Source organism: Sphingomonas fucosidasi (assembly GCF_036663855.1).
Classification (GTDB): domain Bacteria; phylum Pseudomonadota; class Alphaproteobacteria; order Sphingomonadales; family Sphingomonadaceae; genus Sphingomonas; species Sphingomonas faeni_B.
In genome coordinates, this window is sequence record NZ_JAXOJR010000003.1 from 57,672 (window position 1) to 115,342 (window position 57,671).

At 59.5% G+C, this 57,671-nt stretch carries 50 protein-coding genes and 3 pseudogenes (2 of these 53 cut by a window edge); 38 read left to right on the top strand and 15 right to left on the bottom strand.

Features of this window, described 5'->3' with window-relative positions:
- Nucleotides 1-70: pseudogene (locus U1737_RS06765) on the top strand (integrase core domain-containing protein) (its annotated part extends 242 nt beyond the left edge of the window); the annotation flags it as partial.
- A gap of 170 nt (nt 71-240) precedes the next feature.
- Entirely contained in the window at nt 241-1,020 is a 780-nt protein-coding gene (locus U1737_RS06770) for a response regulator transcription factor (protein WP_332796100.1), read from the top strand.
- A gap of 63 nt (nt 1,021-1,083) precedes the next feature.
- On the opposite strand, the pseudogene U1737_RS06775 reads toward U1737_RS06770, so the two are convergent.
- Nucleotides 1,084-1,925, bottom strand: a pseudogene (locus U1737_RS06775) (IS5 family transposase).
- Between the two features lie 157 nt (nt 1,926-2,082).
- Between U1737_RS06775 and U1737_RS06780 the strand changes: the two are divergent.
- The 4 genes from U1737_RS06780 (at nt 2,083) to U1737_RS06795 (ending at nt 3,558) form a co-directional block, all read left to right on the top strand.
- Nucleotides 2,083-2,712, top strand: a complete 630-nt coding sequence (locus U1737_RS06780; RefSeq protein WP_332796101.1) for a recombinase family protein — start codon at nt 2,083-2,085, stop codon at nt 2,710-2,712.
- Between the two features lie 82 nt (nt 2,713-2,794).
- Complete coding sequence (locus U1737_RS06785; RefSeq protein ID WP_332796102.1) at nt 2,795-3,121, top strand: hypothetical protein; 327 nt, start codon at nt 2,795-2,797, stop codon at nt 3,119-3,121.
- Nucleotides 3,122-3,133: 12 nt separating this feature from the next.
- Complete coding sequence (locus U1737_RS06790) at nt 3,134-3,274, top strand: hypothetical protein (protein WP_332796103.1); 141 nt, start codon at nt 3,134-3,136, stop codon at nt 3,272-3,274.
- Nucleotides 3,271-3,558, top strand: a complete 288-nt coding sequence (locus U1737_RS06795) for a hypothetical protein (protein WP_332796104.1) — start codon at nt 3,271-3,273, stop codon at nt 3,556-3,558. The genes U1737_RS06790 and U1737_RS06795 overlap by 4 nt, the downstream gene beginning before the upstream one ends.
- Before the next feature lie 231 nt (nt 3,559-3,789).
- On the opposite strand, the gene U1737_RS06800 is transcribed toward U1737_RS06795, so the two are convergent.
- Entirely contained in the window at nt 3,790-4,185 is a 396-nt protein-coding gene (locus tag U1737_RS06800) for a hypothetical protein (RefSeq protein ID WP_332796105.1), read from the bottom strand.
- A gap of 475 nt (nt 4,186-4,660) precedes the next feature.
- Between U1737_RS06800 and U1737_RS06805 the strand changes: the two genes are divergently transcribed.
- The 3 genes from U1737_RS06805 (at nt 4,661) to U1737_RS06815 (ending at nt 8,836) form a co-directional block, all read left to right on the top strand.
- Entirely contained in the window at nt 4,661-5,155 is a 495-nt protein-coding gene (locus U1737_RS06805; RefSeq protein ID WP_332796106.1) for a Ros/MucR family transcriptional regulator, read from the top strand.
- Nucleotides 5,156-5,727: 572 nt separating this feature from the next.
- Nucleotides 5,728-6,848 (top strand): IS3 family transposase gene (locus U1737_RS06810; protein ID WP_332796107.1). Its coding sequence is split into 2 segments (ribosomal slippage): nt 5,728-5,977 and nt 5,977-6,848, totalling 1,122 coding nucleotides; the frame shifts between segments, so codons are not numbered across the junction.
- 326 nt (nt 6,849-7,174) lie between these two features.
- Nucleotides 7,175-8,836 carry a GGDEF domain-containing protein gene (locus U1737_RS06815; protein ID WP_332796108.1) on the top strand — a complete coding sequence of 554 codons (1,662 nt, stop codon included), beginning with the start codon at nt 7,175-7,177 and terminating at the stop codon, nt 8,834-8,836.
- Nucleotides 8,837-9,236: 400 nt separating this feature from the next.
- Here the strand turns inward: U1737_RS06815 and U1737_RS06820 are convergent, their stop codons facing one another.
- The 4 genes from U1737_RS06820 to U1737_RS06835 form a co-directional block, all read right to left on the bottom strand.
- A complete protein-coding gene (locus tag U1737_RS06820) occupies nt 9,237-9,668 on the bottom strand; it encodes a YciI family protein (RefSeq protein WP_332796394.1) in 432 nt (143 codons plus the stop codon).
- Between the two features lie 270 nt (nt 9,669-9,938).
- Entirely contained in the window at nt 9,939-10,901 is a 963-nt protein-coding gene (locus U1737_RS06825) for a tyrosine-type recombinase/integrase (protein ID WP_332796395.1), read from the bottom strand.
- Complete coding sequence (locus U1737_RS06830) at nt 10,898-11,101, bottom strand: hypothetical protein (RefSeq protein WP_332796109.1); 204 nt, start codon at nt 11,099-11,101, stop codon at nt 10,898-10,900. The genes U1737_RS06825 and U1737_RS06830 overlap by 4 nt, the downstream gene beginning before the upstream one ends.
- Before the next feature lie 418 nt (nt 11,102-11,519).
- Nucleotides 11,520-11,669: a hypothetical protein gene (locus tag U1737_RS06835; RefSeq protein WP_332796110.1), complete on the bottom strand. Its 150-nt coding sequence runs from the start codon at nt 11,667-11,669 to the stop codon at nt 11,520-11,522.
- 194 nt (nt 11,670-11,863) lie between these two features.
- Between U1737_RS06835 and U1737_RS06840 the strand changes: the two genes are divergently transcribed.
- Nucleotides 11,864-12,037, top strand: coding sequence for a hypothetical protein (locus U1737_RS06840; RefSeq protein ID WP_332796111.1), 174 nt, complete (start codon nt 11,864-11,866; stop codon nt 12,035-12,037).
- A gap of 102 nt (nt 12,038-12,139) precedes the next feature.
- Here the strand turns inward: U1737_RS06840 and U1737_RS20670 are convergent, their stop codons facing one another.
- A complete protein-coding gene (locus tag U1737_RS20670; RefSeq protein ID WP_443027101.1) occupies nt 12,140-12,655 on the bottom strand; it encodes a helix-turn-helix domain-containing protein in 516 nt (171 codons plus the stop codon).
- A gap of 2,265 nt (nt 12,656-14,920) precedes the next feature.
- Between U1737_RS20670 and U1737_RS06850 the strand changes: the two are divergent.
- From U1737_RS06850 to U1737_RS06860, 3 genes and pseudogenes are all read left to right on the top strand, one after another.
- Nucleotides 14,921-15,325: pseudogene (locus U1737_RS06850) on the top strand (transposase); the annotation flags it as partial.
- Nucleotides 15,326-15,788: 463 nt separating this feature from the next.
- Nucleotides 15,789-16,139: a hypothetical protein gene (locus U1737_RS06855; RefSeq protein ID WP_332796113.1), complete on the top strand. Its 351-nt coding sequence runs from the start codon at nt 15,789-15,791 to the stop codon at nt 16,137-16,139.
- A gap of 40 nt (nt 16,140-16,179) precedes the next feature.
- On the top strand, nt 16,180-16,668 hold the full coding sequence (locus U1737_RS06860) for an RES family NAD+ phosphorylase (protein ID WP_332796114.1): 489 nt from the start codon (nt 16,180-16,182) through the stop codon (nt 16,666-16,668).
- A gap of 40 nt (nt 16,669-16,708) precedes the next feature.
- Here U1737_RS06860 and U1737_RS06865 read toward each other — a convergent pair whose 3' ends face one another.
- Nucleotides 16,709-17,791 carry a site-specific integrase gene (locus U1737_RS06865; RefSeq protein WP_332796115.1) on the bottom strand — a complete coding sequence of 361 codons (1,083 nt, stop codon included), beginning with the start codon at nt 17,789-17,791 and terminating at the stop codon, nt 16,709-16,711.
- 284 nt (nt 17,792-18,075) lie between these two features.
- On the opposite strand from U1737_RS06865, the gene U1737_RS06870 reads away from it, so the two are divergent.
- From U1737_RS06870 to U1737_RS06950, 17 genes are all read left to right on the top strand, one after another.
- Nucleotides 18,076-18,486, top strand: a complete 411-nt coding sequence (locus tag U1737_RS06870) for a hypothetical protein (protein WP_332796116.1) — start codon at nt 18,076-18,078, stop codon at nt 18,484-18,486.
- Nucleotides 18,487-18,552: 66 nt separating this feature from the next.
- Nucleotides 18,553-19,935: an O-antigen ligase family protein gene (locus tag U1737_RS06875; protein ID WP_332796117.1), complete on the top strand. Its 1,383-nt coding sequence runs from the start codon at nt 18,553-18,555 to the stop codon at nt 19,933-19,935.
- A complete protein-coding gene (locus U1737_RS06880) occupies nt 19,932-20,702 on the top strand; it encodes a polysaccharide biosynthesis/export family protein (protein WP_332796118.1) in 771 nt (256 codons plus the stop codon). Before U1737_RS06875 ends, U1737_RS06880 begins: the two co-directional genes overlap by 4 nt.
- A 15-nt stretch (nt 20,703-20,717) precedes the next feature.
- The gene (locus U1737_RS06885; RefSeq protein WP_332796119.1) at nt 20,718-22,931 is read left to right on the top strand and encodes a GumC family protein; all 2,214 of its coding nucleotides are present in this window, start codon (nt 20,718-20,720) and stop codon (nt 22,929-22,931) included.
- A 10-nt stretch (nt 22,932-22,941) separates the two neighbouring features.
- A complete protein-coding gene (locus U1737_RS06890) occupies nt 22,942-24,171 on the top strand; it encodes a hypothetical protein (protein WP_332796120.1) in 1,230 nt (409 codons plus the stop codon).
- Between the two features lie 570 nt (nt 24,172-24,741).
- On the top strand, nt 24,742-25,740 hold the full coding sequence (locus U1737_RS06895) for an exopolysaccharide biosynthesis polyprenyl glycosylphosphotransferase (RefSeq protein ID WP_332796121.1): 999 nt from the start codon (nt 24,742-24,744) through the stop codon (nt 25,738-25,740).
- A 114-nt stretch (nt 25,741-25,854) separates the two neighbouring features.
- Nucleotides 25,855-26,616, top strand: coding sequence for a glycosyltransferase family 2 protein (locus tag U1737_RS06900; protein WP_332796122.1), 762 nt, complete (start codon nt 25,855-25,857; stop codon nt 26,614-26,616).
- A gap of 144 nt (nt 26,617-26,760) precedes the next feature.
- On the top strand, nt 26,761-27,603 hold the full coding sequence (locus tag U1737_RS06905) for a transketolase (RefSeq protein ID WP_332796123.1): 843 nt from the start codon (nt 26,761-26,763) through the stop codon (nt 27,601-27,603).
- Nucleotides 27,600-28,517, top strand: coding sequence for a transketolase family protein (locus U1737_RS06910; protein ID WP_332796124.1), 918 nt, complete (start codon nt 27,600-27,602; stop codon nt 28,515-28,517). Before U1737_RS06905 ends, U1737_RS06910 begins: the two co-directional genes overlap by 4 nt.
- A 10-nt stretch (nt 28,518-28,527) precedes the next feature.
- Entirely contained in the window at nt 28,528-29,478 is a 951-nt protein-coding gene (locus U1737_RS06915; RefSeq protein WP_332796125.1) for an NAD-dependent epimerase/dehydratase family protein, read from the top strand.
- 19 nt (nt 29,479-29,497) lie between these two features.
- On the top strand, nt 29,498-30,871 hold the full coding sequence (locus tag U1737_RS06920; protein ID WP_332796126.1) for a hypothetical protein: 1,374 nt from the start codon (nt 29,498-29,500) through the stop codon (nt 30,869-30,871).
- Complete coding sequence (locus U1737_RS06925; protein ID WP_332796127.1) at nt 30,793-31,812, top strand: glycosyltransferase family 2 protein; 1,020 nt, start codon at nt 30,793-30,795, stop codon at nt 31,810-31,812. The genes U1737_RS06920 and U1737_RS06925 overlap by 79 nt, the downstream gene beginning before the upstream one ends.
- Nucleotides 31,809-32,726 carry a glycosyltransferase gene (locus U1737_RS06930; protein WP_332796128.1) on the top strand — a complete coding sequence of 306 codons (918 nt, stop codon included), beginning with the start codon at nt 31,809-31,811 and terminating at the stop codon, nt 32,724-32,726. Before U1737_RS06925 ends, U1737_RS06930 begins: the two co-directional genes overlap by 4 nt.
- A 367-nt stretch (nt 32,727-33,093) precedes the next feature.
- On the top strand, nt 33,094-33,846 hold the full coding sequence (locus tag U1737_RS06935; protein WP_332796129.1) for a hypothetical protein: 753 nt from the start codon (nt 33,094-33,096) through the stop codon (nt 33,844-33,846).
- 106 nt (nt 33,847-33,952) lie between these two features.
- On the top strand, nt 33,953-34,687 hold the full coding sequence (locus tag U1737_RS06940) for a glycosyltransferase family 2 protein (RefSeq protein WP_332796130.1): 735 nt from the start codon (nt 33,953-33,955) through the stop codon (nt 34,685-34,687).
- On the top strand, nt 34,684-35,583 hold the full coding sequence (locus U1737_RS06945; protein WP_332796131.1) for a glycosyltransferase family 2 protein: 900 nt from the start codon (nt 34,684-34,686) through the stop codon (nt 35,581-35,583). The genes U1737_RS06940 and U1737_RS06945 overlap by 4 nt, the downstream gene beginning before the upstream one ends.
- Nucleotides 35,580-37,139, top strand: a complete 1,560-nt coding sequence (locus U1737_RS06950; RefSeq protein WP_332796132.1) for a glycosyl hydrolase family 28-related protein — start codon at nt 35,580-35,582, stop codon at nt 37,137-37,139. The genes U1737_RS06945 and U1737_RS06950 overlap by 4 nt, the downstream gene beginning before the upstream one ends.
- A 40-nt stretch (nt 37,140-37,179) precedes the next feature.
- Here the strand turns inward: U1737_RS06950 and rfbH are convergent, their stop codons facing one another.
- From rfbH to U1737_RS06970, 4 genes are read right to left on the bottom strand one after another with little or no spacing between them, the layout of a single operon-like run.
- Nucleotides 37,180-38,493: a lipopolysaccharide biosynthesis protein RfbH gene (gene rfbH / locus U1737_RS06955; RefSeq protein ID WP_332796133.1), complete on the bottom strand. Its 1,314-nt coding sequence runs from the start codon at nt 38,491-38,493 to the stop codon at nt 37,180-37,182.
- Nucleotides 38,494-38,503: 10 nt separating this feature from the next.
- Nucleotides 38,504-39,604, bottom strand: coding sequence for a CDP-glucose 4,6-dehydratase (rfbG, locus tag U1737_RS06960; RefSeq protein ID WP_332796134.1), 1,101 nt, complete (start codon nt 39,602-39,604; stop codon nt 38,504-38,506).
- 11 nt (nt 39,605-39,615) lie between these two features.
- The gene (rfbF, locus tag U1737_RS06965) at nt 39,616-40,386 is read right to left on the bottom strand and encodes a glucose-1-phosphate cytidylyltransferase (protein WP_332796135.1); all 771 of its coding nucleotides are present in this window, start codon (nt 40,384-40,386) and stop codon (nt 39,616-39,618) included.
- 9 nt (nt 40,387-40,395) lie between these two features.
- Nucleotides 40,396-41,475 (bottom strand): FAD-binding oxidoreductase, encoded by a 1,080-nt coding sequence (locus U1737_RS06970; protein WP_332796136.1) that lies wholly within the window; start codon nt 41,473-41,475, stop codon nt 40,396-40,398.
- A 29-nt stretch (nt 41,476-41,504) separates the two neighbouring features.
- Here U1737_RS06970 and U1737_RS06975 point away from each other — a divergent pair, with 29 nt between their 5' ends.
- From U1737_RS06975 to U1737_RS07010, 8 genes are all read left to right on the top strand, one after another.
- Nucleotides 41,505-41,681, top strand: a complete 177-nt coding sequence (locus U1737_RS06975) for a hypothetical protein (RefSeq protein WP_332796137.1) — start codon at nt 41,505-41,507, stop codon at nt 41,679-41,681.
- Nucleotides 41,682-41,860: 179 nt separating this feature from the next.
- Nucleotides 41,861-42,430 (top strand): dTDP-4-dehydrorhamnose 3,5-epimerase, encoded by a 570-nt coding sequence (gene rfbC, locus U1737_RS06980; protein WP_332796138.1) that lies wholly within the window; start codon nt 41,861-41,863, stop codon nt 42,428-42,430.
- A gap of 11 nt (nt 42,431-42,441) precedes the next feature.
- Entirely contained in the window at nt 42,442-43,497 is a 1,056-nt protein-coding gene (gene rfbB, locus U1737_RS06985) for a dTDP-glucose 4,6-dehydratase (RefSeq protein ID WP_332796139.1), read from the top strand.
- Nucleotides 43,494-44,408 (top strand): dTDP-4-dehydrorhamnose reductase, encoded by a 915-nt coding sequence (gene rfbD, locus U1737_RS06990; protein WP_332796140.1) that lies wholly within the window; start codon nt 43,494-43,496, stop codon nt 44,406-44,408. The genes rfbB and rfbD overlap by 4 nt, the downstream gene beginning before the upstream one ends.
- Nucleotides 44,405-45,274, top strand: a complete 870-nt coding sequence (gene rfbA, locus U1737_RS06995) for a glucose-1-phosphate thymidylyltransferase RfbA (protein WP_332796141.1) — start codon at nt 44,405-44,407, stop codon at nt 45,272-45,274. The genes rfbD and rfbA overlap by 4 nt, the downstream gene beginning before the upstream one ends.
- 182 nt (nt 45,275-45,456) lie before the next feature.
- Nucleotides 45,457-46,584: a GDP-mannose 4,6-dehydratase gene (gene gmd / locus U1737_RS07000; protein WP_056025517.1), complete on the top strand. Its 1,128-nt coding sequence runs from the start codon at nt 45,457-45,459 to the stop codon at nt 46,582-46,584.
- 14 nt (nt 46,585-46,598) lie between these two features.
- A complete protein-coding gene (gene fcl / locus U1737_RS07005) occupies nt 46,599-47,558 on the top strand; it encodes a GDP-L-fucose synthase (protein WP_332796142.1) in 960 nt (319 codons plus the stop codon).
- 528 nt (nt 47,559-48,086) lie between these two features.
- Nucleotides 48,087-55,124, top strand: a complete 7,038-nt coding sequence (locus U1737_RS07010) for an autotransporter outer membrane beta-barrel domain-containing protein (protein WP_332796143.1) — start codon at nt 48,087-48,089, stop codon at nt 55,122-55,124.
- Between the two features lie 82 nt (nt 55,125-55,206).
- Here the strand turns inward: U1737_RS07010 and U1737_RS07015 are convergent.
- The 3 genes from U1737_RS07015 to U1737_RS07025 form a co-directional block, all read right to left on the bottom strand.
- A protein-coding gene (locus U1737_RS07015) for an IS5 family transposase (RefSeq protein ID WP_332796144.1) occupies nt 55,207-55,964 on the bottom strand; the annotation gives its coding sequence in 2 pieces (ribosomal slippage) (nt 55,207-55,640 and nt 55,640-55,964; 759 coding nt in all).
- A 218-nt stretch (nt 55,965-56,182) separates the two neighbouring features.
- A complete protein-coding gene (locus tag U1737_RS07020) occupies nt 56,183-57,376 on the bottom strand; it encodes an IS701 family transposase (RefSeq protein ID WP_332796145.1) in 1,194 nt (397 codons plus the stop codon).
- Between the two features lie 197 nt (nt 57,377-57,573).
- Nucleotides 57,574-57,671, bottom strand: partial view of an NAD(P)/FAD-dependent oxidoreductase gene (locus tag U1737_RS07025; protein WP_332796146.1) — the 3' end only. It continues 1,144 nt past the right edge of the window; only the last 98 of its 1,242 coding nucleotides appear in the window; its start codon lies beyond the right edge, outside the window — the gene reads right to left on this strand; the stop codon is at nt 57,574-57,576.

Here is a 57,671-nt window from a genome sequence, read left to right on the forward strand (position 1 = left end):
GGCACCCCCCGAGTTTACGAAACGTCCCCGCCAAGGGCATATGGTAACCGGAGCTGGTAACCGAAGCTAAGTTATCGGCCTAAAAACGGAGAGCACGTTACGAGCTGAAGGCGAGCCATTGTCAACTCGGCAGTTAGGTTCCAAACTCAACCTATCTAGATTTTGTAATAGTAGATCTAGGTAAGAATCTTGAAGATCAGGTCCGGGAGTCCATGGGCAGTGCGGGGTATAACTAGTCCTATGCATATAACTAATAATGTTTCGAAAGAAACTAGGAAAGTATATATTATTATTCTTGATAGTGATTTGTCATCTACCACACCACTGAAAGACATATTGATACATAACGGATTTTCCGTAGATATAGCTAACAATGGCAATGAGCTTTTAGCGTTATTATCAGCTCGACCATACGACATGGTGATATTAGATACGAAACTTTCTAGTAATGACGGATTTTCCATATTACGATGGCTGGTCCGTAATAAACCCGGTCTTGGGTTATTAGTTAGATCGGAATATGATGATAAAACGGACAGGATAATCGCGCTTGAAGTCGGAGCCGACGATTGCATAACGAAGTCCTGCCACTGGCGTGAGGTACTGGCTCGGATTCGTGCTATTTTACGTAGACTTTCACTATCACAAGTGTTTTATGCGAACTCCGCATTTACTTCTAATATTGCACCAATTTCGGAATTTAGATTCCACGGCTGGACTCTAGATTGCAACGAAATAAAGCTCTATAATTTAGATAATAATGAAATAGCGATAAATAATATCGAGTTTAGGTTGCTTAAGATATTGTTTTCCGAACCGGGTACAGTGAAAAGCAGAGGCTATATTGCCGGTGTTGTTTTAGGTAAATCTGAAAGCAAAGATCATCGTATAATAGATGTCTATATAAGTAGGCTTCGCAGAAAGTTTCTAAAGCATACCAATGTATTATTCATAGAGACAGTCAGAAAGGAGGGATACCGTTCAATAAAAAATATTGAGTGTCACAGAGGTAATCAGTAAATCGTGTAGCTTGCCTTATTTATTATATATACATTATAAAAATTATTATTTTAATGTATTTTATTAGAGCCCGCCTCCTAATTGGAGTTTGGCAATATGGCGCGTCTCCCGCCTGATTGATGAGACGACCATCCAGGCTTCGGACGATGCGATTGTTGCTTCCCAAAATCCTTTGCGAGGCGCCAGCAACGATTGAACCATGCTAGGGTGCGTTCAACGACCCAGCGCTGCGGTAGAACGGCAAAACCTATCAGGTCAGAACGCCGGATGATTTCGATCGTCAGCCGATCAATGTGCGCGACTGCCGCTTCGAGCTTCTGTCCGGCATACCCGCAATCGGCAAACAGCTTGGTGAGGGTGGGAACGCGTCGCAGGAACGTTCGATGAGGCCCGGGGCGCCGTCGCGATCCTGAACATCGGCGCCGTGCACTACGCCTGTCACCATGTTGCCGAGTGTGTCGGTCACGACATGTCGCTTGCGCCTTTCGATCTTCTTGCTGGCCCCTATCCCCACGGTCCACCCGCTTCGGTTGTCTTCACCGGCCGGATATCAATGATGCCTGCAGTCGGCACCGGTTCGCGACCTTCCGATAGCAGCACCCATACCACCAGCACCGCGTTGATGACATCGAGCAGGCCGTTGTCGCGCATCCGGTAGAAATGATGTTGCACCACCGTGAAGGGCGGGAAGTCCTTTGGGGCAGTTGCGCCCATTGGCACCCTGTCGTGGCGGTATACTGGATCGCATCTCACAGGGTCCGCGCCATGTGCTTGCGCGGGCGCCCCTCCTCTGATGTTCGCCTCAATAATGGCCGGACAACAGCTCATTCCTTATCGGTACAATCGCTTGCATAGCGCAGCCCCCTTCTGTCTCGCTCGCGCCAAGCGGTTTCAGTCCAGCCCATGTAACCCACGTGATCTTCGTAACCTCCGGTGAATCACAACCTACTGAAGTCGCTCAGCTAATTTTTCGGTCGAGCTCTAAATCGGCATCGTTTCCACCTCGTCCAATGACACGTCGTCGGATCATCGATCGTAGAGTTGGGTGATGCGGGTATCCGGGTGTCCAAGTCGGACGGCACGCAAACGCTGGAACCGCAGCGCGACGCCTTGCACGCAGCCGGCACCGATCCATCTCGCATCTATGAGGATATGGCCTCGGATCGGCATGATGCCCGGCCGGGCCTCACCGCCTGCCTGAAGGCGCTTCAGCCGGGTAATACGCTCGTCATCTGGAAGCTGGACCGACTCGACTGCGATCTGCGCCACCTGGTGAAAACGGCGGATGATCTCCGGTCGCGCAGGATCGGGTTGAAGGTGTTGGCCGGTGCCGGCGCGCAGATCGGCCTGACGTCCGCCAATGGCCGTCTCGCTTTCGGCATCTTCGCAGCGTTCGCCGAATTCAAGCGCGAGGTGATCGCCGAGTGCACCCATGCCGGCCTCGCCGCAGCGCGTGCACGTGGTCACATGGGCGGTCGGCCGCGCAAGATGAACCCCGCGACGCTGACGAGGGCGATGGCGATGGCGACGATGTCCGATCGGGGTGCTGTCGCGGCCGATGTCCCCAAGCGCCTCGGGATCACCACCACGCTTTATGTCTACGTCAATGGCGACGGAACGCCCAAGGCACCGGGACAGGCGTTGCTTGACGCCGGCCCCACCCGCAATCGCAAAGCCAGGCCGCGTAAATGAGCGTGGGCGTCACGGTCCCCATTGAGGCGATCGTGACGCTCCGGCGTCGGTTGCGGCAAGGCATCCCGAGCGGCAGCCGCTGATGGCATCAACCGCCGAACTTTACGACATCAGCCTAGCCACGCTCTACCGGCTGTTGCGCGGCGAGCGACGGCCGAAGGACGCACACCGCGTCGATCGCCGGCTGTCGCGCACCATGCCTGATGGCGAGATTGAATGGTGGTGCGAGGTCGTCGCGGCGATGAAGAGCCGCACGACCAACCGACAGGACCGTCGTCTCTCGACGAAGCGTATCCTCGAAATTGTCACCGAACACGGCGTCGAGACTCTCGATCGCGGTCTGGTGAAGCTGCCGTCAGGGCGGTTGGCGGCATCGACGCTCAACCGGCACATGCGGCAACGCGGGTAAGACCTCGACCGCATGACGCGCGAGCCGACTGCGGTGCACTACCAGGCCGAACGCGCCAATATGCTCTGGCATTTCGACATGAGTCCGTCAGACCTCAAGCAGTTGAAGGCCCCGACCTGGATCAAACCGGTCGTAACGGCACGCCGACGTTGATGCTGTTCTCGGTGGTCGATGACCGGTCGGGCGTCGTCTATCAGGAATATGCGCTCATCTATGGTGAGGATGCCGAGGCGGCGCAGCGCTTCCTGTTCCGGGCGATGGCACCGAAGGAGGACAATCCGTTCGAAGGCATCCCGGAGAACATTCAGCTCGATGACGGCCCGGTCAGCAACCCGTCACCATCTACGCCGCTGCTCACGACTTTTCACACGCTCTGTTTGATTTTTATATCACGAATGGCCGGGTTGGGTGGAGAGCTGACCATCGTCTTTTGGTAAAACAGACGGCGATAGCCGACATTGCGCGGCTGTCGGCCGTAGGCTAACCAGTTGCAAGTCGGACACGATGTCGGCGAAAGCGCCGCGGCCATCAACACGCTCGTCCAACCGCTCCGACTCGATTTCGTCGTCCCCGAATTGGCTGCGTGATGTGCTCCCGCGTACAGCAGTTTAGCACCCATCAGCGCCCTCGTGCGGTGAGCTTGGAATGAAACTGAGGGGAACCGCAGCTTATGGTGCCCGGAGGACCCATGATCCGACTATCAGAATCTTTGGCACCCCGATCAGCGCCGCCAACAGCGAGGCCCTTCCTTTAGTCGCTTTGAAGATATGCTGCGCGTCTGTCCGCTGTATAAACGCCATCCAGAACACCGCAACGACTGCTACCCAAGCCAGCATCGACACAATCACGGGCGTTATCACTGCTAGCGGTAGGCCAACCACATAAGAAATTTGGTTGAACGTGGGCGCGCCGAGCGCCAGCGCGATAAGAAATGAACCAAGCACCGCCTGCACTTGAAGAGGTGAGGCACGTATTTCCTCTTTGCTCTCGCCGGCTGCGATGACCCGTCGTGCCAACCAGAACACTGATGGGGCAAAGGCAATGGCCAGAAACCAGCCGGTCACGGCTCCAAAGCCATGAAGATCGAAGTTGGCGTAAGGTACGTCGTCTTGGGGGGAAAATGAGCCCAGAGCGCGGCCGCAGGACCAAGGTCGAAGGAAATACGCGATCGCTCCTACTATCAGAGCCGTTAAGCGGGCGAAGCGATTTGAAACCATTGAGGCGGATCGTATGGTTTATCGGCCGTCACAGCAACCAACCACTTTACTGGCGTGGTACCGGCGACGGAACTGGGTGGTCTGATGGTAAAGTTCTCAGATATCGAGGATGATCTCGAGCACAGTGCAATTCGCACGATCTTGGCGGACCTCAACGAAGAGGCAGCAATCTGAATGACAGTTTTACACCGTAGGCAGCGTCACGAACATAGCAGCCCCGATTATGCCAACTTGGATAGGAATTAATTTAATGGGATCCGACGCCTTGAATATATTCCCGGGCAAATATATTTGATGGGCCTCCAAACATATCGAGATTCTGATGAACGATGAAATCAACCCCGTTGAACTGGCTGCTGAGCTGACTGCTGCATGGCTGACAAATCCAAATACCCGCACGAACGCGGACGATGTTCCAGCGTTTCTGATCTCGATGCACGCAGCCGTTTTGCAACTTTCTGAGGGATCGACGCCGGCTGATGCGGAAGAGCCCGCGCAGACCTACGAACCTGCGGTCACCGCGCGTAAATCACTGGCGTCGCCCGATCACATTATTTCGATGATTGACGGCAAGCCATACAAGACGCTGCGCCGCCATCTTACAACCCACGGCATGACCCCTGAGGAATACCGTGCGCGCTATAACCTCAAGGCGGACTATCCCATGGTCGCCCCTTCGTACTCCGAAGCGCGTCGGACTATGGCGAAGTCGATCGGTCTCGGCCGCAAGCCGGGGCAGACCATCGTAAAGACCGATGGCGAAGCCCCAAAGGTGGCGCGCAAGCCGCGTGCTGCCAAATTCGCTGAGCCTGCTTAAAACGGCCGGGGGGAGGCCAAGCCTCCTCCTGATCGTACTAGAAGCGTTCGACGCCAATTTCGAGCGCCGCAGATGTCCTAAGTTTCGGACGTCTCGAAAGTCGCCAATGCAACGAGCTTCATTTCAGAGAATTGGCCACTTTCGCGACTGACATAGACGACGTTAATCGACGCATCCTTGGTCGAGACGCAGCCCATCTGGACGGGAGGAGGTCGGTCGCATTGGCAAGAGCGTTGAGCAGTTTATCGCTCTCCTTCTGCGTCAATGCCACATTGTGACGTTTGATCAACGCCCGTACTAAGCCATGCCGAAAACGCCATTTTAGATTGACGGCGAATTTGCCGTTCGGCGCGCAAGACAGTTCATTCGTAAGTATCTGATCTGTCTTGACCGAAGACCATCTACCAGGTCCATCCGTCGGGGGAGGCGGGGGCCGTTGCGAAGCCAGCGCAAGGGCGAGGAGAATAAACATGGGCTTCTCCGTCAGGGTTAGATGCCGGTCTCTTGAGACGGTGACCTGCTCCCCAGAATTCATGCCATTGGTAAGTTAGCTCGTCAGATGGAGACGAGTGATGCGGCGAGGCCGATTTACCGAGGATCAGATCATTGGCGTGCTGCGCGAGCATGAGGCCGGCGTGAAGACCGCCGAGCTGTGCCGGAAGCATGGAATCAGTGACGCGACGTTCTACAACTGGAAGGCGAAGTACGGCGGGATGACCGTGTCGGAGGCGGCGCGGTTGCGGGCGCTCGAGGACGAGAACCGCCGGCTGAAGAAGCTGCTGGCGGAGTCGATGCTCGACGTGTCGGCGCTGAAGGATCTGCTGGGAAAAAACTGACCCGGTCTGGAGATCGCTACGCTGCGGTGGAGAAGCTGATGGCCGACCACAGCTTCTCCGAGCGTCGCGCCTGCAGGCTGATCGGGGTCAACCGGTCGGCGTGGCAATATGAGCCGCTTCGCGGGAAGGACGATGCTGTCCGCGAGCGGATGCGCGAGATCGCGAACGAACGTCGTCGCTTCGGCTATCGACGGCTGGCGATCCTGCTCAAGCGGGAGGGCAAGGGCATGAACCTGAAGAAGGTGTATCGGCTGTATCGCGAGGAGCGACTGACGGTGCGCAAACGTGGCGGTCGCAAGCGCGCGCTGGGCACGCGGGCGCCGATGGCGATCCCGCAAGAACCCAACCAGCGCTGGTCGCTCGACTTCGTATCGGACTCGTTGGCCTGCGGCCGGCGGTTCCGCATGCTCAACGTCATCGACGACTACAGCCGGGAATGCCTGGGATGCATCGTCGACACCTCGCTGTCGGGTCGGCGGGTCGTTCGCGAGCTGAGCGCCATCGCCGAGCGTCGCGGGCTGCCGTGCATGGTGGTCAGCGACAACGGCACCGAGCTGACCAGTCATGCCGTCCTCGCCTGGTGTCAGGACACCGGGGTCGAGTGGCACTACATCGCCCCGGGGAAGCCGCAGCAGAATGGCTTTGTGGAATCGTTCAATGGTCGCTTGCGCGACGAGTGTCTGAACGAACACCTGTTCCCCTCGCTGGCTGCGGCGAGACGGATCATCGAGGCATGGCGGACGGACTACAACACCGTGCGTCCGCACAGCAGTCTTGGCGGGATGGCTCCCGCCGAGTTTACGAACCGCCCCCGCCAGGGGCATATGGAAACCGAAGCTAAGTTATCAGCGGCCTGAAAACGGGGAGCAGGTCAACGGCAGTATGCGTCACCCAAATTGAAGAACAAATGCCCGCTATTTTGGGGAGGTCCGTGTCGTCGCAGATTTACCAGCGCTGCCGTCATGATCCAAAAATCCTGACTTCCGAACGTCTCGTATGTCGCCACTTTTGCAAAAACCAACTGGCATTTTGAGCCCAACGACGAGTCATATTTCGGGGTGAAATCGCCTCGGACGGATCGCCCTGATTACCTCAGATATCAGGCTGGGTGGCCAGAAAAGTTGATGCCATATCGATTGCATGCCACGAACCCAGCATTGGGATTGCGGTGCATAGGTGCTCGATGTTCAAATGTGCCATCGGGCAGATTGTACGGCTCGCCTTGGTGGTTTTGTTGATGGTAGCCGCCGTCAGCTGCTCTGCCTTCGCCTCACCTCCGATAAACACCTGCTTTGCCGTTCGGCCTGCTGCTGCAGCCGACCAACCGCCTTCCTTGATTGATTGCGCAGGGCTCCCGTTTGGATACGAGCAGGCAACATTGTGGCTGCGTTTACCAATGCGAAGCCTGCACACCCACACTGCAGTCCTAGTTCATACGACCCGTTTCGACCGCCTGAAGGTGATCTTTGCGTTCGCCGATGGGGCAAGTGAAACCCAGGGGGTGAGCCAGGGAGCGTTCGGGGATCATTGGCGGATTGGTGGCCAGATCGCATTTCAGGCGCGTCGGCGGACGGTGCCATTGACTGCCATCTGGTTCAAGATCGACCGTCTCCAGAGCTACGGATTGCTACGGGTTCGCCTTGTTCCAGCTGATATGGTGTCTCGCCAGTTCGAACTGTGTGCTGCCCTGATTGGCGCCGCAGTAGCCCTGCTGGCGGTTACCGCCCTCTATAATTTCACCTTGGCGGCTGCAGTTCGCCGACGCCTTTTCCTATGGCATGGACTGTGGGCGGCCATGATGGTGTGTTGGGGGCTGGTCTGGTCGCAGGTTTCGCTATTCCTTTTCCCGCAAATCGCCGGCACATCAACCAGCCAGCTCAGTACCGTCCTTGCCTGCCTAGCGATCCTGTTCGCGAGCCTCAGTGCGATCAGCGTCTTGAAGGTCGTGTTGCCACACCAGATACGGCTTGCGATCCTCGGTGCTGCGATCGCTGTCGTCTTTCTTGGTGGGTGGTCAGCTGTACCCGGGGCCGATCTGACGATGATCGGTACCGGCCTTGCGATCCTAACTTTATCGATCCTCGCAACGATTGGATCGGGGCTCGTCGTTGGCTACCGGCGGGGCGAACCAGACGCACGCGATCTCCTCGGCGCGTGGATTGTCCCTATGCTGATGCTGGCCGCAACGCAGGTTTATGACTTCAGTACAGGCCTCTTTGGTGGCGGCGCCCAGATCGCAGTGCTGTTCGCCTCTGCTTTCCAGGCGATCTGTCTTTCTGCTCTGGCAACGCGTCGTCTGGGAGTGTTACGGATCGAACGGGATACTGCGATCGCGGCGGGAATCGCGCTCGCGGAAGTGGCCGAGCGTGACGCCCTGACCGGCCTCCTCAACAGACGGGGTTTCGTGCGTCGATCCGAACAGGCGTTCGGCGACATGCACGAGACGCCATTCGGTTTGCTGCTGATCGACGTCGACCGGTTCAAGCGCATTAACGATCAATTCGGCCATGAGGTTGGCGACGCCGTGCTGGTCAGATTGAGCATGCGCCTGCGAGCACTGGAAGATAGCCACGCCTGTTTGGCAGGGCGGCTTGGCGGAGAGGAATTTCTGGTCGGTATCAGCGGTGTTCCTGCGCATGCCCTGCAGGGGTTCGCTGATGACGTCCGCAAGGAGCTGGCCACTAGCGATGACGATATCTACCCTGCAGTGACAGTGAGCATTGGCGTCGCTCATAGCACCGCCAGTGGACCGTTCGCTGCGCTGTATAGCAAGGCCGACCGTGCGCTGTACGAGGCCAAAGCAGGCGGACGGAATCGCGTCGTGTTTGAGGGGGAAGCCGCGTAGGCGCTGCGATGTTTAGCGTTCAAGTTTGGCGATAGTCGGCCCTACGCAACACTGCTCAGCCCGGTCTTCGATCATGCCACGCGCGTTCCGGAACTTCGTGCGTGCCGGCAGTGCCCTTGCTGCGAGCTGGATCGGTGCCGTGACATTGATCGTTCTGATGCAGTCGACCACCTGGGCAGGGGCACTTGGCCATGGGCGTGCATTACGGGCTGGGATATGCGGCGATCTACGCCGCGCCCGTTTGGCCTCTCATGATCATACGCGCTTGTGGTCGGACTTCTCACGGCGCCCCCCGCGGCAACGTATTATACGATCTACAACCGGACCGTGCAGCGAACAAAACCCAAGGCTGGTGTAGCTGTTGGTGGCTATGCGACCATGACGGCAGCGGGCAAGTTCGTCAGCGCTCCGCCAGCTTCTTACCTACGCCGTCGTGGATCGCTGCGGCCTCATAGGGAATGAGGTCGGCCATGTCTTCGGCCTCGTACAGGGGACGGATCTCGATCTCGCTCGGCCCGAACATCGGATTGGGACAGCGCTTCACCCACTCGACCGCCTCGTCCATGTCCCTGACCTCCCAGAGCCAATAGCCGGCTATCAGTTCGCGCGTTTCGGCGAAGGGTCCGTCGATCACTGTGCGGCCCGGACCGTCGAAGGCGATGCGCTTTCCCTGTGCCGAGGGCTTGAGTCCATCACCGGCTATCAGGATGCCGGTATTGACCAGGTCCTCGTTGAAGTTGCCCATGTCCACGAACAACTGGCTGAGCTCGGGCGACGGCTTCATACCCTCTTCACTGTCCTCGGTCGCTTTTACGAAAACCATCACGCGCATCATCGTTCTCCTTACGAGGTCGCCACTCTCTTGGCTGCTACACGACGAACGATACCTTCGGCATTCGAGATCCTAGCAGTAAAACCTTTCTCCAAGAGACGATCAGCCACGAGGAAGAGGTCGCTTCGAGCACCGAACGTGGATCGATGATGCCTTGTGGTAAATGTTCTGATTTGCGTGACGAGCGCATTCCTTTCAACGCCGGCATCATCGCGAAAGTCGGGTACATAACGATCCTGTTCCGATGCACATTCGCAACATCCCGATTGGCTAAATCAGTACCCGCTCCACCTCGTCCAGCGTCACGTCGTCAGGACGACGATCGTAAAGCTGGGTGGTGCGGGTAGACGCATGGTTCGCCATCGTCGCGGCCCGCTCCAAGGCGCCCCCGTTCTTTAGGTAGGCGGTGATCCCGGTTGCCCGGAACGAGTGGTTGCCGATCGCCGTTTCGATGTCGGCCGCAACGGCGCGACGACGCACCATCTGGAAGGCATTGGCCTGGGGCAGGGGGGTGTCGCTTAGTCGCCTCGTCCCGCGTGCGATCGTGCGAAACAACGGCCCCTTGCGGTCTTCGCGAAGCGCACAGCCGTCGAGGTAGGCGGACAGATACTCTTCCAGATTATGGTGGCATGGCATCTCGTGTCGCTTGCCGCCCTTTTCGTGAAGCCGCACCCAGAGGCGCCGGTTCTGCACGAACACGTCCTCCACCCGCATCTCCAACGCCGCACCGATCCGCGCGAACGAATAGACCATTAACCCGATCAGCGCCCGGTCGCGCAAACCTGCCGGCGTCGTCACGTCGATCGCGTCCAGCAATCTCCGCGCTTCTTCGGGAGCCAGCACCGGTGTCTTGCCGCGCCGGACGCTGTGCGTCGGCCCACGCACCGAGGCGGCCGGGTTCGTCGGTATGACCTGGCCGGTTACCAGCCAGTCGAACAGATGACGCACACCAGCAAGCCGCTGTTTGACAGTCGGCACACTCACCACGTGACCGAGCTGTTCGACCCATGCCGCAACATGCAGCGGCTGCACGCCAACGATCGAGGCAACGCCGCGAGCCTCGCACCACGCCAAAAACTCGCTCGCCGCACGCGCATAGGCGCGGCGGGTATGCGCATTGCGGATCGTGACCGCGAAGAACTCGAGAAAGCGTAGCTGTGCGCGATCGCCAGCAGAGGCGACTAAGGCTGGCAACATGAATGCCGGCGAGGGCAGAGGGGAAAGGGCGTTCAGCATAACGGTACGCCCCGAATTGTCGCGTCACCGACAATGATCTTTGCGACACCGGCCCCAACGATGGTGTTCACGCGACCAAGTGCGGTTTCGATTGTGTCACCGGGGAAGGTGATCTCAACGACGTGCGAGTTGGGTATAGGCAGGCCATCGGCATCGATGACGATCGGCTGCGGGACGAGCTGGACGCGGTAGATCATCGGCGGATGCTAGCGCAGCTGCTACATCCGATAAAGGACATTATCATACGTATAGTGGCTTGAGTTCTGGAACCTTTGGCTAAAAATGGCACTCGATTCCGGCCCTGTTATGAGGACCAGAACGCGCGGATCTCCATCTTGCCAATGACCTCGCCTGATCCGTTTTCGCAGACTGCTCAGAACATTAGACACAAACCGCTTGCCGACGGGGCGAGCCATACGTTTTGGTTCATCTAGGGCGCTGCCTGCTTGGCTCCGTTCGCACAAGCCATTCCGGGGCAATGTCCTCCGAGGGATCTCCCAGCGCATCGTATAGCTGGTCGATGATATAGGCGGTCGCCCCGTCGCCATGTTTCGGCGAGCATCGCACCCGCCTGTATCGAGACCTCGCGGTGGTCCATCGGGCCGGCACACGCCATCAGATGTCCAGGTTACGCCGTTCGATCTCGGCGAGCAGGGCATTGGCCTCGGCAGTCTTTGGCGAACCGTCCGTCTGCCGATATGCTTCAAGCAGGCTCCGATCGTCGAAGAACTCGATGACGTCGCGATGCAGAGGCTCTTTGCTCATGGCGCGAGACTATGCGTGGACAAGCGCTTCGGGCAACATATCTGCACAAGGGACCGGAACGACGTACGCCTGATGCTCATGCGCCGTTCCTAACCGCTGTCGAATCCCAAATGATTATAGGCGGCTTCGTCGGCACTTACCGAAACCTTCGAATAAACCTACCGCAGTCCGAGCGGAGGTCGATACAAGGAGACATGGGCGAACTCACCACCTCCCGACCATTAACGACCCTTGCTGAGAAATTCGACACGCTCAGCGTGCTCCGCGAGTTCGTCAAGCTTGCCCGCAGATGCCAACAACGAAGCCTTCTTGTTGGCCAGGCGCTCCTCTTCCGCAGCTGCGCGGTCAACGGCCGCACGCCTGCGTAAATCCTGACTCACCGTGCTCATACTTGAAGGCTACCTGTTCAGATTATCTCGCAAGGCTATTTAGTGCCAACGGATGAACCGACCACCCCGGAATGGCGCTATTCACACAAGTTCACGCTTTCTGATCATTATGTACTGCCCAGCATCCAGTACGACGACCGACGACTGTTCGAGCTGCTCGGGTCGCGGTGCTGATGGTACAAACCGCAAGGGTACGCATATCCTATACTCTGCCATCTTGCGGTACAGAGATGATCTCCCGCAACGTAGCCTAATTGCAGCCTGCCTGCGTGAGTTCCCGCAGTAGGAAAGGGCTGCAATTATTGCCGCTCGCTCCGCTGCAGCAAGCGTTCCTTCAACCTGCCAATCAGGTACGAAATGATCTTCGATATCGTCCATGGGCGACGAGTGCACGATCTTGTATATATAGAACGTGAGCAATACGTTCAGCTTTCTGAAATCTGCACTTCGGGTGATATATCTCAACGTTGCAGCTACTTGGGACCGGCCAGTGTGGACGAACTCACCACCTCGATTGTCGGAATCGACTTCCCGAAACGAGGACAAGTCGAAGAGCAACAGGCGCATGGAGTGCATGCTCTGCGCCCCGGGGGACATCGTCGAGCTACGCCTCGAGCCGAGAATCCGTTCGACGAAAACGCGATTGGCATCTGGTCCGAACGCAACGTGCAACTGGGCTACGTCAGCGCCGAGCGCGTGCCTCTGATCGGTAAAGAGACGGGCGAAGACGAGGTAACTGCGGTCTTCCAGGCGATGCACGGGAGCGGGACCTATATCAGGATCTGGTTCGGAGGCGGGTTACCTACCCTGCCCGACCCGGTCCCTGATGTTCCGCGACGTGAGCCACCTCGAATGATGAGGCCGGCGCAGCGACCGGTGTACGATCCCACGCGTTCTATCCTGACGAAGAAGGTCCCGAACTCGGAGCCTAATCAGTCCAGCTTCGTGGAAAAACCTGCAGACCTAGTGCACGAAGGGAAGGAGAAGCAGCGTCCATAGGGCCAGACTGACCGGCAACGCCATTACGACTCCCCAGTTTAGCTTCGCCCGATCCATCCGAGATGCGGCATGCGTTTGCGTTACCATCAGGTCTCTCCTTCTGGCCGGGCTTTGCTCCGGTCCCGTCATTAACTGTGCTAAAACGAGACATAACCCGCTTTTTTGATCATTATCAATGGGCGGGTCACAGTCTTTTAAAACCGTAATGACGGATTGATGGAACCACTTCAGACGTGTCGATCCTCGGGGCATCCCGACCGTTGATCTGGTCGCGAGCAGCATCGCTCCGTTTCTCCCCGTTAACGCGTTCTATCCTGATGAGGAAGAGCCGGAGTTCGGGGCTGAGCGTCGCGCAGCTCGTCTTCGAGACGGTCACGCTTGCCCCTAACCGGGCGGCAACGCTATCGTTTGAAATGGGCGTTAATTGAACACAGACACCCCCGCAGGTTTTCGCCTGCGGGGGTTAGGCATCAATATCTATCTACGCGCTGCGAGTCTCTTAGCCTCAGCGGCGCGGTGCGCCGCGGTTTTGCGCCACTCCGACTTATCGTCGGCCCGATTCTTCGCGGCCCGTACCTTGGATTCTGCGATACGCGCTTCCCGAGCGCGCCACTGGGCTTTATCTTCGGCACGTTGTGCAGCTGCCCTCTTACTGTTCGCGGCAAGCTTGGCCTGACGCTTCTGCCACTCTGCACTACGCTCTGCCCTCTCGCGTGCAACGTCGCGATTATGTCCAGCAGCAGCCTGCGGAGGGAACGCGGATGCGATCCCCGTCGTTCCAATCGCAAACACAAGTGCGATTATTGTACTGGATTTAAGCATAACGTCATTTCTCCAATGGCCGACCTATTGTCAGGGGAGGTCGGTGAACGGTTGCTGACACTTCGAGCTTTTTCGCTTCCGTTACGCTAGCCCTTGGGCAGTCGGTGATGCACTCGTTTGAAATTGGGAGTCCGGTGACGGTCTAGAGCGCTCGCGTCACTGCGGACTGGCACCGATGATCGTGTCCTTTCGCTTTAGGACGCAAATTAAAATGCAGCGATGACGCCGAGGCCGATGAGGACCCAGAGACTGCCACTAACGGTAAAAGCAACGACGAGTCCAAGGAATGGGTGTGATCCGTCCGCGGTCCTGTCGAAGTCCGAAGTTTGCAAAGCCATTTCAGTCTCTCCATGCGGCCGTTTGTAGCCGTCGTGTGCCAGTATGAGACAACTTATTCTAAGGATCAATAGGATATGATCGCCCGGTTCGTCAGGCGAATGGCGCCCGTTCCAGAGGCAACGGTGGTAAGGCTCGCCGCGCCACAAGTCCTGGTCCGCGCCCGTAAAACGAGAGCGAAATCGACCGTCGCTAAAGCGTGACGGCCTCGCTCAACGGCATCGTCCGCCAGCTGCGCCGATTGGGCGTCTATTCGGACGTCAGTGGGTAGGCCACATGAGTGCGGTGATTAAAGACGGCTCTCTGGAAAATATTGCAGTACAATCCATGGCAGCGCAGCCAAGAAAAAGACGACTAGTAGAAATACTATACGGTCTGCCTTGTTCACGGCTGCGGTACTCCAGTATGGATATTATTAAGCCGCTGCCTCGATGATATCATCATCGTCAGCTGCACCCGGCGCCAGTTTTCGACCACCACCCGATCCCTACGCATCGCTTGACGTTCCTCGACATTGAAGTACCCACGTAGGTGTAGGTAGTCCAAACGCACCTTACTCGAAAACCACGCACTCACCCTAGCATGGGCATGTTCGAAAATATCGAGCGACAATCCTCGCGAACGACAAAGCTGGCAAAGTGATGAGCTGCCGCCTTCTGAGCGGTCCATCGACTATGAGAGTCTGGTTCAAGGAAGGGACGACGAATGCCTGCGAAAAAGCACAAGCCGGAAGAGATCATCGGGAAGCTGCGTAAAGTTGAAATCGTCCTGGGCCAAGGCGAGACGACGACGGCCGAGGCGTGTCGGCGGATCGCGGTCAGCGAGCAAACCCTACTACCGCTGGCGCAAGGAATATGGTGGTCTGAAGACGGATCAAGCTCGCCGGATGAAGGACCTGGAGAAGGAGAACCTGCGGCTGCGGCGTGCGGTCTCCGACCTGACACTGGACAAGCTGATCCTGCAGGAGGCGGCACGGGGAAACTTCTAAGCCCCGCGCGGCGCCGACGCTGCATTAACCACGTGAAAGGGGTGCTGGATGTATCCAAGCGGCGGGTGTGTCGCGTGCCCGGGCAGCATTGGTCGACGCAGCGCAAGGTGCGGTGTGGGGCATCTGCGCCAGGCCATGATGCGCTGATCGATACGCTGCGCGGACAGATCGCTCGGCTGCGGCGGGTGCAGTGTAAGCGGTGTTTCGTGGGCATCTTGTTGAGGGCTGCGTAAGCGTGGACGGATCGGTCTTTCTGAAAGCAGGAAAGCCTACAGCCATGACGGTGTCATATGACGATTCTGGCACCAAGCCGGACCGGTTCGAGGTATTTACGGGAACGGGCCGACATCGTGAGTAGGCAGACTTACCCGGGCTCAGATTTTGGCGGACAGCTACGCGAGGCTGGAAAGAATTCAGCACGATTGGCGAAACGTCACGGACTATGCCCATCGCAACTATTCGGCGGGAGGCGCGCAAACCCATAGAGGCGGCAGCGCCGGTATTCGGGCGCGCGGGGATAAGCAGAACCAGCCCTTCTTGAATCGCAAGCGATATTCGTGCACATAACAGACAAGGAGTGCACTCATGCTTGGCGCGTTTCTTGATGACATCCGCGATCATGATATGATCGCGCCGCGCCGCATGGCGGAGCGGCTACGCTTACCGATGGCGCGACTGGCACGGCTCGCGCACGTCAATCGCAACACGATGGCCGCAAAACCCGAAAGCCCGGCGGTCCAGGCAAAGCTCGGCGAGATCGCCCGGATCATCGCGCGCGCAGCCGAATTGTCAGGTGACGAGGGTAAGGCGATCATTTGGTTCCGCCATCAGCCGATCGCGGGCTTCGGCAAGACCGCCGAAGAACTGGTCGAAGCAGGCCACGCCGACGCGGTGCTCTGGATGCTCGATACGATGGAGCAGGGGGTTTATGCCTAATCCGATCCCGTCGGCGCTGGCACGCTAATCGGGCAACGCCGTGGAGATCGCATTACTCCCGCTCGTCGGCCGATATTGGCGCATGCTCGGCGTTCGCTGGCAAACACAGCCCTTCGACAGCGGCTCACACCTGACCGGCGGTCGCTGGAATCCGCCCGGCACCCGGGCACTTTATCTCTCCGCCGATTACAACACCGCCATCCGGGAGATGCATCAGGATCTGGTGCGGCCCGGCACGCTCGTTGCCTATGATCTACGCGCCGACGCGATCGTCGATTTCCGCAAGGGCGATCCAGCGGTCTTGACCTGCGAATGGCGGCGGATCTTCAAACTTGAAAAGGGCATCCCGCCAAGCTGGACGCTTACGGACCAGGCACAGGAGGCCGGCGCCGATGGGGCGCTTGTGCCATCGATCCAGCATCCGGGCGGCACCAATCTCGTTCTGTGGCGCTGGCATGATGCGCAGGTTGCAGGAAAGGGCGCGAACCTAACCTTGCTCGATCCCGAGGCGGTGCTGACGGGGTCATGAAAACATGTCGACATGTCGGATGGTGTGAAAGTCGAATATTCTACAAGAACCTTTGCCCCGCATGGTCCTTGAACAGCTCGGCGTTGCGCACGTAATCCGACAGTACCTGTATTGATTTATGGCGGCTAACCTCTTGTAATTTGAATATTGTTGCGCCTTGAGCCGCGCCCTCAGTCAGGAATCCCGCGCGCAACGAGTGCCCGGCAAATTGGGTAGGATCATAGCCTGCCGCGGCCGCATGATATTGCACCAAGCGTGCGATCGCACGGTCCGACATCGGTGACGGCGTCACAGCATCAAGCCGCGACAAGCGACGAAACAACGGACCGTCGCCATGCCCGGCAGCCGCCATCCAGGCGAGCAGCAGCGCCTTGGGCCTGATCCGCGCACCTTCGGGGATAGCGATCACGCTACCCTGACGCGCCTGATCGGTTTTCGAATGCGCGATTGTCAGTCGCAGTCCCTCCGGCACGACGGCAACATGATCAACGTGGAGCGCGACGATCTCGGACCGTCGCAGCGCAGCCGCCATGCCGATCGCCAGGATCGCGCGGTCGCGCACGGCGCGCAGGCCGTCTCCCTCAATCGCCGCCAACATGTTGCGCAGCGCGCTCGCATCTGCGGGTTGCTTCTGCCGCTTGGCGCCGCCATGTTCGGCGCGGATGCCGGCTAGTACCTCGGCAAGCCGTCCCGCAGTCGGCAGCGCGGTCGGTGCGGGATAACCGCCTGCGCGGTGATGGTGACCGATTGCAGCAACGCGCCGGTTGATTGTTGATGGGTTTAACCCCGCGGTCGCCTGATCGCTCGCGAACACGGCAACAACATCGGGGGTGGCTGGTAAGGACGCTAAACCGTGCGCCGCGCACCAGGCCGTGAAGATAGCCCAGTCGGAATCATACGCACGGCGTGTCGAGCTTGCGCGAGCAGATTTTGCATACGCTGCAGCGCGCTCGATCTTTTCATTGAGGATGGCAGGCAGCACCGGATGAACCGCGACGAGACCGGTTTGAGGGACGCGATCACCAGGATCCGTCGCATGCGCGGTAGGGGGCAGTAAAGTGGCCATATATAAGGTGTGCCACGCCTCATTCAGAACCGCCACACATATGTCCGAGAATGACACTTATCGGACACAAGGGTGGCGTTCTCGTCGGTACGCGATCCGCAACCTGTATTGCGAGTACCGTGAACCCCGGAAAGAACATGTGGGAGCGATGATGAAAGGTCGGAATAATGAGATCGGTCGTCAATTTTGCGCCGCTCACGTCTCGTCGAGCTCACCACGGTCGGCACGAAGAGCAAGCGCATTCTCGCGTGCAGTTTTCCGCGGTGACGCGGACGCTGCAAAGCACTAGACTCTTTTACAATGGATCACCGCGGCGATCCTTCCGAAACGGATATGTGCAGATGACGAACAGCCAACGCATTGCCGCGATCGCAACGGGAGCCGGCGTGCTCTGCCTCGCTACTGCGGCTATAGCGCAGACACGAACCGCGCGCGACACCGCGACGGCTTACGGTGCGCGGCTCGATGCCAAGGGGGAGCCCGCGGGGCTTAACCAGAATCGAAACAACAACCGGATCAATAGCCGGCTCGAGACCCGACTCCGGCTTCGTATCGAGCGCTACCAGCCTGACAGCATGGCCGATCCAACTGCAGCCTTTGCGACGCAGGTCACCGACAATGCGCGCATAGGCACAGCCTCGACGCTGCCGCAGTCGTCGCAGCCGGAAGACCGATCCTCCGCGCAAGCGTCGTCACCTTTCTTATCGCCGACAGAAATACAGCCAGACGATGATGCCGCAGGGCCGTACTAAACCTATGGGATCCCGTTAAGGTCACGCGGTAGTTCCATCGGACTGCGAGATGATTTAGGGGCGCGCATGGCTACTTCACGTCATCCGCTTGCGCGCTTTCGCCCGAGCCCCTCATTCGTGCTGCTGGCAGCACTCCTTTTCGTCCTCTGGGTCGCGGGGGGTGCGTCGCGTGAGAATGTTTCGGGGCAGATCATTTCTCGCGCGGCAGCTTGGGCCTCGATCATACTCGCGGTACTCTTCACGAGGCGTCCACGTATCGAGGAAGCCCGTGGGACCGCGCTGCTTCTCCTTGCTGCAGTCATTTTATGCGTAGTGCAACTGGTGCCGCTGCCGCCCGATTTATGGCGCGCGTTGCCTGGGCGCGCGCCTTTCACTGATCCAATCATCTCGCCGCCTGACCTCTGGCGGCCTTTGTCACTCGTCCCCGGCGCGACCCTCAACGCGCTCTTCTCGCTCGTGGTGCCATTCGCCGTACTTCTGCTCGCAACAGGGATTCATGAAGATCAAAAGCGGTGGCTTCCAGCCACGCTTCTTGCGGTGATCGCCTCGTCACTTGTCATCGGGCTAATCCAGGTTACAGGGACGCGGATTGCCAACCCATTGGTCAACGGCACGCCAGGCGCGATCGACGGACTGATCGCAAATCGCAATCATTACGCATTGATCCTTTCTTTCGGCCTTCTGATCGCCCCTGTTTGGGCGTTCGGCTACAGTGGGCGTTCAAAGAACCGCGCGCCGATCGCCCTCGGTTTCGTCGTATTGCTTGTCCTCACGATACTAGCGACGGGGTCACGCGCAGGGCTAGTACTTGGCGGATTGGCACTCGCGTTAGGACTGGGATTTTCGCGGCGCGGCTTAAAGACCGCATTCCAACGCTATCCACGATGGGTTCTTCCAACAGTTAGCGTCGGCCTCGCCGCGATGCTCGCGATCTTTGTGGTTGCGAGCATCGCGGCGGACCGCGCGGTATCGATCGATCGTCTTGTCGACCAAGATGCCGGACAGGATATGCGTGGTCGCGGCCTGCCTATCGTGCTTGCGATGATCCGCACCTATTTTCCGTTTGGAACAGGGATGGGAAGTTTCGATCCCATCTTCCGGATGCACGAGCCGTTCACCCTTCTGAAGCCGACCTATTTCAATCACGCACACAATGACTTCCTGGAGATCGTACTCAACGCGGGGCTGCCAGGGCTCATCCTCCTCCTCGTGGCTATCGGCTGGTGGGGATGGAAGAGCTTGGCAGCGTGGCGCGGAGACGCAGCATATGTGCTGCCTCGGCTTGGCTCAGCAATGCTACTGCTGATCCTGATTGCCAGCGTTACCGATTATCCCGCACGCACGCCTATAATAATGGCAATGGCGACCATCGCTGCAATCTGGCTGGAAGGGGCGGTCCCCGCCACGAACGGCAAAGGGTCTTTACCCCTGACGGAGCGGCATCTATGACCAATATGGTTATCCTGTCTTGTAAAGTGTCCTCCACGCGTATGCGAACGATCCGTTTTGCCCTTATGGGGTTACTTGCCGTTTCAGGCATAGCCCTGTCGGGCTGCGCGCACCAACCGCCGCTTGTGTCGAACGATCGCCTCACCGTCGTACCGGACAGTACGGTCCTACCTGCCCCTGGCCGCAAGGATTTGACCGCGGGAGATAGGCCATCCTTGATCGGGCCTCTCGACACGATTCAGGTCGATGTTTTTAATATTCGCGATCTCAGCCGCGAGGTCCAAGTCGATGCGGGCGGACGCATTGCCATGCCGCTGATTGGCACGATCGACGCGAGCGGCAGAACTGCCCAGGAACTTGCGCAGTCGATCGAGACTGCACTGCGTGGCCACTACGTTCGCAACCCCGACGTTACAGTGAACATCCGGAGTTCGGTAAGCCAGGTAGTGACAATGGAAGGGCAAGTTATAGAGCCCGGCCTTTACCCGGTAACGAACCAGATGACGCTCCTACGTGCGATCGCATCCGCCAAGGGCCTGTCTGAATTTGCGAAGCAGAACGAAGTCGTAATCTTACGCACCGTAGATGGGCGTCACATGGCAGGGCTTTATGACATCGACGCCATACGCCGGGGCGCTTACGACGACCCTGCAATTTACGCTAATGACGTCGTTGTTGTCGGTGATTCACCCGCACGACGTCGGTTCCGCGATATAGTCTCAGTCGCGCCGCTTCTTGCCGCGCCACTGATTGCTGTCCTGCAGTAAAGTTCGGATAAAAGCATGAACGCCATAACGACGAACCTGCAGCCCGGAGCCCGCGCACCGGAACCGATGCCCGTCTCGCCGAGCCCAGTCGACAGCGAGCGTACGCCGCTCATCCAGCAGTATCTGCGCATCGCGCTGCGCTGGAAATACGTCATTATTGGCGTGACCGTTGCCTGTGTTGTGCTTGGGCTTGTCATTACTTTGCTGATGACACCCAAATATACGGCGACCACGACCGTCGAAATCGCGCGCGATGCCAATCAGGTCACAAACTTCCAAGGCGTTGAACGTCAGACGAACAGTGTTGATCAGGAGTTTTACCAGACCCAATACGGCCTGTTAAGGTCGCGTGCTTTATCGGAGCGGGTTGCAACGCAGCTTCGCCTCGTTGATGATCCCGATTTTTATACGCTATTCGGTATATCTAGCGATGGCCCGGCGTTTGAGCTTTCAAATGGACGCTACAGCGCCGCAGGGCGTGCTGAGCGTCAACGCGTTGCTGGTGAGGTTCTCCAGCGGAACCTTTCGGTGACACCAACGCGGCTGTCGCGCCTCGTCGACATTTCGTTCACTAGTCCGCGCGCATCGTTCTCGACACGTATCGCGAACGCTTGGGCAGAGAACTATATTCAGACCAATCTTGAGCGCAAGGTTCAGGCGACATCATACGGGCGCAACCTGCTCGAGCGACAGCTTGGCTTGCAGAAGCAGCGACTTGATGAAACCCAGCGCCAACTGGTTACCTACGCCACGCAACAGCAGATCATCAATCTGCCATCGCAGGGCAGCGGCGCCAACGGCGCGGTGACCTCAGAGCGTTCGATTGTCGCGGACGATCTTTCCGCACTTAACACCGCATTGACGCAGGCGATCACCGACCGGATCGAAGCCGAAGCACGGTACCGAGCTAAAAAGGGCGGCACACCAGCTGAGGCGCTTAGCAATGTTGCCATAAACAGCTTGCGGCAGCGCCGCGCGGAGCTTGCCGCGCAATATCAGCAGCTAATGGTTCAGTTCGAGCCCGGTTATCCCAGTGCGAGGGCGATGAAATCGCAGATCGATCAACTCGATCGGGCGATTACTCGCGAGGAATCGCGTGTGTCAGGCTCGATCGAAGGTGCCTATCGCATCGCAGCTGCTCGCGAGAACTCGCTTCAGGAACGCGTCAACCAGCTCAAGTCGAGTTACCTCGACAACCGTCGGCGTAGCATTCAGTATAATATTTACCAGCAGGAAGTAGACACCAACCGCGCGCTCTACGACGGTCTGCTCCAGCGCTATAAAGAAATTGGCGTTGCCAATGGCGTAGGGATCAACAACATCTCTATCGTTGATATTGCCGACGAGCCGCAGCGGCCATCTAGCCCCCGCCTTTTCCTTAACCTACTCATCTCGCTCTTGGCTGGCCTCGCATTGGGTGCCGCCGCGGCTCTTATCCTTGAGCAAATGGACGAGGCGTTTGGTGACCCTGGCGAGGTGGAGCGCCGCCTTGGGCTCGCTTTGCTTGGGTCAGTACCGAAGGTTGCTGATAACAGCTCGCCACGCGACGAGCTGATCGATCGTAAGTCCGATCTTGTCGATGCCTATCTCGCCATCAGTACAAATCTTGGCTTTACCACCGAGCATGGTGCGCCTCGTTCGTTGTCGGTCACGTCGACGCGCCCCGGCGAGGGAAAGTCGACGACCGCGCTTGCGCTTGCGATAATGCTAGCTCGTGCCGGGAAGCGAGTGATCCTCATCGACGCCGATATGCGTGCGCCGTCGGTTCACCACCTTGGCAATGTCGGGCACGAGCGTGGCCTTAGTAACTTCCTTGCTGGCGAAGACGCTATCGAGCCTTTGACGTTCTCAATGGTCGATTTTGGGTTCACCGCAATGTCTGCAGGGCCAATTCCGCCAAATGCAGCGGAGTTGTTGACAGGCAACCGCCTTGCTCGATTAATCGAGCGGCTACTTGAAGATTACGATCACGTCGTAATTGACGGGCCACCGGTGATGGGCCTCGCTGATGCACCGTTGATCGCTGCGCGCGTAGAGGGTGTTATATACGCAGTTGAGTCGCATGGTATTCGTGCAAGCCAAGTGAAAACTGCACTAGGTCGCCTCGCTGCCGCCAACGTCCGTATTTTTGGCGGCGTGCTGACCAAGTTCGAGTCGCGGCGTGCAGCGTACGGTTACGGGTATGACTATGGGTACGGCTACGGTCGCGATAAGAAAGGCGAGCGCTGAGGCGAACGACATGCCGCGCTCGCCTATTCGTAAGCGTCGCTCACGCAAAGCGTGGGCTGGGCGGATCGCGCTTGCCTGCGGCGTTGCCTTGCTTGCACTTCCGAGCATTACGTTCTCGATTGCGCAAGTTACCGCTAAGACACGTCCTGCGGCTGCCGACGCAATTTTTACCTATGACGGCCGCCTCACCGCGCTACATGCCAGTGCGCTGGTCACCCCCGAAGCTACCGCGCGTGACCGTGTCGAGGTACAAGAACTTTCACGCACGTCGCTGCATCACGATCCAACTGCGGTAATTGCTGCGGCCAATCTCGGGCTTGCTACGGTGGACGGTAACATAAAAGGCGGACGACGCCTCCTCGCTTACGCACAGATGCTGTCTCGCCGGAACGTTCAGACGCAATTGTGGTCGATAGAGGATGCTGTCGCTCACAACGACGTTGTAGGAGCGATGCGCTGGTACGACATCGCGCTACGCACAAAGCCAAAAATGAGCGATCTGCTCTATCCGGTTTTGACTCAGGCTACGCACGATCCTGCCATCCGGACCGCGCTAGTGAACACGCTAGCCGCTAAGCCGCTTTGGACAGACAGTTATATTACCTATGCCGCGGGGCAAAAGGACGATCCTGAAAATACCGCAATGCTTTTCTCAGCGCTCCGCGGGCGCGGGATCGCGGTGCCCGAACCTGCGCGTGCCGCAGTAGTCAATGCCTTGCTTAATGCTGGCAAGGCCTATGAGGCTTGGAGCTATTACGCGAAAATGCGGCCTGGCGCCGATCGCCACCGCTCGCGCGATTCACGCTTTGCCGCATTGCTTCAGACGCCGTCATTGTTCGATTGGACGCCGGTCAACGACGGCAGCATCTCGACGTCGATCCAGCGCACACGTGACGGCGGTTCGTTCGAGTTCTCGGCGCCAGCGAGTATCGGCGGAGCAGTGCTTCAGCAGGTTCAACTCTTACCGGCTGGCACGTACCGCGTTGCCGGACACAGCAGTGGGATAGAGCAAGAAGCCCGCGCGCTTCCATACTGGAGCCTAATATGTCGCAGCGACGGACATGAGCTCGGTCGCGTCGCCGTGCCAAGTTCAGCGACGTCGAACGGCGTGTTCGCAGGTACCTTCACTGTACCGGCTAGCTGCCCGGTACAGGTGCTCACGCTGTTTGCGCAGCCATCGGACGCGACCAGCGGCATATCGGGTCAGATCGACCGTATAGTACTTGCACCAACCGGTTAGGGTAGAACGCCTCGGCCTATTTTGCGGTAATGATCAATGTGTTAAAGGAAACGTTATCTCCCGAACCTCGCGCTGATCATTGTCTCTCATGTTACTACAACAGAAACCTTTAGAGCGGCTAATAGGAATAGTACGTTCGGGACTCCCGTCATTTCGCTTAAGGCATGTCTTTTTTGCGGTATGACGTAACTGACTGTATCGAGCGCGTAACTCCCTGCTTTTCGCGTCTCAAAGCAAACGTGATGCGCTAAACTCTTTGTAATGATTTTTATGCGAGTCGACATGGTGCACGAGCAACGATCCGTTCTCAATTCTTCGTACATCTGGCTCGATCGTATTCGGTATCGAGTAACATTTGGCGTCATATTTTGCGTAATTATCCCTGTATTGTTTAGGCAATATATTTTCGATGTTTCGATCTTTTCTCCGACACAATATAATACTGCTATTGGTGGATTGTTTTCCATTTTACTCGGTTACATCGGGTACCGAAGATTACACGTATTCCCAGGAATCGCGTCAGGCGGCTATATTATAACGAGCTTTACAATTATGTTCGGAATGCTATCGTTGATACTGATTTTCTTTCGGATTGACTATAGCAGGGGGCAGTTCCTTGTTAGCTACCTACTTTCGATAGCGTTTTTCGCGTTTCTCCATTTTAAGATCGACAATCACAAAAGGTTGGTTTTTGGTATCGTACCAGGCGGGGCGACGGACCGGCTCGACCGGATCGATAACGTTGTATGGCATCAACTCGAGCAGTTCCCAGGACCAGTCTCGGAAATCGACGGCGTCGTCGCAGATTTGAACCACGATCACAGTGACGAATGGGACGTCAGGATAGCTGACCTAGTTCTGCAAGGTGTTCCTGTTTATCATGTAAAACAGGCGGTAGAGCAGCTAACCGGTCGAGTAGAAGTAGAAGCTTTGTCAGAAAATACGCTTGGGTCGATCAACCCGAACGACGTTTTTCTAAAGACTAAGACCATAATTGATGTAATCCTTGCTACGATAGGTATCATTCTTCTCGCAGTACCAATGATTTTGGTGGCTTTGGTGATCAAAATTGATTCACCTGGCCCGGCGTTATTTCGCCAGATCCGCGTCGGGTTTCGCGCGAAACCTTTCCTCGTATACAAGTTCAGGACCATGCGTCACGCGGCGCCGGCTGCGCCATCTAGCGCACGAAATGCAGCAATCACGCTGGATAACGATCCACGGATCACCCGATTAGGACGTTTCCTTCGACGTTCGAGGCTCGATGAGCTGCCACAGCTCTTTAACATCATCAAAGGCGACATGAGCCTCATTGGGCCGCGGCCCGAGGCATTGGCTCTGTCGGAATGGTACGCGACCGAACTTCCTTTTTATCATTACCGGCACATCATCAAACCTGGCGTTACCGGATGGGCCCAAATCAACCAGGGCCACGTCGCCGACGTGGCGGATGTTCGTGAAAAGCTCCATTATGATTTCTACTACGTTAAGAACTACTCCGTCTGGTTGGATATCCTGATAATGATCCGGACGGCGCAGACCATGTTGACGGGTAAGGGGGCAAAATAGGATTGCCGTTGAGCATATCGCCCTATCGATGCCCGAGAAGTCGATCGGCGACGCGTAAGTCCTAGCTATTACCCTGATCCTTACCGCTATTGCCTCGAGGAAGCCTCCAGCACTATGAAGCCGAGCATTTCCGTTGTCACCGTAAGCTTTAATGCAGCCGCGACCATTGCTGATACGCTTACCAGCGTAGCCCAACAGACCGGTGTGGATTACGAACATATCATCGTCGACGGCGGATCACGTGATGGCACAATGGACGTTGTCCATCAGCACGCTCATGACCGCCTGTCCGCGAAGAGTGAACCTGACGCTGGCATCTACGACGCCATGAACAAGGGCGCAGCACGTGCGACGGGCGATTATCTCCTGTTCCTCAACGCAGACGACTATCTGGCACGCTCCGATGCCTTGGCGCTCGCGGCAGAGAATCTTGGCCGAACGGACTCAGATTGTCTGTTTGCCGATACTCAGTTTGTCGTCGAAGGTGGCAATACAGCGCGCCAGCGTCTCTATTCGGCCCGTAGTTTTGCGCCGTGGTGGCTCAGGGTCGGCGCGCAACCGCCGCACCCGTCGATGTTTATGCGCCGCGCACTCGTTCGCGATCTAGGTGGCTTCGACACGAGCTATCGGATCGCAGGCGATTTTGATCTGGTTGCACGCGCGGTGCTCGGTCGTGGCGCCAGCTTTGCCAAGCTGCCAGTCGTACTAACCCATTTTCGCCCAGGTGGCGTATCGACCGCAGGTATCAGCTCGAAGCTTATGCTCAGCCGCGAACTGGCACGTAGCCTTCGGGAGCTCGGTCAACCGCTAAGCCGCGGTGCAGTATGGCTGCGCATGCCGCTCAAATTGTTGCAATTCCGCCGGCCCCGCGCCTGAGCCTTCCTGCCACGTCCCGAAGGACCACACCTTGTCTAAAGGTGCTCATTCCGGGCATAGGAGCATTATGACACGAACCCTCTGCATTCGCCGTTCGTGCCGCGCCGCGGCCCGATGCGTCACTTCCCCCGCGGCAGCCCGCTAATGACGCCCTCGGTTTCTTGGCCGCAGAACGATGCCTTCGATCCTCGTTCGCTGCGCGAGACGGTACTTGCGATGGCACGCGCCGGCAATACTGGCCACGTCGGCTGCGCCTTCTCCATCGTGGAGATCATGGCAGTGCTGTACCGCTCGTTCGTGCGCTATCCCGGCGGCGATCCTCGGCATCCTGATCGCGACTATCTCGTGCTCAGCAAGGGGCACGGTGTCATGGCGCAATATGCCTGCATGCGCGAGCTGGGTTGGCTGAACGACAAGGAGCACATTGAGCGCTACTTTGGCGACGGCAGCGATCTTATGGGGCTATCGGACTCGCGCACTCCCGGGCTTGAAGTATCGTCGGGCTCGCTGGGCCATGGCTTCTCGGTCGGCGTCGGGATTGCAGAGGGGCTGCGCCGGCGGGGGACCGATCAGCGCGTGTTCGCGATCGTCGGCGACGGTGAGCTCAATGAGGGGCCGATCTGGGAAGGAATGTTGTTTGCAAGCCATAACAAGCTCAGCAACCTCATGATGATCGTCGATGCAAACGGGTTCCAGGCAATGGGTCGCACCGACGACGTCATGGAACTGGGCTCGATCCGGCAGAAGCTGGAAAGCTTCGGCTTCGAGACCGCGGACGTTGACGGACATGATCAAGGCGCGCTCGAGACGGCGATCCGCAGGCTGATCGCCAGCAATTCCCCGCGTCCCAAGGCGCTCGTTGCGAAGACGATCAAGGGCAAGGGGGTGCCCTTCATGGAACACGACAACCAGTGGCATTACCGCCATCTATCGGCACAAGATTACGAGGCTTCGATCGAAGCGCTGCGCTCGGAGGTGGCATTGTGAGAAGCGCATTCTCCGCCGCCCTCACCCGGCTTGGGCGGGACAATCCCGACGTTCTTCTGATCACCGGCGATCACGGCTACGCGCTGTTCGACGAGTTCCGGAAGGCATGCCCCGACCAGTTCATCAACGCCGGCATTGCCGAGCAGAACATGGTCGGCATGGCGGCGGGACTTGCCCGACTGGGGTTTAGGCCGTTCGTCTATGGCTTGAGCGCCTTCGTACCGATCCGCGTGGTCGAGCAGATCAAGATGGACATCGCGCATGACGACCTGCCGGTCGTTCTCTTGGGGGACGGTGCGGGCTTCGTGTATAGCCACCTAGGGCCGAGCCATCAGTCCGCCGAGGACATCGCCTGCGCGCGTTCGGTGCCCGGCCTTACTGTTCTCTCCCCAGGCGATCGCTACGAGATGACGGCCTGCATGGATCTTGCCTATGACCTGCGCGGTCCGGTCTACATGCGCATGGGCAAGGCCGATCGCGGCGAGGTTCACGCCGGGACGCTGTCACCGCTCGTGGTTGGCGAACCAATCTGTGTACGCGCCGGACCAGCTGATGCGCCTGCGCTGTTGGCGACAGGGGCCATGCTGACAACGGCAGTGCAGCTGGCAGAGCAGCATGGGCCAATGGCAGTATGGAGCGTGCCCTCGATCAAGCCGTTGTCGACGGAGGCGATTGCCGCGATCGCGCGCTCGAGTAGCGCGATCATCGTTATGGAAGAGCATTCGGTCCACGGTGGACTCGGCGCAGCGGTGACCGAGATTGTGACTGAGGTAGAGCCTTGCCGGGTGCTCCGCATCGGTATCCGCGATCGCTTCTCCAAGCATTGCGGCAGCTACGACTATCTCCTGCGCGAGCACGGACTTGATCTGGCCAGCGTGAAGGAGCGCGTGGATGCCTTCACCGCTACTGTCTGAGCCGATCGCTATGGATGGCCGCCGGGTCTTCGTGACCGGCGGCACGGGGTTCGTAGGACGCTCGCTACTGGACTATTTTGCGGAGTCTGCGGCGCAGCATGGCGCGAACTTCGAAGTGATCGTGCTGTCACGACAGGCCGACGCGTTTCTGGCACGCTTTCCTGTCTATGCCGAACAGTCTTGGTTGCGCTTCGTAGCGGGCGATCTCGACACGTTGCCCGATATCGGCCGGTTCACCGATCTGATCCATGCCGCAGCCGATACGCATCGCACGGGCGATCGTATCGTCTGGTTCCATCAACTCGTCGACGGAACCCGCAAGGTGCTGGATTTTGCTGCGCGGGCAGGCGTCGTACGAACCTTGTTCGTCAGCTCGGGCGCCGTCTATGGTGGCAAGGGGGATAACCTCCCCACCGAAGCCGACGCAGTGCATGCCCCTGCCCTGGCAGAGACGGCATCCGTCTACGGCCAAGGCAAACGCGCCGCAGAACATTTGTGTGCGCTGTTTAACGAACAGCATGCCATCGGCTGCGTGATTGCGCGGTGTTTTGCGATTATCAGCCCACACATGCCGTTGGACGGACCCTATGCCGCAGGCAACTTTATCCGCGACGCACTGTCGAACGAGTGTGCCGCGATCGACATCGCAGGAAATCCCGAGACGCTCCGTTCCTACATAGATGGACGGGACATGGCGCATTGGCTTTGCGTCATATTGTCGCACGGTGTCGCAGGCGAGGCGTACAACGTCGGCTCGGACGAGGCGGTCTCAATCGCGACGCTGGCGCGCACGGTCTGCACCGCGCTGTCCGTCGATAAGCCAGTCCGGGTAGATCCTGCCGCCACCACACGGCCGCACTCTGTCTATGTTCCTGCGATCGGCAAGGCGCGCGCGCTTGGCCTCCGGATTGAAACGGGACTGGAAGAAGCGATACGGCACGCTGCGGTCGAGCGCTGCTAGAGCTACAGGACCAACACTCGTGAAGAAAACGATCGGCACCATCAGAGGCATCATGGGCCTCGATTTCCATGTCTTCAGCACTGTGGTGCTGCGTGGATGGGGCATTGGCGCCGGATTCCTCACGACCTTATTGCTGCCAATCCTGCTTTCGGCGACCGAACTCGGCTATTACTTTGCCTTCGCCAGTATATTGGGTTTGCAGGTATTCTTCGAGCTCGGGTTCAACCAGGTCATCACCCAGATTGCCGGGCACGAAGCGGCGGAACTCGCGGTAGATGAGGATGGGAGCCTGAACGGCGCGAGCATTCATCTGGCCCGTTTGGGAGCTCTTTCCAGTCTCACCCGTCGCTGGTATCTGGTTGCGGCAGCGGCCTTCGTTCTGGGGGTCGGTCCGGCAGGCCTGCTGTTCTTCGGCCGCAATCATACGCTGTCGCCAGAGGTCTGGGCGTTGCCCTGGCTCACGCTCGTGCTGGTGACTGGCGTTAATCTGTACCTCAGTCCGCGGCTGGCCTTTCTTGAGGGATGTGGCAGGATCGGCAATGTCGCGCGGATGCGACTCTACCAATCGCTGGTCGGCTATGGCTGTGCCTGGATCACGCTAGGGGTCGGGGGCGGAATATGGGCAGCGGTATGCGTACCGCTCGCTGCCGGCATTGGCACTGCCTGGTGGTTGTATAGCACGCGCGGTTTCGGGCGGCGGTTCACGATACCGTTGAGCAATGAGAACACCATGTCGTGGCGACGCGATATCCTCCCACTGCAATGGCGTATCAGCCTCAGCTGGATAAGCGGCTATTTCATTTTCAGCCTGTTCACGCCGCTCATCTTTAGCACTGCCGGTCCCATCGCAGCAGGGCGGTTCGGACTGTCGATGGCCATCTTTACCGGTCTCTCTACGGTCAGCATGAGCTGGATGTATGCCAAGGTGCCGGAATTCGCGCGCCATGCGTCGCGCGGCAATCTCGACGCACTGGGCCAGCAGTTCCGGCCAGCTGCCCTTCGGGCAGTCGGGGTCACCATCGCGCTGTGCCTTTCGTTCGTGATCTTGGCACAGATCGTCGTGCGAATACGCCCCGACGCAGCGGCACGGCTCCTTGGACCAACCGACTTGCTGCTGCTTGCGATCGCGGTCATTGCCAACGCCGTAATCTCGTCTGCGGCGACCTACATGCGCGCGTTCCGCGAGGAGCCCATGCTGCCGGTCTCGATCGGCGCTGCAGTCTTGACGTGCGTTGCCGTATACGTCGGATCCGATGTCAGCGTCACTGTCATGCTGGCGCTGTATGCAGGCATTACCGCTGGAATCACGTTACCATGGACGATATTAATATTTCGTCGCTACTCGGCGCAGCAAAGGACGCGGATGGCCGGAACGGGGCCAGCCGCGCTGTGAACACGGCCCTGTCCATCGCCCTGCCGACGTTCAATCGAGGACCGCTCCTCGACACCGCTCTGGCTCGATTAATAGCCACGGTCGCTCCCTATGGCATACGGATCCTGGTATCTGACAACGCCTCTACGGACGACACTGCGGCTGTCGTGAAGCGACATGCAGCCCATTACCCATTGCTTGATTATGTCTGCAACGCGGAGAATCTGGGCCCTGACGGCAATTTCGAAGCCGTGCTGCGACAGACGTCTACCCGCTACGTTTGGTTGCTAGGCGATACGTATGAAATCGAGGCTGCTGCTTTGCAGCGCGTTCTCATCGCCGCCACAAGCGAGCATACGTTCGATGCAATCATCGTCGACGTTGAGCAACGCGCAAAGGCTATTCCCGAACAAATTTACACCGACCGCAATGCGCTACTCGCAGAACTCGGCTGGCACATGACCTGTATGTCGGCACTGATCTTGAATCGCGATCTGGTCAACGCGGGCGCTTTCGAACGATATCGTGATACCTCATTCATCCATGTTGGTATCGTCTTCGATCATATTTCCCGACGAACGCCTTCGGTCCTTTGGTTGAACGGACGGGGTGCAAAAACCCTGCGGATCGTCGGCCAGACCAAGGTCAGCGTCTGGGAGCAACGGATTTTTGAGGTGTGGATTGACAGATGGACAGGCTTCGTGCTGTCGCTGCCGGCGACCTACGATCTGCAGCCAAAACTTGCATGTATCGCGCTTCACGCTCCATCCAGCGCGTTGTTCTCGCTTGCCAATATCGTAAAGCTGCGTGCGAGTGGCATTCTCACGATCATGAAAATAACCCCTCGATGGAACGCGTTGCGCCTGGCGACGGGTCGGACACGTTTCCTATTGCTGATCTGCGCGCTCGTACCAGTGTCTCTTGCCCGGCTTGCGGTAAACATTCGGAGTCCGCGACCATGACGCGTACGAAGCAGATCGTTGCTGGATGTGTCATCCTGTATGAATGCGATATCAGTATCGGGGCCAATCTGGCGACCTACGCCGATGACCTTGATATGCTGGTTGTCATCGACAATTCCGCCTCGCGTGATGAAGCTATCGTCGCAGCGGTAAGCGCTCATGCCAATGCTGAATATGTGTTCAACGGTGCCAATCTCGGTATCGCAGCTGCTCTCAACATGGCAGTGGATTGGGCGCGTGCGCGCGGCGCCGACTTCCTGCTGACGATGGATCAGGACAGCAGCTTTGACGACGTCCCGTTCCATGCCTTTCGGGATCGCGTCTTATCGCTACCGTTCGTAGAAGACCTAGCCATCGCCGCCCCCAGCTTTCTCATTGAGGACACTATGGCGACGACCGTCGTCGACAGTCACACCGTCATCACGTCAGGCAGTATCCTCAGCCTAGCCAACCAAGCTCGGATAGGGTCGTTCGACGAGCGTCTGTTTATCGACGAGGTCGACCACGATTACTGCTTGCGCGCCCATGATTTGGGACTGCGCGTCGTCACCTTGCCGGATGTGCGACTAGAGCATCGACTGGGGCAATCCCGGACGGTGTCAGTTTTGGGGAAGACCGTTCGTTGGAATGTCCACGCCCCCATTCGGCACTACTACATGGTTCGCAACGGCCTCTACATGGCATCAAAACACGGACGCCGTCATTTTCGCTATTCCGCAGGCCGGCTGGCCAGCCTAGGCAAAACGATCGCAGCCGCACTTCTTTTGGCACCGCAGCGCGGAGAACGGTTCGGCATGGTGGTTCATGGCATGCGCGATTACCTTAGAATGCGGATGGGCCCCCGGGGCAACGCCGTATACTCGCGAAGTGCGTCAAGTAAACATCAGCCGGATAGAGATCGATCCGATGCATAATTTTCTAGAGACGCAGCCTAATAAGCCAAATAATAGGGCGCCCGCACGCCAAACATCGCTTTTTTATAGGCCGTTCTTTTTAGCCTATTGTATATTCACGGTATATTTTTACTTTACCGTAATACAACCATACCTTGCTTCAGGCGATGTCTATGGTCCACGCCTTCTTGCGGACTCCATCACATATGAGGCAATCTGTACTATCGAGCGCGAGTTTCTCGATTTAGCTACTATTCGCGACATTGGCCCCTGTCTCGGGTTATGGATATTTTCCTATAATTCCGGACTGCTTTCGTTTGTCAACGCGGGCCTTATAGTATTGTCTGTTATATGGTTAGCCAAGACGTACGGCCGAGCGTGGGAGCCTATGCTCGCCTTAGTATTGATAAATCCCATTACTTTTTGCAGCATTTTTGGTGCAAATAAAGAGGTATTTGCCCTTACGTCGTTTGCAATGCTAGCAATATTCATACGATCGCGGTCCTTACTCGCCCTGTGCATCTGTCTTGTTACGGCTTTATTTACCCGCCTTCCCGCATTTGCTACAACTGTCTCCTACTGCCTGCTTTTGGTAATAGTGTTACCGAGATCGGGTAATATTAGCGCAGGTATCAAGCAGAGATATTGGTTTATAATTGCCGGAATGGTAGTTTTTACGACACTTGTCTCTGTTGTTTTCGGTGAAGCACTACAGCTTAACTTGCTTGGCGACTTTTCTACAGCCGAGGATGTCAGCCGATCTACCGAGTTTTCTTTATCTCTTAACAGTCTGTCCGCGTCAGGACTTTATACGGTCGTATACGTTATGCGACTTTTATTAAATTTTTATAGCGGGGCAATAGGGTTTACCAACTTTCTACAAGGTGAAGGTGCAAATTATTACACCGTTGCTGTAGCTGGCTCATCAACAATCTTTATCTTTCTTAGCGGGCTCCTCGTTTACCGAGGCGTACCGAGTGATATATCCAAGACAGCCGATTTCTGGAATATATTACTGTTTATTGTCTATGTTACGATACTTCTGTGTTTGTCTCCAGTAATCCAACATCGCTATTTCTTCGGGATTTACATCATACTGGTTTTATTCACCTTTAATAAGAAGGCTGAGTCTTATGAGTAGCCACATAACGAAGATTATTTGTCAAACTTTGTAAATGGGTGGCATAAGTGTGAAGACTAGAAATAGAGACACCTTTTCAGCAGATCGTGTTGGCATTAGCGTTGTGATGGCAACATATAATGGATCTAGATATTTACGGCCGCAGATTGATTCCATTATCTCACAACTTAATGCCGAGGACGAACTCGTAATTAGCGACGATCGATCTAGCGACAAAACGCTTGATATTATTAGAGAATATGCCAGCGATCAAGTGCGAATTATCAAAACGCCAGGGAATTTGGGTCCAATTCGTAATTTTGAACATGCGCTTGCCCAAGCCCGGGGACGCGTCATTGTGCTATCGGATCAAGATGACGTATGGCTAGCAGGTCGTCTCTCTGTTGTTCGCGAACATTTTTCTAGGGATACGATGCCCTATGACCTTCTAGTACTTGACAGCGATATTGTTGACGGCGATCTAAAACCTACTCAAGGGTCGTTATTCGAGCTGCTTTCTGCCGGACCAGGCCTCATCAAGAACGTTGTACGCAACACCTATGTCGGATGCCATATGGCTTTCCGGCGCGAACTCCTTGACGTCGCCATGCCATTCCCACGAGCTATTCCGATGCACGACGTCTGGCTGGGACTTGTCTCTGAAAGTCTGGGTCCAGTGACTTTCAAACCTGGCGCAACGATGTTGTTTCGTCGATCGGGCGATAATTATACCCAGTCGCGCTATTCGACGATTCGACGGTTAACCTGGCGGATTGGATTGATGACGTCGCTCGTCCAGCTTCGGTTGAGCACTCGGTTTCGCGAGCGATCAAATAATGGCACGGCGGAGAAGGTGACATGACCGACGCGCGTACGGGCATTAGTGGCATAGTTCTGACCCGTAATGAGGAAGCTCATATTCGGCGCTGTCTGCGGAGTGCCCGGCGGGTATGCGACGTCATCCACGTGATCGACTCGAACTCAAACGACCGCACTCGTGCAATTGCCGAGGAGGAAGGTGCGGTAGTGCATACAGGCGATTTTACCTCCTTCGCACAGAAGCTAAATTGGGTCAGCGAAGAGATCGACTTCGATACCCCGTGGGTAATGCGCATCGATGCAGACGAGGTCCTGTCGAGTAATCTTGTTGCACAATTGCCGAGCTTTCTCGCGCAGCAGCCAGGCACGATCAATGGTGTGTTCGTGCGGCGCCGTTTATGGTTCATGGGCCGCCCAATGCGTTTTGGTGGCGTTTACCCCCGCCATTCAATGCGCCTGTGGCGCCCGCGCATGGCGCGTTGCGAGGTGCGTGCGCTCGACGAGCATATGCTGCTGAGTGGTGGCACAAGCACGACGCTTGAAGTTGATATCGATGATATTCCGCTAACCGATCTAGCGCTGTGGATCGCCAAGCACAATGAATACTCAACCCTCGAGGCTCGAACAGCGGCACATGATCGGGCGGCAGACTCCGAAAATGCTCTTCAGCCACGTTTTCTCGGCAACAAGAATGAACGTATCCGCTGGTTGAAGGAGAAGGTTTTCTACAGGATGCCACCGTTCATCCGTCCCCTCGCTTACTACATCTATCGCTACTTTTTCCTGCTGGGCTTCCTTGATGGGAAGGCCGGGTTCATATTCCATTTTTTGCACGGCTTCTGGTACCGCTTCCTCGTCGATGCGAAGCTTGTTGAAGCGCGCTGGCGTAACGCTGACCGATCCACTCTGCCGGCAGAGACGTCGAGGCGCCTGCCGTGACGTTCCCGAATCTAACGCGGCGCTCGACACTTGGCTTTCTGCGCGCGGTGCTCGCGCCCTACCCTGCAGTCCACGTGGGTGACGCGCTGGCCGGGGAAAGCGCGCCAACGCCCGCGCTAGCCGCGCGCGCGGATGGCATTGCCTTTGTTCAGGCTGGCGCAGGAGCGCAAATACGCAGCGTGGAGGCCAAGGCACGCGAAATCGTCTCGGTGGTCGATTTCGGAGCCAAGGGGGACGGCGTGACGGATGATACTGCCGCCTTCAACGCGGCGATCGCAACCGGCAAGGCTGTCTCCGTACCCTATACCGCTGCTGGTTACGCAGTGGCGAACATCAACGTCGTCGACAATATGCAGGTGGTTGGCGAAAAAGCGGGAATGGCACTCGCGCCGACGTTGATCGTTGCCGAGTCAAATGCGGCGGCCTTCCGAAACGGTGCCAGCAAGAGCATCTTTCACTGTGTATTCGAAAATCTCGCGTGCCGCGCCGGCCCCCGCGTCGTCAACGCATCGTTTTACGCGCAGGCAAAGCGCACCGACTATAGTGCGTATTTCTCGTTCCGTCAGATCGAAACCTACGGAAATCTGCGAGCAAGCTATGTCGGCCTTTTCATCTTCGCGGTGTGGGATCGCTGCCGCGACGGTTATCTTGGAACAGGAACGGACCGAGAGCATAGTGCGATCGTAGCGCTGGCAGATACCTACGGTCAGCCCAATCGCCAAAACCTCAACCGCATCAAGGATTCGATGTTCTTCAACGCGTTCGGGGGAGAGGCCGCGATAACCGGTTCCTATGGAACGTTGTGGACTATCGAAAATAGTAATTTCGAGGCGCTACGAACGCGTGCGTTCGCTGCGTACGACATCGTCAAAGTGCATTTTTCGAACTGCTGGTTTGAGGGCATCAATGCGCCCGCAATCGTCCATGTAGGCAACTTTCCGGGAACTCATGCGGCTTCAACCGTCGCATTTGATTGCTGTATATTCGCTCTGACGGGATCTGCGCGGCGTGTTGTGACTGTGGAGGCACAGGGCAGCGTCGCGCTACGGGGCAACATGTTCAACCCGATTAGTGGCGGCGTTCGCCTGTGTGACACGGGCGCGCGGATCACGGTCAACGAAGACAATCTGGCAGGGTCTGGCGCTGGAGCGGCCGATTTCTTTACCGGGACGCATCAGGATAGCTATCTAAACGGGCGGCGTCAGATCAACGGTGCGAGCGACAACAAGGTCGCCTCTATGACGTTTCAGAACGAAGGCGGAATCGCGGCGACGCAGGGCTTCATGTCGCGCGCTGACCTTCGTGTCGCGTCGTCTTTCGTGACCGTTGCCACTTCTCAAACTGGACTGGGCGGAACGTGCATCGTCTCGGGCTATGATTCCAATGGTGGGGCACAGTTCCGCGTCATCAAGGATTGGCAAGGCGCTACAGTTCGGGATGTCGTGCCACAGCTGAATGCAACCGGCAGGGCGTTCGCGTTCCGGGCGTCAGGCAAGGATCTTCAAATGAAGGTCGATACTGGCTCGCTGATCGTCTTCACAACAATGTTGCACTAGTGGCCCCACATGTCGACAAGTCGACATGTGGGGCTGGATCTTAGAAGTTCAGCCCGAAGAATTCTTCGAGCTTGCTGCCGACATAGTCGAAATGCTCCGCACCAAGCGCCGGATACAGACCAATCCAGAAGGTGTTGTTCATCACCCGGTCGGTCTGTGTCAGGTCGCCGACGACGCGGTAATTGACGTGCTCGAAATAGGGCTGGCGCGTCAGATTGCCAGCGAACAACAGGCGCGTGCCGATCTTGTTCTGGTCGAGGAAGCGAGTCACGTCGACGCGCTTGGCATCAACGCCGTCGCGCAGCATCAGCGGGAAGCCGAACCACGAGGGATCCGAATTCGGCGTCGCCTCGGGCATGATGAAAATCTCCTCAAGGCTCTTCAGGCGCTCGGTAAGCAGCGCGAAATTGCGCCGGCGTGCGGCGATAAAGCCTTCTGCACGGTCGAGCTGCGCGAGGCCGCAAGCGGCCTGCATGTCGGTGATCTTCAGGTTGTAGCCGAGGTGCGAGTACACGTACTTGTGGTCGTAGCCGAACGGCAGCGTGCCGTGCTGCTGGCCAAAGCGCGAGCCGCAGGTGTTGTCGCAGCCGGGTGCGCAATAACAGTCCCGCCCCCAATCGCGGATCGATTCAATCAACGGGCGCAGCTCGGCCGACTTGGTGAACACCGCACCGCCTTCGCCCATCGTCATGTGATGCGCTGGGTAGAAGCTGAGCGTTGCTACGTCGCCCCAGGTGCCGACCAGCTTGCCGTCATAGGTTGCGCCGAGCGCATCGCAGCAATCCTCGACTAGCCACAAATCGTGCTCGTCACAGATCCGGCGGACTTCAGCGAGATTGAACGGGTTGCCGAGCGTGTGCGCGATCATGATCGCACCGGTCTTCTCCGTGATCGCCGCCTCGATCAGGCTGACATCGATATTGTAGGTCGGTACTTCGACGTCGACGAATACCGGGATGAGGCCGTGCTGGATTGACGGGTTGACCGTGGTCGGGAAGCCGGCCGCGACGGTAATGACTTCGTCCCCGGGCTTCAGGCGACGATCGCCGAGCTTGTGGCTGGTCAGGCACGACAGCGCCAGCAGGTTCGCGGACGAGCCAGAGGTGGTGGTCAGCAGGAACGGCGCGCCGACCATCTTGGCGAGCTTCGCCTCGAATTCGGTGTTGAAGCGACCGGTGGTCAGCCAGCCGTCGAGCGACGCTTCGACCATCATCTCGATCTCGGGTGCACCGATCACCTTGCCCGCGGGCGGGATCACGGATTCGCCAGGCACGAAAGGCTTGGGCGCAAATTGCTGCTCGGCATATTGGCCGACTAGGGTACGGATCTGCTTGCGAAGTTCGTCAGCGGTCATTGAATAGGTCCTATGCGGAAAGGGTTTGGCTGGCGCCGGCGAAGCGCTCCAGCTCTTCAAGCGAATAAGCGTGCATATCGGCCCCCGACATCCAAGCGCGATGCCAGGCAACGATCCGGTCGAGGGCTTCGGACAAGGACCAGCGCGGTTGCCAGCCAAGCCCGAAGCGCGCCTTGGAGATGTCGAGTTTGAGGTAATTGGCCTCGTGCGGCTGAACGGACTCGTCGCGAGTCCAGTCGGCGCCCTCGCCCCAGCGCGCGCACATGCGTTCGACGATCCACTGCACCGGCTGGGCATCCTCGTCGCGCGGACCGAAGTTCCACGCTTGGGCGGCGGTAGGATCCGCCCATAGCGCTTGGCAGAGCACGAGATAGCCGGACACCGGTTCTAGCACATGCTGCCACGGCCGGGTCGCGAGCGGATTGCGGATCAACACTGGATCACCGTCAGCGACGGCACGCAGGATGTCCGGGATCAGGCGATCGGCCGCCCAGTCGCCCCCGCCGATGACGTTGCCGGCACGGCCGGAGGCAAGCGCGGGCTGGCCATCGCCGGTAAAGAACGACCGCCGATAAGCCGACGTGACCAGTTCGGAACACCCCTTCGAGTTGCTGTACGGATCATAGCCGCCCATCGCCTCGTCTTCGCGATAGCCCCAGACCCATTCGCGGTTCTCGTAACATTTGTCGGTCGTCACCACGCAGACGGCGCGGACCGACGATGCCTTGCGGACCGCCTCGAGCAGGTGGACGGTGCCCATGACATTGGTAGCATAGGTGCCGACCGGATCGTCGTATGAGGCGCGCACCAAGGGCTGCGCCGCCATGTGAATGACGATCTCAGGATCGGCCGCAACCAACGCAGTCTCTAGCGCTTCGCGGTCGCGGATGTCGCCGATGATCGACGTCATGCCGGCCGCGACGCCAGCGACTTCGAACAGCGCCGGGCTAGTCGGAGGAGCGAGCGCGAAGCCTGTAACCTTGGCCCCCATCTGCTGAAGCCAAAGCGACATCCAGCTGCCCTTGAACCCAGTATGGCCGGTCAGGAAGACGCGCTTACCCGCCCAGAAGGCAGGGTCGACATCGCCCTTGGACGCGACCGGCGCAGTCACGGCGGAAGGCGTTACCATATCCGCCACGGGGCCTTACCGCTCTGCCAGAGGCTTTCGAGGTGCTGCTTGTCACGCAGCGTATCCATTGGCTGCCAGAAGCCATGATGCTCGTACGCCATCAACTCGCCGTCGGTGGCTAGTGTGCGCAGCGGTTCCTGCTCCCACGTAGTCGAATCGTCCTTGAGATAATCAAGGACCTTTGGCGACAGCACGAAATAGCCACCATTGATCATGCCACCGTCGCCCTGAGGCTTTTCAAGGAATTCAGTGATTTGGCCACCCTCGATCTGCAATGCACCGAACCGGCCCGGCGGATAGGTCGCGGTTAGCGTCGCCGCCTTGCCGTGGCTGCGGTGGAATTCGATCGACTTGGTGATGTCAATGTCGGCAACACCGTCGCCGTACGTGAAGAAGAAGAACTCTTCGTCCTTAACGTAATCGGCAACGCGCTTTAGGCGACCGCCGGTCATTGAATCGTCGCCCGTGTCGATCAGCGTGACCTTCCACGGCTCCGCGCGCTTTTCGTGCACGATCATCTCGTTCGCCTTCATGTCGAAGGTGACATCGGACATGTGCAGGAAGTAGTTCGCGAAATACTCCTTGATTACATAGCCCTTGTAGCCGCAGCAGATGATGAACTCGGTGACGCCGTGCGCGGCGTAGATCTTCATAATGTGCCACAAGATCGGGCGACCGCCGATCTCGATCATTGGCTTGGGGCGCAGGCTCGTCTCTTCGGCGAAACGCGTGCCGAGACCACCGGCCAGAATGACTGCCTTCATTGTCCTACCTCAGTTCGAGCTGACAAATGCGTCGGAGAAGAAACGCTTGGCCGGAAGACCCAGCGCCAGAAGTGCCTCTCGTGCAGATGTGATCATGGCGTTCGAGCCACATGCATAGACGACCGTGTCATCGGGATCGATCCCTTGACGGATCGCTGCGTCGTGAACATACCCTCGGGCGGCGCTCCAATTGGCATCAGCTCCCGATAGCAAGTGGTGGACGCCGACGTCGAGACCCAATCCAACCGGGTCCCAGCAAAAGCTCTCGGCTTCGCGGTTGCCCCAGAAGACGGTGAGACGGTGCTGCGCGGCCCGTTCGGGATTGGCCGCCAGTTCCTCAAGCAATGCCTTGACGGGGGCAATCCCAGTGCCGGTCGCGAGAAACACGATATTAGTAGGCCCCTCCTCACGCAAAAAGAAGGTTCCGAACGGGCCCTCGATCCGCAGCAGGTCGTTGGCCTTGGCGCGCTCGAACCAGTATTCGCTGAGTACGCCACCTTTGTAACGCTTGATTATGAGTTCAAGCTGACCATTGGCGCACGGGGCGTTGGCGAGCGAATAGCTGCGGCGCACCCCACCTTCGGCGATAACATCGATATATTGGCCTGGTAGAAACCGCATCGGCGAAGTAGGCGGCGTTTTCAGGACGACGCGGACGATATCGTGCGCTAGTCGCTCGATCGAAACGATCCGGCTTGCCATCGTCTTGATCTCAAGCCCGGCAAGCCGGTCGAGCGGTTCGATGTCAAGCGCCACGTCATTCGTTGCCACGCGGCAACAGGTCAGGATCAGGCCGTTGCGTGCCTCTTCGGCGCTGAGGCTTTCCTCCGTACGGAGAACCTCAGTCGCGCCCGTGAGCAGTGGAGCCTTACAAATTCCACAGCGGCCCGTGCGGCAACTATATTCGAGCGTCACGCCTGCATTGCGCGCCGCATCGAGGATCGAGACGGTGGGATCCGCCGTGAAGGTTTGGCCGGTATTGAGCGTTACAGTTGGCATGCGTTGCAGGCTGTTAGTTGATTTTCTAGGACAGTCCAGCATTTGTGCGCCCGGCAAACCGCCGCGGTCGCACCCTATCGCCGATGCCATGCGTTAACCGATATAGACTAGGAGATTTTATGACGACTTATCGCATTATCGTCGAAGGTACCGAGAGAAACTTCGAACATGCGTTCGACGGCGAGCCGCAGATTAACCTGACATTCGAAGATGATGGCGTCGTCTACAGGGTTACAACCCGCGCGCACGACGAGGATGACACGCTACCACCAACGCTTCATGCCCAGGTTGCCTGACCCCACCTCCTCGACCGTCTCTCAAGTCTTGTTAAACATACGACATTATGAGATGATTTGAGGGCTGAAATCGTCGTTCCTGTCTTCACCCCGATCGTGCATATCCTGCCGGGTAGCCTTTGCAGCGGCCTTGCCCTAACGGGCATCGCTATCAATCGGGCGGCAAGAGGAAGACGTAAATGACCAGCCCTGTTCAGCTAATCCACCCCCGCCGCTATGGCGACGCGCGCGGTTGGTTCACCGAAACATATAATCGCGACACGTTCGCGGGGCTCGGCATTGACGTCACGTTCGTTCAGGACAACCACTCACTTTCCGCTCCCGCATTTACCTTGCGCGGCTTACATTTTCAAACACCGCCGCGCGCGCAGGACAAACTCGTGCGATGCATCCGCGGGCGTATCTTCGACGTCGCTGTCGACATACGAGCGGCCTCCCCTACCTATGGCCAATGGGTTGGTGCAGAGCTGTCAGCTGAAAACGGTCATCAGCTTTTTGTTCCGGTCGGCTTCGCGCATGGCTTTCTGACGCTCGAGGACAATTGCGAAGTTAGCTATAAATGCTCAGACACCTATGCGCCCGAGTCCGATGGCGGAATTCGTTGGGACGACCCGGCAATCGGCATTAATTGGCCGATGCCTGTCGGGACTGTCCCCGAACTGAGCGCCAAGGACATGGTGCAGCCCGCGATAAAAGATTTTAACAGCCCCTTCCCCTATGACGGCCGGCCGCTCGCGCCTCTCGCCTGAAGGACAGACTAATGCGTATTTTCGTCACCGGCGGGGCCGGCTTCATCGGTTCGGCGCTCGTCCGTCACCTGATGGAGAACACCGACCATGAAGTCCTCAACTTCGACAAGCTGACCTATGCGGGCACGCTGACGACCGTCGAGCGCGTCGCGAGCTCGAACCGCTACCGCTTCGTCCAGGGCGACATCTGCGACGCCGAGGCGGTCCGCGCGGCGATCGCCGAATTCAAGCCCGATGTTATCACGCATCTCGCCGCCGAGAGCCATGTCGATCGATCGATCGACGGCCCCGGCGCGTTCGTGCAGACCAACGTCGTCGGCACCTTCACGATGCTGAGCGAGGCACGCGCCTATTGGCTGTCGCTTGGCGACGCGGCGAAGGCGGCATTCCGCTTCCACCACATCTCGACCGACGAGGTTTACGGCTCGCTCGGCGACACCGGGTTGTTCACCGAAGAGACCCCGTACGATCCGCGCTCGCCCTATTCGGCGTCGAAGGCGGGGTCCGACCATCTCGTCAGCGCCTGGGGCCACACCTTTGGCCTGCCCGTGCTGATCACCAACTGCTCGAACAATTACGGGCCGTATCACTTCCCCGAAAAGCTGATCCCGCTGATGATCGTCAAGGCGCTCTCGGGCGCCGACCTGCCCGTCTATGGCAAGGGCGATCAGGTCCGCGACTGGCTGTATGTCGAGGATCATGTCCGCGCGCTCCACGCGGTGTTCGAAAAGGGCGAGCCCGGCCGGACCTACAATGTCGGCGGAAACAACGAGAAGCAGAATCTCGAGGTCGTGAAGACCGTCTGCACGATCCTCGATCGCCTCCGCCCGCGCGCCGATGGCCAGCCTTACGCGACGCAGATCACCTATGTCGCCGACCGCCCCGGCCACGACAAGCGCTATGCGATTGACGCGACCCGGATCAAGGACGAGCTCGGCTGGGAGCCCGCCGAGACGTTCGAGACCGGCATCGAGAAGACTGTCGCCTGGTATCTCGACAACCAGGACTGGTGGCAGGCGATCGTCGCCGAGCACAAGGCCGACCAGCGTCGCGGGCTTTCCGTATGAAGCACGTCCTCGTCACCGGCGGGAACGGGCAGCTCGGCACCGAGCTCAAGCGCTATGTCTGGCCCGAGGGCTGGGCGGTCACCGCGATCGACATCGACGAGCTCGACCTGCGCGATACCGCGGCGATCGCCGCAATGGTCGCGGGCGGCCATGACGGCACGCCCTGGGCCGCGGTGATCTCGGCCGGCGCCTATACCGCGGTCGACAAGGCGGAGAGCGACATCGTCACCGCCTGGGCGGTCAACGCGATGGCGCCCGCGGCGTTTGCCGAGGCATGCGCAAAGGCGGCGATCCCGATCGTCCAGGTCTCGACCGATTACGTCTTCGACGGCGCGCGCGAGGGCGCATGGGACGTCACCGATCCGGTCGCGCCGCTCGGCGTGTACGGCGCCTCCAAGCTTGGCGGCGAGCTTGCGGTGCGGACCTCGGGCGCGCGCCATGCGATCGTCCGGACCGCCTGGGTGGTCAGCGCGCACGGCAACAACTTCGTGAAGACGATGCTGCGCGTCGGCGCGACCAACCCGCGCCTGCGCGTGGTCGACGACCAGCATGGCAGCCCGACGTCCGCGGCCGATCTCGCGGCTGCGCTCGCGACGATCGCGATGCGCCTCGTCGAGGATCCCGCCGCGCCCACCGGCATCTATCATTTCAGCAACGCCGGCGCGGTCACCTGGGCCGGTTTCGCGCGCGAGATCTTCGCGCAGAGCGCGGCGCGGGGCGGGGCCAGCGCCGAGGTCGAGGGCATCCCGACCAACGAATACCCGACGCCTGCGACGCGCCCGGCAAACTCGTTGCTCAGCCATGACGCGATCACGCGCGACTATGGCATCCATCCGCCCGCGTGGCAGACCGCGCTCGGCAACATCCTCGACGAACTGCTCGGGGCCCCCAAGAAGGACATCTCCCTATGAAGGGCATCATTCTCGCCGGCGGATCGGGCACGCGGCTCCATCCGGCAACGCTCGCCGTGAACAAGCAGCTGCTGCCGGTCTACGACAAGCCGATGATCTATTATCCGCTGTCGGTGCTGATGCTCGCGGGTATCCGCGACATCCTGATCATCTCGAGCCCCGAATATATCGACAATTACCGCCGCCTGTTCGAGGATGGGTCCGCATTCGGCCTCGCCATCTCCTACGCCGAACAGCCCAGGCCCGAGGGCCTCGCCCAGGCGTTCACGATCGGTGCTGACTTCATCGGCGACGACGATGTCGCGCTCGTGCTCGGCGACAACATCTTCTTCGGCGCGCACCTGACCGATCTGCTGGCGAGCGCAGTCGCACGCAAGGGCGGCGCGACAGTGTTCTCCTACCGCGTCGAGGATCCCGAGCGTTACGGCGTGGTCGAGTTCGGCGAAGGCGGCAAGGCGGTCAGCCTCGAGGAAAAACCCGCAAAGCCAAAGTCGCACCATGCGGTCACAGGCCTGTATTTCTACGACAACCGCGTCGTCCAGTTCGCGCGCGATCTGAAGCCCTCCGCCCGCGGCGAGCTTGAGATCACCGATCTCAACCGCCTGTACATGGACGCCGGCGACCTGTTCGTCGAACAGATGGGCCGCGGTTACGCCTGGCTCGATACAGGCACACACGACAGCCTGCTCGAAGCCAGCGAATTCGTGCGCACCATCCAGCACCGCCAAGGCATTCAGGTCGCCTGTCTCGAAGAGATCGCGTATAATCAGGGCTTCATCACCGCCGATCAGGCGCGCGAAGCCGGCGAACGGTTCAAGAAGACAAATTATGGACGTGCCATCTTGAATGCGGTGAGCGGATCATAACCGTGTTCCACGGTTCATGAGGCCGGATCAGTATATTGCAACATCACGACACCTTCGATTCGGTTTAACCCGAAAGAGCCCGCAATGCGCATACCGCAATATTATATCTATCCACGAGAATAAGCGCGGTGCGTTTTTGAGTCAGTCTCGGTGACCAAAGACTTTACACAGAGGAAATTACATTGAGCGGTAAGAAAGTAGCCCTCATTACGGGCGTCACCGGGCAGGATGGCTCCTATCTGGCTGAGCTCCTGCTTGAAAAGGGCTATGAGGTTCACGGCATAAAGCGCCGAGCCTCGCTGTTCAACACGCAGCGCATTGATCATATCTACCAGGATCCACACGCGCCCCAGCCTAACCTGAAGCTGCACTACGGTGATCTTTCGGACACGTCGAACCTCACGCGCATCCTGAGCGAGGTGCAGCCTGACGAAGTCTACAATCTCGGTGCACAGAGCCATGTTGCGGTCAGCTTCGAAGCACCCGAATATACCGCAGACGTCGATGGACTTGGCACGCTACGCCTGCTTGAAGCGATCCGTTTCCTGGGTCTGGAAAAGAAGACGCGCTTCTATCAGGCATCGACCTCGGAACTCTACGGCCTCGTTCAGGAAACTCCTCAGAAGGAGACGACGCCTTTCTATCCGCGCTCGCCCTATGCAGTGGCTAAACTCTATGCGTACTGGATCACCGTCAACTACCGCGAGGCATACGGCATATATGCCTGCAACGGAATACTGTTTAACCACGAAAGCCCACGCCGCGGCGAGACGTTCGTGACCCGCAAGATCACCCGTGGTCTTGCCAACATTGCACAGGGCCTGGAAACTGGCCTGTTCATGGGCAATATCGACTCCCTGCGCGATTGGGGTCATGCCAAGGACTATGTCCGCATGCAATGGATGATGCTGCAGCAGGAGCAGGCGGAAGATTTCGTCATCGCTACTGGCGTGCAATATTCGGTGCGCGAATTCATCACCTGGTCGGCTGCGCACCTTGGCATAACGCTGCGGTTCGAGGGTGAAGGCATTGACGAGATTGGTATTGTCGACAAGGTCGAGGGCGACGATGCCCCGGCGGTCAAAGCCGGCGACGTCATCGTTCGTATAGACCCGCGCTATTTCCGTCCGGCCGAAGTTGAAACGCTGCTCGGCGATCCAACCCGGGCCAAGGACAGGCTCGGCTGGATCCCTGAGATCACCGCGCAGGAAATGTGCCGGGAAATGGTCGCAGCAGACCTCCACACCGCCAAGCGGCATGCTCTTCTTAAGACCCATGGCTACGATCTTCCCGTTTCGGTCGAAGGCTGATGGAGCAACTTCCGATGCGCATCTACGTGGCGGGCCATCGCGGCATGGTCGGCGGAGCGATCTCACGTAAGCTGCGCGAGCGCGGCGCCGAAGTCATCACGCGCACTCACGCCGAACTCGACCTGACCGACCAGGCGGCGGTGCGCGCTTTCTTTGCAAGCGAAAAGCCTGACGGCGTGGTGCTGGCAGCCGCTAAAGTAGGCGGCATTCACGCCAACAACACATACCCGGCCGACTTCATCTACGAAAATCTTATGATCGAAGCCAACGTCATCCATCAGGCCTATGCACAAGGCGTGCAGCGTCTGCTGTTCCTAGGTTCCTCGTGCATCTACCCGCGGGCCGTCGAACAGCCAATGCGTGAGGACGCGCTTCTGACAGGCGTTCTCGAGCCGACCAACGAGCCATATGCGGTCGCCAAAATTGCCGGCATCAAGTTGTGCGAAAGCTATAACCGCCAATACGGTACCGACTATCGCAGCGTCATGCCGACCAACCTCTATGGTCCAGGCGACAATTTTCATCCTGAAAACAGCCATGTAATGCCGGCCCTGATCCGCCGCTTTCACGAAGCGGCGGTCAGCGGCGCCAAAGAGGTCGTGATCTGGGGCACGGGGAAGCCTTGGCGCGAATTCCTTCACGTCGACGATATGGCTGAGGCCTCGCTGTTCGTGTTCGATCTCGACAAGGAAACGTACGAGGCGAACACTCAGCCGATGCTGAGCCACATCAACGTGGGCTACGGCGAGGATGTCACGATCAGCGAACTTGCACAGCTAGTGGCTGCCGTAACCGGCTTTACCGGGCGGATCGCCTTTGACGCATCGAAGCCGGACGGCACGATGCGCAAATTGATGGACTCGGGAAGACTGACGGCAATGGGATGGAAACCCTCCGTCGCGCTCAGCGAAGGCGTCAAGGAAACCTACGCATGGTTTCTTGCGAACGTGGCAGCTTCCCAACCGCCTGCATAACGAGAGGGGGCAGTGCCCCCTCCTCACCTCCACCCCGTCGGCAGCTGGACGCATGCAGAAGGCGCTGCCCTCGGGCGGCAAAGTGTCGCCGCTGTACGATGATCAGCATGCGCGCCCGTTTTTACGCCAGCCATGCGGAGGGTGAGAATAACGCGTCCGCCGCGCCGGAAACACTCTCAATAGGTTCGTCGCTGTTCGAAATTCGCGACGACTGCCGCGCCCTATAGAGGGGCCGGACTGGGCGATTCACAAACACGAAGATCTTTGATGATCACCATTAACCCTCCCAGGATATCGTGGTCGCCTGTGACGCCGATAACTGTGCCCCACGTGCAACGCGAAGATCTGAACTGACGATTGCGAGGCATTTGAAGGTTTTGAGCATTTTCGGCACAGTTTACCCCATGGACACGGGTGAGCGGCGAAGATAGCGTTCGCCAACAGGATACGGGGGAATGCATGAAGGTCGGGGAAATGACGTCGCGGAAGCGGCGTGTGCGCATGTGCGCGTTGCAGACGAGTGCAATCGTGGCGACGTTTTTCGTAGCGGGCCCGGCATTTGCGCAATGCGCGCCGGATCCCACGGTCAACAATGGCACAACGACCTGCACAGGTACTGATGCCGATGGGCTCTCGATTGCAACCGACAATAGTCGCATCGTCATTGCAAGCGGAGCGACCGTGCGCCCCGGCAGCGGTTCTGCTGCGATCATCAGTCGGGCTAACAATGCGTCTTTCCAGGTCAATGGTCTGGTCGACGGCGGGGCGGGCACAGCCGGTCTGTTCGTAATCACCGGCACGCCGTTCACGACAATATGTACGGATCCCTATGCGGGCGCTTCGGTCAATTACTGCGTCATCGGTTCCACCCAGACCAGCTATCCGTCGGCCAGCGCGACGGTGACGGTCGCGGCGGGCGGTACGATGACGGGCGCGCAAGGGATCCTGATGCGGCGCGATGCCAGCAACACCAATGGCTATATCTCCGCTTCGATCGACAATGCCGGCACGATCACCGGCACCGCAGGCCCCGCGGTGGTTGCGGACCAGACGGGCTTTGGCTCGATCTCGGTCACCAACCGCGCGACCGGGACGATCGGCGGTATCGCCGGCACGATCTCCTACGTCACCAACGCCGGGACGATCAACGGAGGCGGCAATGCCGCGCTTGCCTCGACGCTGTCCGGGATGAACGTCGTCAACACGGGCCGGATCGTGTCGAGCGGCTCGGCCGCGACGCTGAGCGGTACCGGCAGCTATCTCTATGTCAGCAACGCGACAGACGCGGTTATCGGGAGCAGCACGACCGCGATCCGCACCAGCGGTGCGCTGTCGCTGACCAATGCAGGCACGATCAACGGGTCGGTCGTCTCGACCGCCGGGTCGGGACTGAGCAGCACGATCGACACGCGCGGGGGCGTGATCAATGGCGATCTGGTGCTGGGCGCGGGCAACGACACGGTCCGCGCGCGCTATGACGTCGCGACGGGCCGGATCGCCTCGATCACCGGAACGATCGACGGTGGAGCGGGGAGCGATACGCTGGCGATCGGCGTCGATGCCAATGCGGTATTCACCCGCGCGGTGCTGCCGACCAATTTCGAGCTGCTCGGCTTCGACCTGAGCAACAATGCGGTGGCGACGCTGGCCGCAGGCTTTACGTCCGGCACCGGCGTATCGGTCAGCGGCACGGGCGCGCTCGTCAACCAGGCCGCGCTCGTGACCAACGGACAGGCCGTCGTCGCTGCATTCTCGTCCTACGGTCTCGACTTCACCAACCAGGGGTCGATCACCGCATCGCTCGGCAGCACCGGCCTGTTTGCCGTGGGCACGCCAGCGACGGTGACCAACTCGGGCACGATCACCGCCAATGGCGGCTCGGGCGTGCAGGCCTATACGATGCTGACCAACAGCGGCACGATCACCGCGACGGGGACCGGAGCTGCGGTCGTCTATGGCACGCTGGCCAATAGCGGGACGATCCGCTCGACCGGGGGTACCGGCGCGACGATTTCCGGCGGGGGTTTCAGCGGATCGACCAACGACGGAACGATCATCGGCGCGACCACGGGGCTCTCACAGTCGAGCGGGCGACTGGTCAACACGGGCACCATAACGGGCGGCACCACGGGCGTTTCGCTTGGCTACGGCAGCACGCTGATCAACGCCGCATCGGGCACGATCACGGGCGGTACTGCGGCAGTCAGCGGCACCGGATCGTCGGTTGCGATCGTCAACGCCGGGCAGATCGCCGGTACCGTGAACCTGGTTTCGCCCTTCAGCTTCGATTCCAGCAACGATGTGTTCGTCGATGCGGGCGGCACGGTGAGCGGCGCAATCCGGCTGGGTGGCGGTGACGATATGCTCGTCGTCGACCTGGCAAGCACGGGCACGCGACCGCTGGCAGGGGCGATCGGCGGGGTCGATGCGGGCGCCGGCTATGATACGCTGCGCTACCGGGTCAATGCCGATGCCAGCGCGGTGCTGGCGCTGACCAACGGATTCGAGGGTCTCGCCTATGAACTCACGAACAACGCGGCGCTGACGCTGACCGCCGCGACGCCGTTTGCCACCACGATCGGGCTGACCGGCAACGGGTCGGTGACGCTGAACGGGACGATCTCGGCGACCGATCGCACGCTGATCGATACCGGGATCCGGACGGTCGACCAGCTGACCATGGGCACCGCGGGGCCGGCACAGGCGCTGACGATCACCAACGCCGGCACGCTGGCGCTGACCACGACCACGCAGAACAATTTCTATTCGACGCTGGCGGCGATCGCCGCAGGGACCGCCGACGTCACCAATAGCGGCACGATCACCGTCGCCAATGCGGCCGGCCTCTATTATCCGGCAGTCGCGATCAGCGGCGGTAAAACGGTCACCAACAGCGGCACGATCACTCTGACCGGGGGCGGCACGGCGATCAGCGGTGCGCGCGACATCGTCAATTCGGGCACGATCACGGATGTTTCCGGCACCGGTGCCGACGCAATCGGGGTGGCGGGCTTCACCACGCTGGCCAACAGCGGCACGATCCGGGTCGATGGTACCGCCGTGCAGGGCAGCTATTATTATTATAACCCCCTGCAGATCACCAACAGCGGCACGATCGAGAGCCGCAGGGCGACCGCCGTCACGCTGGGCTATGGTAGTGCACTGACCAACGAAACGACCGGGACGATCAGCGGGCTGACCGCGATCGACCTCTCGAACGGCGGGACGATCGTCAACCGCGGCTCGATCATCGGCGATGTCGCGGCGACGTCGCCCTATTCCTATGGGAGCGCCGTCTACGTCGCGGATGGCGGCACGGTCGCCGGGAACGTGACCTTCGGGTCGAGCACCGACATGTTCCTCCAGACCGGCACGACGACGGGGGTGAGCGGGATTATCGATGGCGGCGAGGGCTCCGACATCTTCGGCTGGTCGCGCAAAACCAGCGACAGCATCGCGCTCGACCAGCGGACGGCGATCAATTTCGAAGCCGATTACGTCCAGGCGCTCGGTACCGATACTCTCGTAACGTTGACCGCGACGAACCGTGTTGCAGGCGACCTGTACCTTCGGGGCGACGGCACGATCGTCAACGAGGCGACCATCGATGGTGCCGCACAGACCTATCTTCCGTTCTTCAACACGGCCGGATTGGCCCAGACCAACGGGCTGGCCGCGTTCGTCAACCGGGGGACGATCTCGGGCGGCGTGAACGGCACGATCTACGCCTTCACCAACAGTGGTACGATCGGCGCGGAATCGCTTCTGTCGAACGCCGTGTACCAAGGCGTTTCGTCGGGGACGCTGTCCTTCGACAACAGCGGGACAATTGCCTCGTCCAGCGACTATTTCGCCGCAAGCCTCGATGGCTATGGTATCGACGCTCTCACCGCCAGCAACAGCGGGACGATCACCGGCGGACTTGCGATATCGGCCACCACGCGTCTCGACCAGACGGCCCCGGCCGCAATCGCGGTCGCCAATAGCGGTAGGATCACGTCCACCACTGGCACCGCGCTAGTGATTTCGACCGGCAGCGATTACTATTCGAGCGGCGGCCCGAGCGCGGTCACACTGACCAATGACGGTACCGTCACCGCCAGCGGAGAGGGCGGCGTTGCCGCGGAGCTGTACATCCAGGACCGGTTCGGCGCGACTGTCAGCTCGACCTACGCGATCGCCAATAGCGGGACGATCGAGGCGACCGGCAACGGCCTGACGCAGACCTATCAGGATTGGGACGGCACGACCTACACCTACACCAGTCCGGCGGTCGGACTGCTGGTCAATACCGGGACCAATGTAACCGGGACGATCGCCAACAGCGGGACGATCCAGGCGACCGGCACGTCCGCGGTCGCGCTGCTGACATCGGGCACCGCGCTCGACCTGACCAACAGCGGCACGATCCGGGGCGGCACCGGCAGCGTGCTGGCGAACGGCAACCCGCTTGCCGGCACCAGCCTGGCGGGTGCGATCCAGAGCTCGGGCCGCGCCGACGACCGGATCGTCAATACCGGCGCGATCTTCGGGTCGGTCGATCTCGGCGACGGCAACGACAGCATCGAGAACCGCGGCCGGATCGAGGGCAATATCCTGCTCGGCGCGGGCGACGACAGCTTCCTCCAGCGCGCGGATGCGGTGCTGGCCGGCACCGTCGACGCCGGCGAGGGCAATGATGGCCTGATCGTCGATGCGACCGTGGGTGGCGCGGTCAATGGCGACCAGTTCGTCAATTTCGAGCGCTTCACGCAGGTCGGCAGCGGCAATGTCGCCTATTCGGGGACTTTCCGCTTCGACACGATCGGCGTGGCGGGCGGTGATGTGACGGTCGCGACCGGTCAGATCCTCGCCAGCACTGGCGCAGTGACGATCACCGGCGGGGCGGGTAACGAAACCGTGACCAATGCGGGTACGATCGCCGGCAGCGTCGACCTGGCCGCTGGCGACGACCGCGTCGTCAACACCGGCACGATCCAGGGCGCCGTGTTGCTGGGGGCCGGCAACGACCGCTTCGTTGAGGGCGCTGGGAGCAGTGTGGCTGGCGATGTCGATGGCGGCGTCGGCGACGATCTGTACACCGTCATGCTCGCCGGCAACCGCAGCGGCATCGGCCAGCGCAGCAACTTCGAGCGTCTGAGCGTCGAGGGCAGCGGCACGCTGGGCCTGACGCTCGACCAGAATTTCCAGTCGATCGCGCTTGTGGGCACCGGCCTCAACTTTGCGCTGGGTAACTTCGTCGTCGGCACCGTGACGGGCTCGGACGCGGCCGAAATGCTGTCGGCGGACGGCGATCTCGCGATGGTCTCGCTCGGCGCCGGCAACGATGAACTGGCGCTCGGCACGACGCGTGCGACCGGCCTCTATATGGGCGGCGCGGGCTCCGACCTGTTGCGCTTCACCGCAAACGCACCGGTCACGCTGGCCGGCACGGCAACAGGCTTCGAGCGCATCGCGCTTGCAGGCGGCGCGCTGACCGTGACGGGAACGCTCGGCACCGCCGGCACCGCGCTGACCTTCGGCGACGATGCGCAGAGCGTCACGGTCGCGGCGGGCGGCACGCTCGCCGGAACGATCGATCTCGGTGCGGGCAATGACGGCTTCCGCCTGACGGCAGGCGGTACGTTGCTTGGTACCGTCTCGGGTGGAGCCGGGACCGACACCGCGACGCTCGAGCTGGCGGGCGACCGCACGCTCGGCGCGGACATGCTGCGCGACTTCGAGATCCTGAACGGCGAAGGTAGTGGCACGCTGACGCTGACGGGCGCTCAGACCTATGAACGCGTCAATGCTGCCACCAACCTGACGATTGGCGCGGGGGCGTCGCTCACGGCTCCTGTCGTGTTCGGGGCAGCCGATAACCGCTTCACGATCGCAGGCAGGTTTGCAGGGTCCGTCGATGGCGGGGCTGGCAGCGACACCATCATGGTATCGGGCGGCAGCGCCGCGGCACCGGTCGCATTCGGGTCGATCGCGAATGTCGAGACGTTCGGCATGACCGCAGGCTATGCGACGATCGCCGGCAGCGCATCGCTGAATAATGTCGACATGTCGGGTGGTCGACTTGTCGGCCTGGCGGGATCGACGATCCGTGCGGCGCAGATCGCGGTACGCTCGGGCGCGACCTTCGGGTCGGCCGGGTCGGTGATCGGCAACATCGCAGTCGCCGGCACGCTCAGCCCCGGGGCTTCGCCGGGCACGATGAGCGTGACGGGCAACGTCTCGCTTGCGAGCGGATCGGTGTCGCTGTTCGAGATCACGCCGACCGTCGCCGACAAGCTCGTGATCAACGGTGGGCTTTCGATCGCGTCGGGGTCGACACTCCGCATCGTCGCGGACGGTGCGGTACGGCCGGGCACGTCCTACGACCTGATCGTCGCAAGCGGCGGGATCAACGGCAGCTATACGACGATCGACAAGTCGGCGTCGCTGTTCGGCTTCGTCGTGCAGCGTGCCGACCGGATCCAGCTGCTCGGCCAGTTCTTCGGCGATCCCGCGTTCAACCCACAGGTCACGCGCAGCATCGACTATGCCAATGCCGCGATCCAGGTGCAGCCGGCGACCAGTACGCTGTTCGCCGCCCTGCCCGCGCTGCTGACCGCGAGCGGCACGTCGAACAGCCAGGCGTTCGCGCAATTGACGCCCGAAGCCTATGCATCGGCGACGCAGATGGGCGTCGACCAGACGCTGAGCCTGACCGACGTCGCACGCGGACCGGGCTTTGCGACCACCGACCGCGAGGATGTCGGCCTCTTCACCTTCGCGCAAGGGATCGCGCAGTGGCACACGCTCGGTGCCGATCGCGACGCGGGCACCGCCAAGGCCCGCAGCAGCGGCTATGGCTTCCTCGGCGGGATCGGCATCGGCAACCGTGACTGGTCGGTCGGCGCGTTTGCAGGCTATCTCGACAGCCGCCAGCGGATCAGTGCGCTTGGCGCTGCGACCAGCACCGATGGTGTCGTCGTAGGCGTTCACGGCCGCTATGCGGCAGGTAATATCCGGATCGGCGCGTCGATCCTGTATGATGGCGGCGATGCGCGCACCACGCGCGCGCTGCCGGGGGCGAGCAGCGCAACCGGGCGCTACGGCCTGCACAGCTGGGCGAGCGACGTGTCGGTCGGCTATGCGCTGGCCATGGCGGACGACTGGACGCTGACGCCCAAGGTCGGCGTGACCTATCTACGCACCACCCGAGACCGGGTGGGCGAGGCCGGCGGACCGTTCGCACTGACCGTGGCGCGCGATCGCCATGTCACCGGCTTTGCCGATGCCGGCGTGACGTTCGCGCGCAGCGAGGCGTCAGACGCCGCGTTCCGTCCCTATGTCGGGTTCGGAGCCCGCACCCGGATCGAAGGCAAGCGCGCCGACGCGGTCGCTGGCTATGCCGGTGCACCGCTGACGCTGACCGCGCTGGGCGCACCGCGCGCGAAGGTGACCGGCACCGCATCGGCTGGCGTTGCATACCGCCTGCCTAGCGGTGTCGAGCTGTTCTCGACGGTCGAAGCGCAGACCGGCCAGGACGACCACCGTGAGAGCGTCGCTACGGGCGTACGGCTGCGGTTCTGAAACAGAGGATGGCCACATGTCGACGTGTCGACATGTGGCCATTTATAACGGCTTTTGGAGAGCTAGGGTCACGACTCATTGATCAGAGCCAGAAGATGACGGTGGCGGCGAGCGGGATAGCGGAAAAGAAGACGGTCGGGCATCGATCGTAGCGGGTAGCGACGCGGCGCCAGTCCTTCAGACGACCGAACATAATCTCGATACGGCTCCGGCTTCGGTAGCGGCGCTTGTCATATTTGACGGGAATGATCCGGGATTTTCGCCGCGGAATGCAAGGCGTTATGCCCTTTGCCAGAAGGGCGTCCCTATACCAGTCTGCGTCATAGCCGCGGTCGCCCAGCATCCACTGCGCCCTGGGTAGATCATCAAGCAGCGCGGCAGCGCCGGTGTAGTCGCTGACCTGGCCCGCGGTCATGAAGAAGCTGAGTGGTCTGCCTTCTGCATCGGTGACGGCGTGCAGCTTCGTATTCATACCGCCTTTGGTGCGACCGATGAGGCGCCCAAGGCCCCCTTTTTAACCCGCAGGCTGGACGCCGTGCGGTGCGCCTTCAGATAGGTCGCGTCGATCATGATCGTCTTCGGCGTGGCGCCCGCGGCCGCCAGTCCTTCCATTATGCGGAGGAAGACACCCCTTTCGCCCCATCGCTTCCACCGGTTGTAGAGCGTCTTGTGTGGGCCATACTCCCGAGGGGCATCGCACCATCGTAGCCCGTTGCGGTTGACGAAAACGATGCCGCTCAACACTCGCCGGTCATCAACCCGTGGCTTGCCGTGGCTCTTGGGAAAATACGGTTCGAGCCGCGCCATCTGCTCGTCGGTCAGCCAGTACAGGTCGCTCATCCTCGGTCTCCTCACGGAGCCTGAACCAGATCGAGCCGCTCAGATCAATGGGTCCTGACCCTAGCATTACAGTTGCATTCTTGATTTGAGATGTGCGTGGCGGGCGGCCGCTTGGTGCGCTCGTCGCCATAACGACCATGCGATGATGTGGGCGGGGGCGATACGGCGCTGGGCAAGCCGAACGGCAATGCGTCGAACCTCTTGTATGGACCAACGGATCAGCGCGGGGGTGTCGTGCGCATTCTTTTTGGGGGCGTCACCTCGTTTGCGTGGTGGCGGATCACTGCCATCATGGCGAACGCGAGCATGACCAGCGATACGTGGCGATGCCATCCATGCCAGGACCGGGTTTCGTTATGGTCGAGGCCGAGTTCGTTCTTGGTCGTCTCGAAGCTGTCCTCGATCGCCCAGCGGTGGCCTTCGACGTTCACGAGCGCATCGATCCCGGTCCCGGTCGGGCACCAGGTCGTGAAGAACGCCAGTTCGCCGTCCGAGATATGTCGTCGGATCAGCAAGCCACGGGTCCACACCGCTGGGCGTCCTTCACCGTAATCGGTAGCCTCGATGTCCGCGAGTTCGAGATAGGCCCAGTCGTGCAGTCTTGCCCCCTTCGTGCCCTCACCTGCCGACAGGCGATGCCAGGCGACGGGATCGAGATCCTGTGCGATCTCGCCTGCGGTGCCGAAAACGGCGGGCTTCCCCACCCAGGAGCCAAAGTGATGGTTGGAGCCAACGCCGAGGACATAGCCTTTCCCGGCTCTGCGTAGCGCCTGCTCGACGTCGCCGACGCCGTACACGCTATCAGCGGCGACCCAGGCGAACGGGACGTCGGCTGCAATCGTACGTGCGATCATCTGCACCGCCAAGGCGGGCTTGGTCGCGAACCGCGTCTCCATTGGAACATGGGCCGCATCCATACGCTCGCTGTCGCTCGTCCAAACCTTCGGCAGGTATAGCGCCCGGTCGATAAAGGCGTGACCGTGGTGCGAGACATAGGCGGCAAAGACGCCGATCTGGCAACTGGTGATCTTGCCCGCAGACCCGGTGTATTGGCGCGAGACACCACACGACGCCTTGCCCTGCTTGAGGAAGCCCGTCTCGTCGATCACGAGCACCGCATCCTCGGCAGCCAGCATCTCGACGACATAGTCGCGTACGATATCACGCAGCGCGTCAGCGTCCCACCGACCGCGGCCGAGGATCGCCTGCTGCCGCCACGGTCCCGGATCGCCTGCCGCTTCCGCGCGCATCCAGCCGGTCTTGCGCCGCTCGTCGCCCAGCAGCCCGTCCAGGAACAACCCCGCGGATGCCGCGACACGTTCCTGCGTGAACAAACCCCGCATCCGCACCTTCACATCACGCAGCGATGTCGCCCAAAGCTCCAGCGTCGTCTCAATCGATACACCCGTCATCCACGGTCTCCTGCCATGGAGACCCATTGATTCAGACTTCAATCAAATGCGCAACTGTAATGCTAGGGTGTTTGATCCCACGGTTTGATGGTGCGATCCTTTCGTTTGAATGAAAGCCATATGGGACAGATACGTCAAAGCGGCGCTGCTGAAGAGACTGACCGACTGGCGGATGGCGCAGGTGACCGCCATGCCGGTCAGGCAGGCCGTCCCGGCGGCAGCATGTCCTTTAACGGCAAACCAGTGTCGGCCAGCACGGCTGCGGCGAGTGGTGCCGCCGCCTCGACCAGCTTGC

Bases quoted from the DNA above. Each gene is read 5' to 3' on its own strand.
- U1737_RS06770 (WP_332796100.1), top strand. From the start codon at position 241: ATGCATATAACTAATAATGTTTCGAAAGAAACTAGGAAAGTATATATT.
- U1737_RS06785 (WP_332796102.1), top strand. From the start codon at position 2,795: ATGGCATCAACCGCCGAACTTTACGACATCAGCCTAGCCACGCTCTAC.
- U1737_RS06790 (WP_332796103.1), top strand. From the start codon at position 3,134: ATGACGCGCGAGCCGACTGCGGTGCACTACCAGGCCGAACGCGCCAAT.
- U1737_RS06805 (WP_332796106.1), top strand. From the start codon at position 4,661: ATGAACGATGAAATCAACCCCGTTGAACTGGCTGCTGAGCTGACTGCT.
- U1737_RS06815 (WP_332796108.1), top strand. From the start codon at position 7,175: ATGTTCAAATGTGCCATCGGGCAGATTGTACGGCTCGCCTTGGTGGTT.
- U1737_RS06820 (WP_332796394.1), bottom strand. From the start codon at position 9,668: ATGCGCGTGATGGTTTTCGTAAAAGCGACCGAGGACAGTGAAGAGGGT.
- U1737_RS06830 (WP_332796109.1), bottom strand. From the start codon at position 11,101: ATGATCTACCGCGTCCAGCTCGTCCCGCAGCCGATCGTCATCGATGCC.
- U1737_RS06835 (WP_332796110.1), bottom strand. From the start codon at position 11,669: ATGAGCAAAGAGCCTCTGCATCGCGACGTCATCGAGTTCTTCGACGAT.
- U1737_RS06840 (WP_332796111.1), top strand. From the start codon at position 11,864: ATGGGCGAACTCACCACCTCCCGACCATTAACGACCCTTGCTGAGAAA.
- U1737_RS20670 (WP_443027101.1), bottom strand. From the start codon at position 12,655: ATGTCCCCCGGGGCGCAGAGCATGCACTCCATGCGCCTGTTGCTCTTC.
- U1737_RS06855 (WP_332796113.1), top strand. From the start codon at position 15,789: ATGCTTGGCGCGTTTCTTGATGACATCCGCGATCATGATATGATCGCG.
- U1737_RS06870 (WP_332796116.1), top strand. From the start codon at position 18,076: ATGACGAACAGCCAACGCATTGCCGCGATCGCAACGGGAGCCGGCGTG.
- U1737_RS06875 (WP_332796117.1), top strand. From the start codon at position 18,553: ATGGCTACTTCACGTCATCCGCTTGCGCGCTTTCGCCCGAGCCCCTCA.
- U1737_RS06880 (WP_332796118.1), top strand. From the start codon at position 19,932: ATGACCAATATGGTTATCCTGTCTTGTAAAGTGTCCTCCACGCGTATG.
- U1737_RS06885 (WP_332796119.1), top strand. From the start codon at position 20,718: ATGAACGCCATAACGACGAACCTGCAGCCCGGAGCCCGCGCACCGGAA.
- U1737_RS06890 (WP_332796120.1), top strand. From the start codon at position 22,942: ATGCCGCGCTCGCCTATTCGTAAGCGTCGCTCACGCAAAGCGTGGGCT.
- U1737_RS06900 (WP_332796122.1), top strand. From the start codon at position 25,855: ATGAAGCCGAGCATTTCCGTTGTCACCGTAAGCTTTAATGCAGCCGCG.
- U1737_RS06905 (WP_332796123.1), top strand. From the start codon at position 26,761: ATGACGCCCTCGGTTTCTTGGCCGCAGAACGATGCCTTCGATCCTCGT.
- U1737_RS06915 (WP_332796125.1), top strand. From the start codon at position 28,528: ATGGATGGCCGCCGGGTCTTCGTGACCGGCGGCACGGGGTTCGTAGGA.
- U1737_RS06925 (WP_332796127.1), top strand. From the start codon at position 30,793: ATGGACGATATTAATATTTCGTCGCTACTCGGCGCAGCAAAGGACGCG.
- U1737_RS06930 (WP_332796128.1), top strand. From the start codon at position 31,809: ATGACGCGTACGAAGCAGATCGTTGCTGGATGTGTCATCCTGTATGAA.
- U1737_RS06935 (WP_332796129.1), top strand. From the start codon at position 33,094: ATGCTCGCCTTAGTATTGATAAATCCCATTACTTTTTGCAGCATTTTT.
- U1737_RS06940 (WP_332796130.1), top strand. From the start codon at position 33,953: ATGGCAACATATAATGGATCTAGATATTTACGGCCGCAGATTGATTCC.
- U1737_RS06945 (WP_332796131.1), top strand. From the start codon at position 34,684: ATGACCGACGCGCGTACGGGCATTAGTGGCATAGTTCTGACCCGTAAT.
- rfbH (WP_332796133.1), bottom strand. From the start codon at position 38,493: ATGACCGCTGACGAACTTCGCAAGCAGATCCGTACCCTAGTCGGCCAA.
- rfbF (WP_332796135.1), bottom strand. From the start codon at position 40,386: ATGAAGGCAGTCATTCTGGCCGGTGGTCTCGGCACGCGTTTCGCCGAA.
- U1737_RS06970 (WP_332796136.1), bottom strand. From the start codon at position 41,475: ATGGCATCGGCGATAGGGTGCGACCGCGGCGGTTTGCCGGGCGCACAA.
- U1737_RS06975 (WP_332796137.1), top strand. From the start codon at position 41,505: ATGACGACTTATCGCATTATCGTCGAAGGTACCGAGAGAAACTTCGAA.
- rfbC (WP_332796138.1), top strand. From the start codon at position 41,861: ATGACCAGCCCTGTTCAGCTAATCCACCCCCGCCGCTATGGCGACGCG.
- rfbB (WP_332796139.1), top strand. From the start codon at position 42,442: ATGCGTATTTTCGTCACCGGCGGGGCCGGCTTCATCGGTTCGGCGCTC.
- rfbD (WP_332796140.1), top strand. From the start codon at position 43,494: ATGAAGCACGTCCTCGTCACCGGCGGGAACGGGCAGCTCGGCACCGAG.
- rfbA (WP_332796141.1), top strand. From the start codon at position 44,405: ATGAAGGGCATCATTCTCGCCGGCGGATCGGGCACGCGGCTCCATCCG.
- fcl (WP_332796142.1), top strand. From the start codon at position 46,599: ATGCGCATCTACGTGGCGGGCCATCGCGGCATGGTCGGCGGAGCGATC.
- U1737_RS07020 (WP_332796145.1), bottom strand. From the start codon at position 57,376: ATGACGGGTGTATCGATTGAGACGACGCTGGAGCTTTGGGCGACATCG.